The 56,496-nt window shown below is 58.6% G+C and carries 57 protein-coding genes, 2 tRNA genes and 2 pseudogenes (1 of these 61 running past the window's edge); 17 read left to right on the top strand and 44 right to left on the bottom strand.

Going from position 1 to position 56,496, the window contains the following annotated elements:
- Positions 1-387: 387 nt before the first annotated feature.
- Positions 388-1,032: an exopolysaccharide biosynthesis protein gene (locus AGR2A_RS07910; RefSeq protein ID WP_035207821.1), complete on the top strand. Its 645-nt coding sequence runs from the start codon at positions 388-390 to the stop codon at positions 1,030-1,032.
- Positions 1,033-1,037: 5 nt separating this feature from the next.
- Here AGR2A_RS07910 and AGR2A_RS07905 read toward each other — a convergent pair whose 3' ends face one another.
- The gene (locus AGR2A_RS07905; protein WP_072494295.1) at positions 1,038-1,316 is read right to left on the bottom strand and encodes a hypothetical protein; all 279 of its coding nucleotides are present in this window, start codon (positions 1,314-1,316) and stop codon (positions 1,038-1,040) included.
- Between the two features lie 176 nt (positions 1,317-1,492).
- Between AGR2A_RS07905 and AGR2A_RS07900 the strand changes: the two genes are divergently transcribed.
- Positions 1,493-1,567 (top strand) — tRNA-Asn (locus AGR2A_RS07900).
- Positions 1,568-1,666: 99 nt separating this feature from the next.
- Here AGR2A_RS07900 and AGR2A_RS07895 read toward each other — a convergent pair.
- Positions 1,667-2,071, bottom strand: a complete 405-nt coding sequence (locus AGR2A_RS07895) for a DUF2934 domain-containing protein (protein ID WP_072494294.1) — start codon at positions 2,069-2,071, stop codon at positions 1,667-1,669.
- A 168-nt stretch (positions 2,072-2,239) separates the two neighbouring features.
- On the opposite strand from AGR2A_RS07895, the gene AGR2A_RS07890 reads away from it, so the two are divergent.
- Entirely contained in the window at positions 2,240-2,479 is a 240-nt protein-coding gene (locus AGR2A_RS07890; RefSeq protein ID WP_004441242.1) for a hypothetical protein, read from the top strand.
- A gap of 49 nt (positions 2,480-2,528) precedes the next feature.
- Here the strand turns inward: AGR2A_RS07890 and AGR2A_RS07885 are convergent, their stop codons facing one another.
- The 3 genes from AGR2A_RS07885 to AGR2A_RS07875 form a co-directional block, all read right to left on the bottom strand.
- On the bottom strand, positions 2,529-2,972 hold the full coding sequence (locus AGR2A_RS07885; protein ID WP_004441240.1) for a TIGR02594 family protein: 444 nt from the start codon (positions 2,970-2,972) through the stop codon (positions 2,529-2,531).
- A 113-nt stretch (positions 2,973-3,085) separates the two neighbouring features.
- On the bottom strand, positions 3,086-3,643 hold the full coding sequence (locus AGR2A_RS07880) for a methylated-DNA--[protein]-cysteine S-methyltransferase (RefSeq protein ID WP_004441238.1): 558 nt from the start codon (positions 3,641-3,643) through the stop codon (positions 3,086-3,088).
- Between the two features lie 134 nt (positions 3,644-3,777).
- Positions 3,778-4,047 (bottom strand): DUF982 domain-containing protein, encoded by a 270-nt coding sequence (locus tag AGR2A_RS07875; protein ID WP_004441235.1) that lies wholly within the window; start codon positions 4,045-4,047, stop codon positions 3,778-3,780.
- Between the two features lie 188 nt (positions 4,048-4,235).
- On the opposite strand from AGR2A_RS07875, the gene AGR2A_RS07870 reads away from it, so the two are divergent.
- From AGR2A_RS07870 to sseA, 4 genes are all read left to right on the top strand, one after another.
- A complete protein-coding gene (locus AGR2A_RS07870; RefSeq protein WP_072494293.1) occupies positions 4,236-5,675 on the top strand; it encodes a cryptochrome/photolyase family protein in 1,440 nt (479 codons plus the stop codon).
- Positions 5,676-5,797: 122 nt separating this feature from the next.
- Positions 5,798-6,835 carry a cysteine synthase A gene (locus tag AGR2A_RS07865; protein ID WP_006697960.1) on the top strand — a complete coding sequence of 346 codons (1,038 nt, stop codon included), beginning with the start codon at positions 5,798-5,800 and terminating at the stop codon, positions 6,833-6,835.
- 12 nt (positions 6,836-6,847) lie between these two features.
- A complete protein-coding gene (locus tag AGR2A_RS07860; RefSeq protein ID WP_045534258.1) occupies positions 6,848-7,585 on the top strand; it encodes an alanyl-tRNA editing protein in 738 nt (245 codons plus the stop codon).
- Between the two features lie 16 nt (positions 7,586-7,601).
- Positions 7,602-9,023, top strand: coding sequence for a 3-mercaptopyruvate sulfurtransferase (gene sseA, locus AGR2A_RS07855; RefSeq protein ID WP_080822647.1), 1,422 nt, complete (start codon positions 7,602-7,604; stop codon positions 9,021-9,023).
- Between the two features lie 70 nt (positions 9,024-9,093).
- Here the strand turns inward: sseA and AGR2A_RS07850 are convergent, their stop codons facing one another.
- Together AGR2A_RS07850 and AGR2A_RS07845 are read right to left on the bottom strand one after the other, a co-directional pair.
- Positions 9,094-9,738, bottom strand: a complete 645-nt coding sequence (locus tag AGR2A_RS07850; protein ID WP_072494905.1) for a dihydrofolate reductase family protein — start codon at positions 9,736-9,738, stop codon at positions 9,094-9,096.
- Between the two features lie 54 nt (positions 9,739-9,792).
- On the bottom strand, positions 9,793-10,680 hold the full coding sequence (locus AGR2A_RS07845) for a DUF4344 domain-containing metallopeptidase (RefSeq protein ID WP_004441227.1): 888 nt from the start codon (positions 10,678-10,680) through the stop codon (positions 9,793-9,795).
- Between the two features lie 162 nt (positions 10,681-10,842).
- Here AGR2A_RS07845 and AGR2A_RS07840 point away from each other — a divergent pair, with 162 nt between their 5' ends.
- From AGR2A_RS07840 to AGR2A_RS07830, 3 genes are all read left to right on the top strand, one after another.
- The gene (locus AGR2A_RS07840) at positions 10,843-11,310 is read left to right on the top strand and encodes a DUF1203 domain-containing protein (RefSeq protein WP_006697955.1); all 468 of its coding nucleotides are present in this window, start codon (positions 10,843-10,845) and stop codon (positions 11,308-11,310) included.
- A 99-nt stretch (positions 11,311-11,409) separates the two neighbouring features.
- Positions 11,410-11,745 (top strand): PilZ domain-containing protein, encoded by a 336-nt coding sequence (locus tag AGR2A_RS07835; protein ID WP_004441225.1) that lies wholly within the window; start codon positions 11,410-11,412, stop codon positions 11,743-11,745.
- A 207-nt stretch (positions 11,746-11,952) separates the two neighbouring features.
- The gene (locus AGR2A_RS07830) at positions 11,953-13,941 is read left to right on the top strand and encodes a bifunctional 2',3'-cyclic-nucleotide 2'-phosphodiesterase/3'-nucleotidase (protein WP_072494291.1); all 1,989 of its coding nucleotides are present in this window, start codon (positions 11,953-11,955) and stop codon (positions 13,939-13,941) included.
- Positions 13,942-13,983: 42 nt separating this feature from the next.
- On the opposite strand, the gene AGR2A_RS07825 is transcribed toward AGR2A_RS07830, so the two are convergent.
- Entirely contained in the window at positions 13,984-14,526 is a 543-nt protein-coding gene (locus AGR2A_RS07825) for a DUF2087 domain-containing protein (RefSeq protein ID WP_072494290.1), read from the bottom strand.
- Positions 14,527-14,799: 273 nt separating this feature from the next.
- The gene (locus tag AGR2A_RS07820) at positions 14,800-15,768 is read right to left on the bottom strand and encodes a LysR family transcriptional regulator (RefSeq protein WP_072494289.1); all 969 of its coding nucleotides are present in this window, start codon (positions 15,766-15,768) and stop codon (positions 14,800-14,802) included.
- Between the two features lie 150 nt (positions 15,769-15,918).
- Between AGR2A_RS07820 and AGR2A_RS07815 the strand changes: the two genes are divergently transcribed.
- Positions 15,919-16,536: an FMN-dependent NADH-azoreductase gene (locus tag AGR2A_RS07815; RefSeq protein WP_072494288.1), complete on the top strand. Its 618-nt coding sequence runs from the start codon at positions 15,919-15,921 to the stop codon at positions 16,534-16,536.
- 190 nt (positions 16,537-16,726) lie between these two features.
- Here AGR2A_RS07815 and AGR2A_RS07810 read toward each other — a convergent pair whose 3' ends face one another.
- Both AGR2A_RS07810 and ilvA read right to left on the bottom strand, forming a co-directional pair.
- Positions 16,727-17,038, bottom strand: coding sequence for an HlyU family transcriptional regulator (locus AGR2A_RS07810; RefSeq protein WP_004441218.1), 312 nt, complete (start codon positions 17,036-17,038; stop codon positions 16,727-16,729).
- Positions 17,039-17,109: 71 nt separating this feature from the next.
- Complete coding sequence (gene ilvA, locus AGR2A_RS07805) at positions 17,110-18,384, bottom strand: threonine ammonia-lyase (RefSeq protein WP_004441216.1); 1,275 nt, start codon at positions 18,382-18,384, stop codon at positions 17,110-17,112.
- A gap of 80 nt (positions 18,385-18,464) precedes the next feature.
- On the opposite strand from ilvA, the gene AGR2A_RS07800 reads away from it, so the two are divergent.
- On the top strand, positions 18,465-19,922 hold the full coding sequence (locus tag AGR2A_RS07800) for a TrkH family potassium uptake protein (protein ID WP_004441214.1): 1,458 nt from the start codon (positions 18,465-18,467) through the stop codon (positions 19,920-19,922).
- 96 nt (positions 19,923-20,018) lie between these two features.
- Entirely contained in the window at positions 20,019-20,273 is a 255-nt protein-coding gene (locus tag AGR2A_RS07795) for a heavy-metal-associated domain-containing protein (protein WP_004441212.1), read from the top strand.
- A gap of 391 nt (positions 20,274-20,664) precedes the next feature.
- On the opposite strand, the gene AGR2A_RS07790 is transcribed toward AGR2A_RS07795, so the two are convergent.
- The 16 genes and pseudogenes from AGR2A_RS07790 to AGR2A_RS07715 all read right to left on the bottom strand — a co-directional run bounded on the left by AGR2A_RS07790 (position 20,665) and on the right by AGR2A_RS07715 (position 35,785).
- Positions 20,665-22,158 carry an ABC transporter substrate-binding protein gene (locus tag AGR2A_RS07790; protein WP_004441211.1) on the bottom strand — a complete coding sequence of 498 codons (1,494 nt, stop codon included), beginning with the start codon at positions 22,156-22,158 and terminating at the stop codon, positions 20,665-20,667.
- Between the two features lie 230 nt (positions 22,159-22,388).
- The gene (locus tag AGR2A_RS07785) at positions 22,389-23,399 is read right to left on the bottom strand and encodes an ABC transporter ATP-binding protein (RefSeq protein WP_072494287.1); all 1,011 of its coding nucleotides are present in this window, start codon (positions 23,397-23,399) and stop codon (positions 22,389-22,391) included.
- Positions 23,400-23,410: 11 nt separating this feature from the next.
- Positions 23,411-24,478: an ABC transporter ATP-binding protein gene (locus AGR2A_RS07780; RefSeq protein WP_037089019.1), complete on the bottom strand. Its 1,068-nt coding sequence runs from the start codon at positions 24,476-24,478 to the stop codon at positions 23,411-23,413.
- A gap of 139 nt (positions 24,479-24,617) precedes the next feature.
- A complete protein-coding gene (locus AGR2A_RS07775; RefSeq protein WP_072494286.1) occupies positions 24,618-25,517 on the bottom strand; it encodes an ABC transporter permease in 900 nt (299 codons plus the stop codon).
- Complete coding sequence (locus tag AGR2A_RS07770; protein ID WP_004441204.1) at positions 25,507-26,451, bottom strand: ABC transporter permease; 945 nt, start codon at positions 26,449-26,451, stop codon at positions 25,507-25,509. The genes AGR2A_RS07775 and AGR2A_RS07770 overlap by 11 nt, the downstream gene beginning before the upstream one ends.
- 67 nt (positions 26,452-26,518) lie before the next feature.
- A complete protein-coding gene (cueR, locus tag AGR2A_RS07765; RefSeq protein WP_072494285.1) occupies positions 26,519-27,007 on the bottom strand; it encodes a Cu(I)-responsive transcriptional regulator in 489 nt (162 codons plus the stop codon).
- Positions 27,008-27,054: 47 nt separating this feature from the next.
- Positions 27,055-27,354: pseudogene (locus tag AGR2A_RS07760) on the bottom strand (2Fe-2S iron-sulfur cluster-binding protein); the annotation flags it as partial.
- Positions 27,355-27,365: 11 nt separating this feature from the next.
- Positions 27,366-29,870, bottom strand: coding sequence for a heavy metal translocating P-type ATPase (locus AGR2A_RS07755; protein WP_167378206.1), 2,505 nt, complete (start codon positions 29,868-29,870; stop codon positions 27,366-27,368).
- A gap of 238 nt (positions 29,871-30,108) precedes the next feature.
- Positions 30,109-30,194 (bottom strand) — tRNA-Leu (locus AGR2A_RS07750).
- A 136-nt stretch (positions 30,195-30,330) separates the two neighbouring features.
- Complete coding sequence (locus AGR2A_RS07745; protein ID WP_072494284.1) at positions 30,331-31,059, bottom strand: thermonuclease family protein; 729 nt, start codon at positions 31,057-31,059, stop codon at positions 30,331-30,333.
- 84 nt (positions 31,060-31,143) lie between these two features.
- On the bottom strand, positions 31,144-31,677 hold the full coding sequence (locus AGR2A_RS07740) for a MerR family transcriptional regulator (RefSeq protein ID WP_004441196.1): 534 nt from the start codon (positions 31,675-31,677) through the stop codon (positions 31,144-31,146).
- A gap of 276 nt (positions 31,678-31,953) precedes the next feature.
- The gene (locus AGR2A_RS07735) at positions 31,954-32,292 is read right to left on the bottom strand and encodes an integration host factor subunit alpha (RefSeq protein WP_006697942.1); all 339 of its coding nucleotides are present in this window, start codon (positions 32,290-32,292) and stop codon (positions 31,954-31,956) included.
- Between the two features lie 243 nt (positions 32,293-32,535).
- A complete protein-coding gene (locus AGR2A_RS07730; RefSeq protein WP_059752548.1) occupies positions 32,536-33,507 on the bottom strand; it encodes a beta-ketoacyl-ACP synthase III in 972 nt (323 codons plus the stop codon).
- 4 nt (positions 33,508-33,511) lie between these two features.
- Entirely contained in the window at positions 33,512-34,573 is a 1,062-nt protein-coding gene (plsX, locus tag AGR2A_RS07725; protein WP_004441191.1) for a phosphate acyltransferase PlsX, read from the bottom strand.
- 101 nt (positions 34,574-34,674) lie between these two features.
- A complete protein-coding gene (locus AGR2A_RS07720) occupies positions 34,675-35,238 on the bottom strand; it encodes a YceD family protein (RefSeq protein ID WP_006697939.1) in 564 nt (187 codons plus the stop codon).
- Positions 35,239-35,245: 7 nt separating this feature from the next.
- A complete protein-coding gene (locus AGR2A_RS07715; RefSeq protein ID WP_072494283.1) occupies positions 35,246-35,785 on the bottom strand; it encodes a ubiquinol-cytochrome C chaperone family protein in 540 nt (179 codons plus the stop codon).
- A gap of 271 nt (positions 35,786-36,056) precedes the next feature.
- Between AGR2A_RS07715 and AGR2A_RS07710 the strand changes: the two genes are divergently transcribed.
- Positions 36,057-36,587: an outer membrane protein assembly factor BamE gene (locus tag AGR2A_RS07710; protein ID WP_004441184.1), complete on the top strand. Its 531-nt coding sequence runs from the start codon at positions 36,057-36,059 to the stop codon at positions 36,585-36,587.
- A 75-nt stretch (positions 36,588-36,662) separates the two neighbouring features.
- On the opposite strand, the gene AGR2A_RS07705 is transcribed toward AGR2A_RS07710, so the two are convergent.
- The 14 genes and pseudogenes from AGR2A_RS07705 to AGR2A_RS07640 form a co-directional block, all read right to left on the bottom strand.
- Entirely contained in the window at positions 36,663-38,801 is a 2,139-nt protein-coding gene (locus AGR2A_RS07705) for a sodium-translocating pyrophosphatase (RefSeq protein ID WP_037089006.1), read from the bottom strand.
- A gap of 208 nt (positions 38,802-39,009) precedes the next feature.
- Complete coding sequence (locus tag AGR2A_RS07700) at positions 39,010-40,239, bottom strand: MFS transporter (RefSeq protein ID WP_072494282.1); 1,230 nt, start codon at positions 40,237-40,239, stop codon at positions 39,010-39,012.
- A gap of 22 nt (positions 40,240-40,261) precedes the next feature.
- Positions 40,262-40,759: a transcription antitermination factor NusB gene (nusB, locus tag AGR2A_RS07695; protein WP_004441180.1), complete on the bottom strand. Its 498-nt coding sequence runs from the start codon at positions 40,757-40,759 to the stop codon at positions 40,262-40,264.
- 4 nt (positions 40,760-40,763) lie between these two features.
- The gene (ribH, locus tag AGR2A_RS07690; protein ID WP_004441178.1) at positions 40,764-41,210 is read right to left on the bottom strand and encodes a 6,7-dimethyl-8-ribityllumazine synthase; all 447 of its coding nucleotides are present in this window, start codon (positions 41,208-41,210) and stop codon (positions 40,764-40,766) included.
- A gap of 176 nt (positions 41,211-41,386) precedes the next feature.
- Positions 41,387-42,019 (bottom strand): LysE family translocator, encoded by a 633-nt coding sequence (locus tag AGR2A_RS07685; RefSeq protein ID WP_072494281.1) that lies wholly within the window; start codon positions 42,017-42,019, stop codon positions 41,387-41,389.
- 296 nt (positions 42,020-42,315) lie between these two features.
- Complete coding sequence (locus AGR2A_RS07680; RefSeq protein WP_006697934.1) at positions 42,316-42,927, bottom strand: riboflavin synthase; 612 nt, start codon at positions 42,925-42,927, stop codon at positions 42,316-42,318.
- Positions 42,927-44,169, bottom strand: a pseudogene (gene ribD, locus AGR2A_RS07675) (bifunctional diaminohydroxyphosphoribosylaminopyrimidine deaminase/5-amino-6-(5-phosphoribosylamino)uracil reductase RibD). The gene AGR2A_RS07680 and the pseudogene ribD overlap by 1 nt, the downstream one beginning before the upstream one ends.
- A gap of 2 nt (positions 44,170-44,171) precedes the next feature.
- Positions 44,172-44,651, bottom strand: coding sequence for a transcriptional regulator NrdR (nrdR, locus tag AGR2A_RS07670; RefSeq protein WP_003512508.1), 480 nt, complete (start codon positions 44,649-44,651; stop codon positions 44,172-44,174).
- Between the two features lie 12 nt (positions 44,652-44,663).
- Positions 44,664-45,953, bottom strand: coding sequence for a serine hydroxymethyltransferase (gene glyA / locus AGR2A_RS07665; protein ID WP_004441171.1), 1,290 nt, complete (start codon positions 45,951-45,953; stop codon positions 44,664-44,666).
- Positions 45,954-46,305: 352 nt separating this feature from the next.
- Positions 46,306-47,637 (bottom strand): L,D-transpeptidase family protein, encoded by a 1,332-nt coding sequence (locus tag AGR2A_RS07660; protein WP_006700203.1) that lies wholly within the window; start codon positions 47,635-47,637, stop codon positions 46,306-46,308.
- 464 nt (positions 47,638-48,101) lie between these two features.
- Positions 48,102-49,208 (bottom strand): tyrosine-type recombinase/integrase, encoded by a 1,107-nt coding sequence (locus AGR2A_RS07655; protein WP_080822642.1) that lies wholly within the window; start codon positions 49,206-49,208, stop codon positions 48,102-48,104.
- Positions 49,205-49,435: a hypothetical protein gene (locus tag AGR2A_RS07650; RefSeq protein ID WP_234825313.1), complete on the bottom strand. Its 231-nt coding sequence runs from the start codon at positions 49,433-49,435 to the stop codon at positions 49,205-49,207. Before AGR2A_RS07650 ends, AGR2A_RS07655 begins: the two co-directional genes overlap by 4 nt.
- On the bottom strand, positions 49,428-49,955 hold the full coding sequence (locus AGR2A_RS07645; RefSeq protein WP_080822638.1) for a hypothetical protein: 528 nt from the start codon (positions 49,953-49,955) through the stop codon (positions 49,428-49,430). Before AGR2A_RS07645 ends, AGR2A_RS07650 begins: the two co-directional genes overlap by 8 nt.
- Entirely contained in the window at positions 49,930-50,310 is a 381-nt protein-coding gene (locus tag AGR2A_RS07640; RefSeq protein ID WP_080822636.1) for a hypothetical protein, read from the bottom strand. The genes AGR2A_RS07645 and AGR2A_RS07640 overlap by 26 nt, the downstream gene beginning before the upstream one ends.
- 133 nt (positions 50,311-50,443) lie before the next feature.
- Here AGR2A_RS07640 and AGR2A_RS07630 point away from each other — a divergent pair, with 133 nt between their 5' ends.
- Together AGR2A_RS07630 and AGR2A_RS07625 are read left to right on the top strand one after the other, a co-directional pair.
- On the top strand, positions 50,444-51,103 hold the full coding sequence (locus AGR2A_RS07630; RefSeq protein ID WP_139786350.1) for a hypothetical protein: 660 nt from the start codon (positions 50,444-50,446) through the stop codon (positions 51,101-51,103).
- A 184-nt stretch (positions 51,104-51,287) separates the two neighbouring features.
- Positions 51,288-52,634 carry a hypothetical protein gene (locus tag AGR2A_RS07625; protein WP_080822630.1) on the top strand — a complete coding sequence of 449 codons (1,347 nt, stop codon included), beginning with the start codon at positions 51,288-51,290 and terminating at the stop codon, positions 52,632-52,634.
- On the opposite strand, the gene AGR2A_RS07620 is transcribed toward AGR2A_RS07625, so the two are convergent.
- Positions 52,620-54,137: a type IV secretory system conjugative DNA transfer family protein gene (locus tag AGR2A_RS07620; RefSeq protein ID WP_157952766.1), complete on the bottom strand. Its 1,518-nt coding sequence runs from the start codon at positions 54,135-54,137 to the stop codon at positions 52,620-52,622. The genes AGR2A_RS07625 and AGR2A_RS07620 overlap by 15 nt on opposite strands.
- A gap of 500 nt (positions 54,138-54,637) precedes the next feature.
- Between AGR2A_RS07620 and AGR2A_RS07610 the strand changes: the two genes are divergently transcribed.
- Entirely contained in the window at positions 54,638-55,522 is an 885-nt protein-coding gene (locus tag AGR2A_RS07610) for an ArdC family protein (RefSeq protein WP_080822625.1), read from the top strand.
- Positions 55,523-55,548: 26 nt separating this feature from the next.
- On the opposite strand, the gene AGR2A_RS28895 is transcribed toward AGR2A_RS07610, so the two are convergent.
- Entirely contained in the window at positions 55,549-55,851 is a 303-nt protein-coding gene (locus tag AGR2A_RS28895) for a hypothetical protein (RefSeq protein WP_142627663.1), read from the bottom strand.
- Positions 55,852-56,328: 477 nt separating this feature from the next.
- On the bottom strand, positions 56,329-56,496 hold the 3' portion of the coding sequence (locus AGR2A_RS07595) for a hypothetical protein (protein ID WP_139786348.1). It continues 42 nt past the right edge of the window; only the last 168 of its 210 coding nucleotides appear in the window; the start codon falls outside the window, past its right edge; the stop codon is at positions 56,329-56,331.

The raw sequence follows: 56,496 nt of genomic DNA, 5'->3' as shown, positions 1-56,496 counted from the left end.
TCAAGAGAATGGCAAATGTTGGAAGATTTATTTTTGCATCGCGGAAAATGAAAAAGTCCCACGATTCCAATCCATACCTGAGACTAGTTGCTGCGATGCGAAATTTCATCTCTAGGTAGATGAACTCGCCTTTTTGCTGTAGAATAAGAGGTGGCGGGAAGAGGAGGAAGTTATCATGGACTATGTCAACTTCGTTACATCAATCAATCCGGTCATACTTGTCATTCTGCTGGTGGTTCTTCTTGCAGGTGCCTATAGCAACTGGGTTTCGCATTAAATCTTTCGGACGGCATGACCAAATGTGAAGAGGCCCGTTTCCATCTGTGATAGGCATCGGGCCAGAGGAATGGTATCAATCCCGGAGTTGAACAACTACCGGGAAGCGGCATGTCGAACGAATTCGCATTCACTGATACGTCTGAAAAGCTCAGCACCACGCTTGAAAAGCTGATAGGAAAACTGCAGGGCCAGACGATCACATTGCGCGAATTGATGGAAGCGATCGGTGAACAGGGCCTGCTGCTCATCTGTGCCATAGCCTCCCTGCCCTTTCTGATCCCGGTTTCCATTCCCGGAGTCAGCACCGTTTTCGGTGCCGCAATCATTCTCGTCAGTCTCGCGATCACGATGAATCGCCTGCCATGGCTGCCCGCGAAAATTCTCGACCGGCAGATGGAAACGGCAAAGCTGGTCCCGGCGCTGCAAAAGGGTGTGGCGATCGTATCGAGACTGGACCGCTTTATCCGTCCACGCATTCCGGCGCTGACGACGGGCGTCATCGCCAACAGGATAAATGGCCTCGCCCTGATGACGGCGGGCGTGCTTCTGATGATGCCGCTCGGCTTCATTCCCTTTTCCAACACCCTGCCGGGCATTGCGATCCTGCTTTTCTCAGCGGGCATGATCCAGCGGGACGGCGTCACGGTGCTGGGCGGTTACCTCTTTCTGGGGCTGACGACGATTTATTTCGCTGCACTCGCCTATGCCGCCTTCTGGGCAGGCCAGGGCATCAGCAGCTCAATCGGGGCGTAGCAGGACTACTGTCGGCCCCGGTCGCGGGGCTCCCGCCGGTTCCGCCGCGATGCCCACCAGATCACCAGCCTTCGCCGCTGGCGACGAACAGCCGGCAGGTCGTGGGAAAGCACGACAAGGCCGACGGGAACCATCCAGAAACCCAGAATGGGCAAAAAGCCCAGCGTACCGCCCACGACCAGCGCCGAACCCGTTGCGATCCTGCCGACGCGCGAACGCGGCATGGCAAGGCTCCATTTTCCGAGATTGAGACGACCCGTTCTGTGGTCGATTCCGAATTTCATTCCAATCCGCCCTTCAGCATCTCGCCTGTGGATAATTTTTTCAGCGTCGATAAGCCCGGAAAATCGGGACTCCGGAGGGATAAAACAAGAGGAATGCGTTTTTTTTGAAAAAAGCGCTTGGCAAATCGGAAAAGCATTTGTATTACCCCGCTCACACCGCGCCAAGCAGCGCACGTTCCCTGGTAGCTCAGCGGTAGAGCATTCGACTGTTAATCGACAGGTCGCCGGTTCGAATCCGGCCCGGGGAGCCATTTTTCTCAAAAGCGTGTCAGCCGAGCGAAGTGCAGCTGCAATTCGCCCGACGTGACCTGGAAGTTTTCGTGACTTCCTTCTCTGCGGCCGTCAGGCCATCAGCTTTTCTTGACCGCCCGTTTTGTTGCCTTCGTGGCGTTGGTCAATGCCGGTGGATCGCTGGCCGGAAAACTCTCCTCAAGGCTTTCGGTCAAATCGTCTTCCTTGTTCTTGTCCGTGGATTTCTGCTCTTTCTCCAGCGATTTTACCGCAGGAGATTTCACCTTTGTCGAATTGGCTTTTTTCGTGGGCGACTTTTTTGCAGGCCCCTTCTCCCCTGACGCGGCGGCGGAAGCGGACTTCTTCACGCCATTTCCGCTTTTGGGTTTTGCCGGTTCCGCCTCCGCGGAGATTTCCCGTTCCGCCTCGATCCAGTGTCTTTCATGATGCCCGTCGGGTCTTCCTTCCCTCTCCCATATTGCGCGCGCTTTTTCACGGATTGCGGCTTCGCGGTCGTGGCTCATTACGGACCTCCCTCTTTGCGTTGCACCAGCTTCAATTGTGCCATTGAAAAACAAAAAAGCCAGAGTTAGTTCCGCATCGACCTGTGACGATTGAGCATTTTGGCGAGAAAGGGAACCGGCATCGGCTGCCGAGCGTTTGGCCTGCAGAAACCAGCAGGAGATCGCTTCATGAACACCCCGCAGAAGCCGAAAACCGAACCGCTTGATATTGAAGACGACGACGTTGCGCGTTTCGAGACAGACAGCGAGTTGAAAGACAAGGAAGGCGAGATTTATCCGGACGAGAGCATGAACCTACGTGCACGCCGGCAGGCTGCAAGGCAGCACGAGGATGCTTTCATTGTCGCCACCGATCTGGAGGACGACGACCAGCGCGAGGCGGCGCCAGGCACGAGAGAACAGCCTTAAAAGGAAAAGGCGGGTCGAGGCCCGCCTTTATCAAGGAAATGCAGGGAATTTATCGCCGAACCGAAACGATGGCCTTGCGGTTAAAATTCGAGACCTGCACCCTGCCCGATTGGTTGCCGCCCAGAATTTGTGCGGTCTTGCCGCTCATGCTCTTTAGAATACCAGCATGATATCCCCGGCCGTTGCGGATGACGACGACATCACCGGGCTTTGCCTGGCCAACCGGGACGGCATAACCGAAGGAACTCCAGGATTTCGCAAATCCGTAGGATTTGGGTGATTGCCGGCCGGCCTTGCTGGCTACGGCATGCAGGAAAAGGCCGCACCACGGCGTACTTCTCGGATTTGCCCCAAGAATGTTCTTGAGGCTCTTGTTGTTCTTGGACTCATGCAGCCCAGTGTATTTCTCAGCCTGGTTCAGCATGCCAGCCGAGGCCGGTGCCACGACTGTAAAAGACAAGGCAACTGATAGAATTAACGCGGATACTCTCAAACGTCTCGCCCTTATGTTAGCGGGCGTTCGTGTATTGTGACAATTTAGCGACAATTTGACGAGAAATGGGCAGAAATCAGACGCCTATTCATGCGGGCTGATCTGTCATTGCTTCAGAACAGGCTGCCCTGCGCATCATCCGCACGGCTACGGCCGGCATTTTCAAGGTCCAGCATCCGCAATTTGGTAGTGGTCCCGCCCGGTGCAGAAAAGCCGCCAAGCCTGCCACCTGCGGCAAGGACCCGGTGACACGGAATGATCAGCGGCACCGGATTTTTCGCCATTGCCTGGCCGACGTCGCGTGCTCTCTCCATGCCAAGACCGAGTGTCTTCACGATGCCGCCATACGTCGTCGTGTTGCCCCAGCCGACCTGTCGCGCAACGGCATAGACGTCGAGAAAAAATCGTTCCTGCCCGGCGAGATCAAGGTCCACGGCCTTAAAATCGATTGCCTCACCGCCGAAATAACGGGTGATCATCGCAATCACCTCACGTGTCCGCGTCTCGGGAACGGCGATGGAGGCGGACGGCAGGCGCTTCTGAAGGAGCTTTTCCGTTTCGCCGGCGTCCGCTCCCGGCAATTGCAGACGCACGATACCTCGCCCCGCCCATGCGAGGCCGCAATGGCCAAGCGCCGTTGGAAAAACAATATAGCCGTAGTGGCTGCCCATCACCGTCACTCATTCGCCTTTTCGCCTGCACGATGCCATATCCCGCATTCGAAACAACCCGTTTCCTGCCGCACAACAAAAAAGGCCACCCGTTTTAGGCGGGTGGCCTTTCACACATCAGTTCCAAAATCAGCTCAGGATGCGATTTTTTCCGGCTCCTCAACGAGGCAGCGCGCCTGCCGGCTGGCGGCGACGAAGGCCGTGCGGGCTATCTCTCCCCCCACATCGCCCATGAGCGAGGCGCGGCACAGGCGAAGCGCCTGTTCGTGCGCCTTGTCTCCCCGCTCGGGCCACTCATGCTGGAGAAAATCGAAGGCTTCGTAAACGCCTGTGAAAATTCGAGGGGCACCGTTTTCAAGGGAGATGGTAACGGGCTTTTCCCACTTAACGTCATTCAGCAACATTGATTGCACTTCCATGCTCTATTAACCCGCGACAAACGCCGGCTCCTCCAGTTGGTTCCCTTCACCTGTGGTTTCAAGAGCGAAAAAATAACCCTCGAGAAACCATGTGCCCCATCTTTCCATTCTAGCCGATTTGCGGAACAAAGCGTTTCAACACTCGTTCAAACGGAAGTGAACCGGGCCCTCCCATGCAGACAAAAGCCTCTCCCGTCATCGTGTGGTTCCGCAAGGACCTGCGCCTTTCGGACAACCTCGCTTTGCTTGCGGCGGCCGACCATAAAGGTCCCGTCATCCCCGTCTATATCAGGGAAAAATGTTGCGGCGCGCTGGGGCGTGCGCAGGAATGGTGGCTTCACCACTCGCTCACTGCGCTTCATGCCGCGCTCAAGAAAACAGGCAGCCGCCTCGTGCTCGCCAGCGGCGACGCCGAGGAGGTTTTGCGCAGGCTGATCGCGGAAACCGGCGCAGACACCGTATTCTGGAACCGCCGCTATGATCCTGAAGGTATTTCGACCGACAAGGCCTTAAAACGCGCGCTCCGGGATGAAGGCCTGACGGTACGAAGCTTTTCCGGACATCTGCTGCATGAGCCATCGAAGCTGCAGACGAAATCCGGTGGTCCCTACCGGGTCTATACACCGTTCTGGCGCGCACTGGAGGGCGGCGAAGAGCCTCACGCGCCTGCGGATACGCCAGACAGACTCAACGCGCCCAGGAACTGGCCAAGATCGGAAACGCTCGACGAATGGCAGCTGCTGCCCAAAAGGCCTGACTGGGCAAGGGAGTTTAGCGATATCTGGACGCCTGGCGAAGACGGGGCCCGGGAGAAGCTCTCCGATTTCATTGACGGCGCACTTAAAGGTTATGAAGAGGGCCGCGACCTGCCGGCGAAGGACGCGACTTCCCGGCTTTCACCGCACCTCGCATTAGGAGAAATTTCACCCGCCACCGTCTGGCATGCGACGAAGGGACTTTCCCGCCACATCGCCTCAAACGATATCAGCCGTTTTCGCAAGGAAATCGTCTGGCGGGAATTCTGCTATCACCTCCTGTTTCATTTTCCCGAGCTGGACGAAAAGAACTGGAACGACAGTTTCGACGCCTTCAGCTGGCGGGACGATGACAAGTCCTTCACGGCCTGGACGCGCGGCATGACCGGCTATCCGATCGTGGATGCCGGGATGCGGCAACTATGGCGCCACGGCACGATGCATAACCGCGTCCGCATGATCGTGGCGTCCTTCCTCATCAAGCATCTGCTGATCGATTGGCGCAAGGGTGAGAAATGGTTCCGCGATACGCTCGTGGACGCCGATCCGGCCTCCAATGCCGCCAACTGGCAGTGGGTGGCGGGTTCGGGAGCGGATGCCTCGCCATTTTTCCGCATCTTCAACCCTATCCTGCAAGGCGAAAAATTCGATGGGGACGGCGATTATGTCCGCCGTTTCGTACCGGAGCTTGCAAGGCTAGAGCGCAAATATATTCACCAACCATTCGAGGCCCCGAAAGAGGTGCTGACCAAAGCGGGCATCACGCTCGGGGAAACCTACCCGAACCCCATTGTCGACCATGGCAGGGCGCGGGAGAGAGCACTTGCTGCCTATGCCAGAGTGAAGAAGAAGACATAAAACTGGGTATCGGCAAAATTTTGCGTGGCGAAGCCGAAGCCGGGAAGATAATTTCTTGCCTTGAAGCGGTTGTAACGGGACATAACGGCACCTAATTTCCGCTCAGACAAGAAGGCTCAATCATGACCATTCACCCCTCTGCGCTCAGTGCCATCGGCAATACGCCGCTCATCCGTCTGAAAGCTGCTTCTGAAGCGACGGGGTGCGAAATCCTCGGCAAGGCGGAATTCCTCAATCCTGGCCAGTCCGTAAAGGATCGCGCCGCGCTCTACATCATCCGCGACGCCGAAAGGCGCGGACAATTGCGCCGGGGCGGCACCATCGTGGAAGGCACGGCGGGCAATACCGGCATCGGCCTTTCGCTGGTCGCCAATGCGCTCGGTTACAGGACGGTCATCGTCATTCCCGAAACGCAGAGCCAGGAAAAGAAGGACGCGCTGAAGCTTCTCGGCGCAAAGCTGGTCGAAGTCCCGGCAGCTCCCTACTCCAACCCGAACAATTACGTGAAAGTCTCCGGCCGGCTAGCGAGACAGCTTGCGGCGACGGACGAGAACGGCGCGATCTGGGCTAACCAGTTCGACAATATCGCCAACAGACAGGCTCATATCGAGACCACTGCTCCCGAAATATGGGACCAGACGGATGGCAAGGTCGACGGTTTCATCTGCGCGGTCGGCTCCGGCGGAACGCTGGCGGGTGTGGCGGACGGCCTTCGCGATTTCAATCCCGACATCAAGATCGGCCTTGCCGATCCCGAGGGAGCGGCCCTCTACGAATTCTATAAGAATGGCGTCCTGAAATCGGAAGGCACCTCCATCACGGAAGGCATCGGGCAAGGGCGCATCACCGCCAATCTCGAGGGTTTCACACCGGATTTCTCCTATCGCATTCCGGATGCGGAAGCGTTGCCCATCCTTTTCGATCTGGTAACGAAGGAAGGCCTGTGCCTCGGCGGCTCCACCGGCATAAATATCGCCGGCGCAATCCGGCTTGCCCGTGAGCTTGGTCCGGGGCATACAATCGTGACGATACTTTGCGACTACGGCAATCGTTATCAGTCGAAGCTCTTCAATCCAGAGTTCCTGCGGTCCAAGGGCCTTCCCGTTCCGCAGTGGCTGGCAACGAAAACCGATATTTCGGTTCCGTACGAAACCGTTTGAGGACATGCCGAAATGCCTGTGAATGCCCTGTTCCGTGACGATTTTTATCTTTCCACCGCAGAAGCGATCGTCACGGCGGTGCATGAGGACGGCGGCATCGAGTTCGACCAGACCTGTTTTTACGCCACCTCGGGCGGCCAGCCTGGCGATACCGGCTTTCTCGAGCGCGCTGATGGTTCGCGCATCGCGCTCGGCATTACAAAGCATGGCACCGACAAGAGCGTCATCATCCATGTCCCGCTTGAGGATCAGCCGTCTCCTGAAGTCGGGGAAAAGCTGACGCTGCATGTGGACTGGCCGCGTCGTTACAAGTTGATGCGCATGCACACGGCCTGCCATCTGCTCTCCGTCGTCTGCCAATGGCCGATCACGGGAGCAGCCGTTGGTGAGGACGAGTCGCGTGTCGATTTCGACATGTCGGAGACTATTGACAAAGACGACGTAACCGCCAGGCTGATGGAACTGGTGAGAGCCAATCATCCCGTTTTCCTGCAATGGATCACGGACGAGGAGCTTCAGGCCAATCCCGGCATTGTCAAATCCAAGAATGTGCGTCCGCCAATGGGCCTCGGTCGGGTCAGCCTCGTCTGCATCGGCGCAAATTCCAGCATAGACAGCCAGCCCTGCGGCGGCACCCATGTATCCGAAACGCAGGAAGTGGGCGATATTCACATTGCCAAGATAGAAAAGAAGGGCAAGGAGAACAGGCGGTTCCGCATTCGTTTCGGCGCGCCTGAAGCTGTTGCCTGAGATCGGGAGAGACATCGTGAGCACGGATAAGAGCCGTTTCGTCGTTTCGGCGGACTGGGTTGAGAAACAGCTCGGCACGCCCGGGTTTCGCATCGTCGATGCCTCCTGGTATCTGCCGGCGCATAAGCGCAACGGCGCAGAAGAATATGCGGCAGGTCACCTTCCTGGCGCCGTGTTCTTCGACCAGGATAAAATCGCCGATCACACAACCGGCCTGCCGCACTCCCTGCCCTCGCCTGAATTTTTCGCGGAACAGGCCGGCGCGCTCGGCCTCAGCGAGACCGATACGATCGTGGTCTATGATGGTCCGGGCTTCTTTTCCGCACCCCGCGTCTGGTGGATGCTGCGGGTAATGGGCGTGCGCAAGGCCTATGTGCTGGATGGCGGACTGGACGGCTGGAAGCGCGAAGGCCGGCCGCTGGAAACCGGCGCGCCGGAAATTGAGCCCACAACCTTCACACCCGATTTCAACGAAAAACGTGTGACCTCGCTTGGCACCATGCGCGGTATTGTCGACAGCGGCGAAAAGCAGATTGCAGATGCCCGCGGTGCCGGCCGCTTTACCGGCGAGGAGGCCGAGCCGCGTGCGGGCATGCGTTCGGGCCATATGCCCGGTGCACGCAGCCTGCCGGCGACAGCCTTTTCCGAAAACGGCCACTTCAAGGTCCTTACTGCAATCCGCAAAATGGTGACCGATGCTGGCATCGATCTTACGAAGCCCGTCGTGACGAGCTGCGGTTCGGGTGTGACGGCAGCCGTCATTACCCTGGCGCTGGAATCGCTCGGTCATCAGGACAATTCTCTCTATGACGGCTCATGGTCGGAATGGGGCGGATTACAGGACACGCCGGTGGTTACCGGTCCGGTGGATGCGATCCCCACGCTGTCGCACGGCCCATTGAAGGCGCACGTGACGCAGCTCGAAATGACGGCACCGCCGAAGGTCAGCCTGCCGATCCCCGTCAACATCCAGACGGCGCTGATGCGGGTCAACAATATTCCCCTGCATTTTTACCGCTATCTGTACTGGCGGGTTGGAAAGCGATGGCATTGGCAAAAGCGCATGCGCATGAGCGATACTGAACTTTCCGCCATCCTGCGCGATCCGAAAAACAGCGTTACGGTTCTTTATATGAACGGTGCGCCCGCCGGTTTCTTCGAGCTGAACAAGACAAGCGACGAGGTGACAGAGCTTTCTTATTTCGGGCTGCTCGAAGAAGCGATCGGCGCTGGTGTCGGCAAGTGGTTCCTGTTGCAGGCGCTTTACGCCGCCTGGCAGGACAATCCGCAGCGGGTGACGGTGACGACCAACACGCTCGACCATCCGCGCGCCTTGCAGCTCTACCAGATGATGGGCTTTTCGCCCGTGGGCACCTATGAGGCCTGGGTGGAGCCGTTGGCCGACACGGAGCTCCTGGAGATATCGCTACGCAATTGAGGGGTAGCGGTTTACGCGCCTTATCATCCCGTGTCGTTCACGGGAGGGATGGTAAAAAGGGACGCGGCCCTCACGCTTTGTCGATAATGAGATGTGTCGCGCCCTCGCCCGCCACCGCTCCCGTGCAGCGGTAACCGAGGGCGGGCAAATCCATGCCTTCGAATAGTTGTTCGCCGCGCCCGAGAAAAACCGGCGCCAGCGCCAGATGCAGCTCATCTATCAGGCGCGCCGTCACATATTGCCGGATAGTGGAAACCCCGCCGCCGATGCGGACATCCCTGCCATTTGCCGCCGCCAGCGCCATGTCGAGCGCCGCCTCGATGCCGTCGGTCACGAAATGGAAGACAGTACCGCCCTGCATCGTGAAGGACGGTCGCGCGTGATGCGTCAGGACGAAGACTGGAACATGATAAGGCGGCTCGTCGCCCCACCAACCTTTCCAGTTTTCATCCGGCCACGCGCCGCGCACCGGCCCGAACATGTTGCGGCCTAAAATCCATGCTCCGATATTTTCAAAGCTCTTTTCGGAAAAATCCTCGTCGGTGCCGGTCGAGCCGCCGTCTTTACCGAACATGCGGTGAAAGGTGCGGGTCTTGAAGGCCCATTGGTGCAACTCTTCACCCTTCACACCCAGCGGGTTCTGCAGACTTTGATCTGGTCCTGCCCCATATCCGTCAAGCGAGATGGCGAAATTGCGAACGACAACCTTCGGCACGGCACTCTCCTCCATCATGAGGAGGCCAGGCTATCCGCGACTGCAACCCTGGCCTCAGATTTCCCGTTCCAGATTAACCGCGGCAGTCGGGATCTGCCCGCCGGCTGCGCCCTTGTCTTCGGTGACCGTGTTCAATAGATGATCGGCAATGAGTTCCGCCTGGAACTTGCCGAGTTCATAACAATAGGTGATCTCGCGCTTTTCCGCCGACCAGTAGACATCCGGGCGACCGCAGGACTTGGCCGTCAGCTTCACGTCCCCTTTCAGGCCATAACCACCAAAGCTGCGGCTGATGAGATCGAGGACCTTCGATTCCTTGATCATGATGGCATAGGGTTCAAGTTCCGGATCGCGCGGCGGCACGTAGCTGACGGAGAACCTGGAAGGCGTCTGACTGCGGTGGGGCGCGAGAAAATTCTCCCAGGCCGAAGCGACCGCCGGATAGGCCGCGGCGCATTTGTCAAATTCGGCATTGGGAAGCCCCATCATGGCGGCGAGGTCGCCATAACCGTCCTTGTCGCGGCCCACCATCAGGCAGGCCATGTTGCGGTCGCGGCTCCTGTCGGGCACCAGCGCGGAGAAGACAGGGGCTTCGTGCTCAGGAAGCGTCTCCGCCTCACGTGCGAGATACCAGCTGTCGGTGGCGTTCACGAGCGCGGTGTCAAGCCATTCTTCATTGGCCTGCAGGATCAGCGTTCCTGCCAGTTGGTCGGCCGGGGCCTGTACACTTGCCGTGTCCGCCGTGCCGAAATCCGAGATCAGCATGCGCGCGCCCTCGTGATAGAGCGAAAAAATCGCGTTGCCGATGACGAAATTGACCGCCTGCTGGAGCTGATCGTCGGACAGGCCGTCGAGACCGGAGGCGACCTGCGCCTCGGCATCAATCGGAGCCGTCAACGATACGAAAGCCAGCGGAACGGCGGCCAGAAAACGACGGAACATAAAATCAGACCTTCCGGGAACGAGGAGCGTCACTGATTCCCGAACCTAACGAGTCACGCAATGGGCTGGTTGCATCAGCTGTCAAGAATCGGGTGGATAGCAGCGCGTTTCGGGACCATAGCTGCAAAGAAGCAACGCCGATCCCAGCCAGAAGAGGCCGCCATGACCAATATCGTTTTCACCGCAATGCCGGCTAAGGACGCCGAGGATTTCCGCGCGGGCGCCGCCGATGCCTATGGCAATCGACCGGAAACAGCCGTGTCTCCCGGCGGCATGCCGTGTCGCCACTGCCTCGACCAGATCGGCGCGGGTGAAGCCATGCTCGTACTCGCCTACCGGCCGTTTCCCTCGCTGCAGCCCTACGCCGAGACGGGGCCGGTCTTCCTGCATGCCGAAGCCTGCGATCGTTATCCACTGACAGATATCCTTCCGCCGATGCTGGACAGCCCCGACTATATCGTGCGCGGATATGGCGACGATGACCGTATTGTCTACGGCACGGGTGCGGTAACGGCCACCGGCGAGATCGTCTCGCGGGCGCGGGCACTTCTGGGGCGCGAAGACGTCGCCTATGTCCACGTCCGTTCCGCACGAAACAATTGTTACCAATGCCGTATCGCCAAAGCATAATCACAGCATTGTCTAGAATTTTAACCGAACGGCTAAACGGGTTTCAAACTTTTACAGGTTAATCTGCACCCATCGGAAACAATTGATTTGAGTAGCAAAATGACAAACAACCTCAATATGGCGACCCGGACCGCGCCTCGCAGCAAGACAAGGATCTTTGCGACTGTGCATTATTTCAGCCAGTCGACCAGAGGACGTGTCGTCGATCTGTCGGCAACCGGAATGGCGCTCGAGCTGGACGGGCCTTTCGCTGCCGCCAAGGGTAGCCGGGTCAAGGTGCAGAGTGAGGATCTGGGCTTCATCGAGGGCGTCGTGCAGTGGCAGCACATGAACCGTCTTGGCCTGCAGCTCAAGCTTTCCACCAACACGCTGGCGCAGCTCTCTTCCTATTTCCGTTTCTTCCACGAAGACGTGAAACCGACACTGGCCCGCTGATCCGGAGCATTACAATGCGCGGAACAAATGACGCGCATTTTCCAGTGCGGCGGGACCTGCGCCGCACGTCACTGACAAAAAATTTATCAAACGGTTGAAAACCGGCCCATCTGTCATGGGCCTGTCATTTTGGTGATGGACTCCTCTGCGATTGCTTCTACCCTGTCGTCTTTAAAGACAGAGCAAGCTTCATCCGAAGGAGTTCCCATGTCGTCGCTTCTCGCCCTACACCCCATTACCCGGCGCTCACTTCTGGGTGGCATTGCAGCCACTTCGGCGCTCGTGATGTTGCACCCTTTTGCTGCGCGTGCGGCGGCCAACCAGGCGCATCTGCGCATCATGGAAACGACCGACATCCATGTTCACGTCTTTCCCTATGATTATTACGCCGACAAACCGAACGACACGATGGGTCTGGCGCGCACCGCCTCGATCATAGACACCATCCGCGCCGAAGCCGGGAACTCGATGCTGGTGGATAACGGCGACTTCCTGCAGGGCAACCCGCTCGGCGACTATATCGCCTATGAGCGCGGCATGAAGGCCGGCGACAAGCACCCTGTCATCAATGCCATGAACGTGTTGGGTTACGATTGCGGCACGCTCGGCAACCATGAATTCAACTATGGCCTCGACTATATGTCGAACACGCTTGCGGGCGCCGGTTTCCCCTATGTGTGCGCCAACCTCACCAAGGGGCAGCTGGCTTCCGATCCGAAGAACGACGAGCTGTTCTTCAAGCCCTATGTCATTCTGGAAAAACAGATCCGCGATGGCGGCGGCGTCACCAGCCCGGTCAAGGTCGGCATCATCGGTTTCGTGCCGCCTCAGATCATGATGTGGGATTCCAAGAATCTCGAGGGCAAGGCGCAGACGCGTGACATCGTCGAGGCGGCGAAAGCCTGGGTGCCTGTCATGAAGGAGGAAGGCGCGGATATCATCATCGCCCTTTCCCATTCCGGCATCGACGGCAAGGGCCAGACCGAGCGCATGGAAAACGCATCGCTATATCTCGCAGCTGTTGAAGGCATTGATGCGATCTTCACCGGCCACCAGCACCTTGTTTTCCCCGGTCCGAAGACCTGGGACGGCATCGAGGGTGCTGATGCGGTCAAGGGTACGCTGATGGGCAAGCCGGCGGTCATGGCCGGCTTCTGGGGCTCCCATATGGGCCTTATCGACCTGCTGCTTGAAAAGGATGGCAAGAGCTGGAAGATCGTCGACTTCACCTCAGAAGCCCGCCCGATCTACCATCGCGATGAAAATCGCAAGGTCGTTGCTGACTATACTGACAAGCCGGAGGTTCTCGCCGCAGCCAAGGTGGATCACGAAGCGGCCCTTGCCTATGTGCGCCGCCCGGTCGGCAAGACATCCGCGCCGCTCTATTCCTATTTCGCGCTGGTGGCAGACGATCCGTCCGTGCAGATCGTCTCCAACGCCCAGACCTGGTACATCAAGGACATGCTGAAGGAAGGGCAGTATAAGGATCTGCCCGTGCTTTCGGCAGCGGCCCCCTTCAAATCGGGCGGTCGTGGCGGCGCGGATTATTACACCGATGTCCCCGCCGGTGACATCGCCATCAAGAACGTCGCCGATCTCTATCTTTATCCCAACACGGTGCAGGCAGTGCTGATCAACGGGGCGCAGGTGAAGAACTGGCTGGAAATGTCCGCCGGCATGTTCAATACGGTTGAGGCCGGTGCCAAGGATGCGCCACTGCTCAACCCAGACTTCCCGTCCTATAATTTCGACGTGATCGATGGCGTGACTTATCAGATCGACATTTCCAAACCGGCGAAATTTGACAAGGACGGCAAGGCGGTCAACCCGGACAGCAACCGCATCGTCAATCTGCAGTTCAATGGCAAGCCGATCGATCCCGAACAGAAATTCGTGGTTGCCACCAATAATTACCGTGCAAGCGGCGGCGGCAAATTCCCCGATATCGCCGGCGACAAGGTGATCTTCGTCGCGCCCGATACAAACCGCGACGTGATCGTGCGCTATATCATCGATCAGGGCACCATCAACCCGTCCGCGGATGCCAACTGGTCCTTTGCACCGGTGGAAAACACCACCGCCGTCTTCGAGACCGGGCCCAAGGGACGCCATTACGCAGCCGACATCAAGGGCGCCAGGATCGAGGATGCCGGCGACGGCTCGGAAGGTTTCGCGAAGTTCCGCCTGATTCTTTAACGACCGTGCCCTCCCGGCGACCTGTCGCCGGGAGGTATTTTCCTAGTCGCGCCCAGCCAACGTGCGTAACAGCATCGGCAGTTCCTGCGGCGGCTTCTGTTCGACACGCCGATAGTCGCTGCCGTCACGGTTACGGCGGATGAGTCTCAGGCCAACCATGTCGCGCCTCAGCATGGCCGCATCCCCGAACAGGTGCAGGCTATCCAGAAAGCTGCTGAATTCTCGCTCGGAAAAACTCTGCCCGGCGGGAATTTTTGCCCAGAGATACCAGAGGCACAGTTCCTGATGCGACCGACGGGCCGGCCATTGCATCAGCCGGCCGGCGGCATCAAAGACACGAACGGTCTTCAGCACCCTGCCCTCATTGACGGCTGGCAGCAGCTCAGGCTGAGCGGTTGTACTTTCGGCGGAAGAGATGCGGTCAGCGCGCAGATGCTGGAAATTTCGAAAACCGGCGGCCCGGCTCAGAAGATTGAGCATCTCCACATGGCTCGGCTGGCGGTCCAGCCTGCCGATCTGCTCGCGCACGGATTTGGCAAAGGTCGAGAGATCGGCGATATCAATGGAAAGGATCGAACGTGGCATGACTTACCCTCAAGTGCCATTCCGAAAAGGTGTCGCTGATCGCCGGCTTCCGACAAGGCACGGGATAAGTGCTGTCAAACCATAAATATGCAGGTTTAGCTTCCCATGCGGGACGGCGATGCCTCGGTGAACTGCAGACCGTGATTAGGTATAGGCAGGCGATCCGCCCACGTCAATTGGCCTCTGCGGCATAGCGCCCAGGTTGCCGCGCGTTTCCTCTCCCAGCCGGGGCGAAGAAGCAGGCCCGGCCGGTCCACATATAATTAGCCAGTATCACTCAGCGGCGACAGCAATGGTCCTCTGTTTGCTGGCAGCAAGCATACCGTTGAAATCCTTATGGTTCGGGCAGGCGGACAGGCGCTGCTGAAAAGCCTCGGCGAGCCATTGCCCCGCCGGACCCGCAGGCGAATCCACCCGTCGCAGTGCAAACAGCGGATATTCCCCCTGCTCATAGGCCTCGAGTTCGAGCACCTTGAGGCTGCCATTGGTAAGATCGTTGCGGACGATCGATGCGGGCAGACCGCCCCAGCCGAGACCGCCCTTGATGAGCTGGTATTTGGTAGCGATGTCGCTGACCCGCCATGTCTTGTAGGAGAGAACATTGAAATCGCGGCCCTTGGTCAGGCCGGAGGCATCGGTGACGACAAGCTGAACCTCCTCGCGCACGTCGGCGAGAACCAGCGGGCGTTCGATCTGCGCCAGCGGGTGATCCGACGCGACGACCGGCAGCATGAAGGAATGGCCCACCTTTTCGACGACGAGCTCATCATCCTGGCGCAGCATCGCCCCACCAATGCCGATGCCTGCCTTGCGGGAGAGCACCATGTCCATGACCATGCCCAGCTCGCCAACATTGAGGCTGAGGGCTACGGTTGGGAATTGCGTGCGAAAATCCCGCAGCACAGCCACCACGGCCTCCGCCGGCACCATGGTGCTGATAGCTACGGAAAGTTCCGCTTCCAGCCCCTGTTTCAGCCCCTTGGCGCGGGCACGCATTTCCTGCAGACCAGCGACGATGCGCCTTGCATCCTCCAGCATGGCGCGCCCTTCGTCCGTCAGCTTCGGCTGGCGCACCCCGTTGCGCTCAAAAAGCGTAACCTCAAGCTGCGCTTCGAGATTGGCGATGGTGTAACTGACCACCGACTGCGCACGATTGAGCGCCCGCGATGCGGCGGAGAAACTGCCGGTCTCGGCAACCGTCAAGAATACCTGCAATTGATCGAGCGTTGGGTTCGCGTCCATGTCCCATCCATTTCATCGATAGATTGCTTCCACATTATCACAGTTTTCTTGATGGCAGTAATTTTTCATATAGAGCGCAAAGGCAGGGCATCGTGCTCTCCCGCCCTCCCAAGGCGCCCGTCAATTCATCGCATATGCAAGGAAAAGACCATGTCCAACATTCTTCTCATCACCTCCAGCCCGCGCGGCGACGAATCGGTTTCGAACAAGTTCGCCGGTGAGCTCGCCAGCAAGCTGAAGGCCAAGTCGGCTTCCAACACCCTTGTCCACCGCGATCTCGCAGCTGACCCGATCCCGCATCTCGACACCGTCAAGACAGCCGCAATCCGCAAGGCACCCGATCAGCGCACGGCTGAAGAAGCGGTTGCAGCCGATTATTCCGACAAGCTCGTTACAGAGCTTCTGGCCGCCGACACCGTCGTCATCGGCACCGGCCTCATCAACTTCAACATCTATTCCGGCCTGAAGTCGTGGATCGACAACGTCGCCCGCGCTGGCCAGACCTTCAAATACACCGAAACCGGCCCGGTCGGTCTCGCCACTGGCAAGAAGGTGTACATCGTCCTGGCGGCTGCCGGCGTTTACTCCGAAGGCCCGGCCGTTTCGATGAACCATGCCGTTCCCTATCTGAAGACCGTTCTCGGCTTCATGGGCATGACCGATGTGGAAGTGATCTACGTCGAGGGTCTGGCTTTCGGCCCCGAAGCCGTCGAAAAGGCTGTAGCCGCTGCCGAAGCCAAGGTGGAAGAACTGGCACAGGCCGCCTGAGGCATTCATTCAAAGGCAATCCCGGCATGACCGCCGGGTATTGACCGAGCTCCGTTCCGTAACGGCCGTGGACCCTGTCCCGGCCGTTATTCTTTGCCACGTAGGCCACGCAACAGATTCAGATAACAAAGCACAGAAATGCTGCCCGTCCCTGAAGGCCGTAGCGTTCAGGCACTCAATGCAGCCGTCATCATTTTCCCGGGAAGAGAGATGAGCCGTTCTGATCGATAATCAGCTTCGCCTTGCGGATGGTGAACTCCACCGCATCATCGAGGCTGGTGAAGACGTCGGCCCGCACGAATTCATGCACCAGCACCTCGTCACCGGCCTTTTTTTCAATACGGCCAGCCAGGCGGAACTGGCCACCTTCCTTGATCGGGGTCGCATAGATCAGATAGTCGCCATGCGCATGCGGTTCTGCCTGCGCCGTCTTCTGCGGGGCGTCGGAAGACGGCTGGCCGGAGCCGAAGGCCGAGAGGATTTTGGAAAAAAACGATGCCATGGCTTGCACTCCCTCAATTCGTGTCACGTTTGAAGGGCGGATGACACCCCGCCCTTCCCTGCCTCTTCCGATCAGATGATCAGGTTTGACAGGATGTCATTTTCGGTGATGTCCTCATAACCGAGACCGGCCGCTTCGAAGCGCTCCAGCAGGCCGGCGAAGTTCTCCTTCGCGCTGGTTTCGATGCCGATAAGGATCGAGCCGAAGTTGCGGGCCGATTTTTTCAGATATTCGAAACGGGCGATATCATCATCCGGCCCAAGCAGGTTGAGGAAATCGCGAAGCGCACCCGGACGCTGCGGCAGGCGCAGGATGAAGTATTTCTTCACGCCCGTGTAACGCATGGCGCGCTCCTTCACATCCGGCAGGCGCTCGAAATCGAAATTGCCGCCGGAAACCACGGCGACGACCGTTTTGCCTTCCAGCTTTTCGCGGCCGAGCTTTTCCAGCGCGGCGATCGAGAGCGCGCCTGCGGGCTCCAGCACCACGCCTTCAAGATTCAGCATCTCGATGATCGTCACGCAGATGGCATTTTCCGGGATGAGCTGGACCTGATCGGCCGGGAAATCCTTCAGCGCCTTGAAGTTGAGGTCGCCGATGCGGGCGACGGCGGCGCCATCGACAAAATTATCGATCTTGTTCAGCGTCACCGGTTCGCCACGTTCGAGGCTTTTCTTCAGGCTCGGTGCGCCTTCCGGCTCGCAGAACACGAAGTTTTCCTTGCGGACCGTCCCGGCCAAAAATCCGGACAGGCCTGCCGAAAGACCGCCACCGCCGACAGGCATCACGACGATGTCAGGCTTAGTGCCATCCGGGAGCTGGTCCATGATCTCGGCGGCAACCGTCGCCTGGCCCTCGATGATATCCTCATGGTCGAACGGCGGCACCATGTAGCCGTCATTGTCCTGCACGTGCTGGCGGGCAGCAGCGTAACACTGGTCGAATATATCGCCCACCAGACGGATGGAGATGAACTCGCCGCCGAAGATGCGGGTCTTTTCGATCTTCTGCTGCGGTGTGGTCACCGGCATGAAAACAACGCCATGAACGCCGAAATGGCGGCAGGCGAAAGCAAAACCCTGGGCGTGGTTTCCAGCCGAAGCACAGACGAAAATCTTGCCCTTGCCGGCCTTGGCCACCGCCTTGCGAAGAAAATTGAATGCGCCTCTAATCTTGTAGGAACGAACCGGGGACAGATCCTCACGCTTCAGCCAAATCGACGCGCCATACCGACGGCTGAGATGTTCATTCAACTGCAGCGGCGTTTCCGGGAATATTTCCCGCACTTCCCGCCGCGCTGCTTCCACAAGCTGCTTGTCCACGATAGTCAATCCATTGAAATTCATAATGGCACCCGCTATGCCATAGGAAGGCGTCCGAGACAAAGACTCATTTCAGCGCGGCCACGAACTCCGGGTTTCATTTCTTGAACAGTAACCTTCTGCGCTCGGTCATATATGTAGCGTCCATCTTCGGGCTCTATCTCGCCACGGCCATGTTCCTGCCCGCACTGACGGATCTTTATTACGGCAATGACGACTGGATGGTGTTCGCGCTTTCCGGCTTCATGTGTGGTGGGTTCGCGCTTGCCTGCGCGCTCGCCACGCGCGGGCCGATCGCTTCGTTCAACAAACGTTTCGGCTTTTTGCTCGTCAACCTGCTCTGGCTGGTGTTTTCCATCGTCGGTGCAGTGCCGCTTTATCTGTCCGAACTCGGCCTGACGCCCGGCCAGGCGCTTTTCGAGTCCGTCTCCGCCATCACGACGACCGGATCCACAGCCATTTCGGGTCTCGACAATGCGCCGCAGGGTATTCTCCTGTGGCGGTCGCTGCTGTGCTGGCTCGGCGGCATCGGTATTGTCGCACTCGGCCTCTTCATCCTGCCGCTGCTGCGCGTCGGCGGCATGACCTTCTTCCGCATGGAATCCTCCGACACCGGCAACGACCGCCCCTTCGCCCGGCTGGCAAGCTTCACCCGGGCTTTCGTGGCGATCTACATCGTCATGACGCTCGCCTGTACCATCGCTTATGATTTTGCCGGCATGTCGCATTTCGATGCGCTGAACCATGCCATGTCCACGGTTGCGACGGGCGGCTTCTCCACCCATGACGCGTCCTTCGCCTATTTCAACAATACGGCCCTGCTGTGGATCGCCACCATCTTCCTCATCTTCGGCAGCCTGCCATTCTCGGTCATGATCCTGCTCGCCGTGCGGCGCCGGCTGGAGACGCTGCGCGACCCGCAGATCGCCGTCTTCCTCGGCTACCTCTGTGCGATCTCGGTTGCCGTTGGTGTCTACCACCATTTCAGGAACGGCGTGCCGCTGGATGATGCGCTCAGCCATTCCTTCTTCAACATGACTTCCATCCTGTCGACCGGCGGCTTTGCCAGCGATGACTACACGCTGTGGGGGCCCTTCGTCGTCGTCGTCGCCTTTTTCGCCACTTTCATGGGCGGCTGCTCGGGCTCGACGGCCGGCGGCATCAAGGCCTATCGTTTTCTCATCATCTTCAACGTGGCGCGGGCCGGACTCAAGAAGCTGATCTATCCGAACGCCGTCTATTCCGTGCGCTACGGCCAGCAGGTGGTCGATCCGGAAACCATCCGCACCATCTTTCTCTTCATCAGCTGTTTCATCGCACTTTGGATTGCCGGCAGTCTGGCCATGAGCCTGATGGGCTATGATTTCCTCACCGCCACCTCGGCTGTGGCGACCTCGCTTGCCAATGTCGGCCCCGGCATCGGCCCGATCATCGGCCCGGCAGGCAATTTCTCCACGATCAGCGAACCGGCGCTCTATCTCCTGTCGATCCTGATGCTGCTGGGGCGTCTGGAAATCCTGACGGTTCTGGTGCTGCTGATGCCGATTTTCTGGAAGAGCTGAAATCACGGGCTTCGGGCGAATAAAGCGCTTGACCTTCCCACGTTGGAATAGTCCAGGCTCTCCCTGTTACGAATTCCCAATCACGGAGAACCGCCTATGTGCACCGCTCACCAGCATCACCCGGAAACCACTGCCGCACCCGTCAATGCCGACCTTTCTTTCCACGTTGAAGACATGACCTGCGGGCACTGCGCCGGTGTGATCAAGGGTGCGATCGAGAAGACCGTTCCCGGCGCTGCCGTACATGCCGATCCGGCAAGCCGCACAGTCGTGGTTGGCGGCATCTCCGATGCGGCACGTATCGCAGAAATCATCACCGCGGCTGGATACACGCCGGAAGCACGCGCCTGATCAGACGAGATACCGGCGGCGCTTTCATACAGCCGCCGCCGGATCGAACTGCCTGCCCCGCTTCGCGCTGAACTGCGTGACGGGTTTGGACGGCATCCGTCCCTCTCTCCTCCCGGACGGCAAACGCCCTCTCCCTTTCAATCAAGGGTGACGGAGGAGGTTTTCCAAGTTTAATGAAACGAATCTGCCCTCCTCCGTCATTCCGGCTCTGAGTCGGAATCCAGCTGACGTGCGTCTGTACGGCGGGAAGACTCCTTTAAGTCCAAGGACCTGGGCTGGCTGGATTCCGGCACAGGGCCGGAATGACGGCGGAGAGGTTCAGGGGCCTTCTCATAAAAGAGACCCGGCTCTTGCGAACCGGGCCACACCCCGTCAGCAACGTGACATTGGCTTATTTCACCGCCAGATCCTTGGTCATGATGAAGTAGTTGATCGGATGCGGCTTGAAGTTCTCGACCTTGTCCGAATAGGCATCGAAAGCCGTCTCGTGGATGAGGTAGACGGTGACCGCTTCATCGTAAACCCTCTTCGCCGCCTCGGCATAGATGGCGTAACGCTTGGCCGGCTCGGCCACCGCATAGGCCGATTTGATCAGCTTGTCCGTCTCTTCGCTGCAATAATGCGAGATGTTGTAACCGCCTGTGCAGGTGTAGTCGGCGTTCAGGAAACCGATCGGCTCTGCAACGTCAGTGGCGTAACCGCGCGACAGAAGAACCATGTCGAAGTTGCCGGACAGGAGATCGGGCTCGATCGCTGTGTAATCGGCAACGCGAACATCGACCTTGATGCCGATTTCCTGCAATTGGGCCTGGATAACGGCGGCAACATCCTTGAGTTCGGTTCTTTCCGTGTAGGCGAGAAGCGTCAACTTCAGGCTGCCGGGAGCAACTCCGGCCTCTTTCAGCAGAGCCTTTGCCTTCTCCAGGTCATAAGCGGGTGTGACGTCTTGCGGCGCCCACGGCTCACCCGGTGCGAAGGGCATCGTTGCGGGCTTTACCACGCCTTCATAGATGCTGTCCGCAATACCGGCGGTATCGATGGCAGCCCGGATCGCCTGCCGAACCTTGATATCCTTGAAAGGCGCCTTTGAATTATTGAGCAGCATTTCGGTGATCCGCGGCACGGTGATCGGCGCAACCTTGACGCCCTTGGCCGCTTCAACGGTCTTCACTGTCCAAGGCGGGATCATGCGCGAAATCTGCACTTCACCGCTTCTTATCTGGGTGGCGCGCGTATCGGCGTCCGGAATAAAGTTCACGCGGCCGCCCGAAAGCTTCGGCATACCGGCCCAATAGTCATGGTTTGCGGTCAGCTCCATATATTGGTTGGCATCGACCTTGGTAATCTTGAAGGGTCCGGTGCAGGTTCCGATCGGATCGACCTTGCCATCCTTATAGGCTGAAGGCGCGAGGATCGACGTTGCCGGACTTCCCATTTGCGCCGGCAGCAGCACCGATGGCTCGATGGTCGTGATCTTCACGATATCGTCACCATCGGCATCAACAGCGGCGATCAGCTTGGGCGAGAAGGCGCGCGCCGGAACAGGCGCTTTCAGAAGATTGGTGAGTGCATTGACCGCGGCTGCGGCATTGAGCGGCTCACCATTCTGGAATTTCACACCCTTGCGCAGCTTGAATTCCCAGACCTTCGGCGCGGTCTGTGTCCAGGATTCGGCAAGGCCAGGCTCCAGTGTCGCGTCATAACCGACACGAACCAGACTTTCGAAACATCCCGCCCGCGAGCCGAGATAGGCATCGTCGGAAGCCATCTGCCAGCCGGTCTTGACGCCGGTATAATCGTCATAGGTGATCGTTCCGGCTGTCGCCGCATGTGCCCCGAATGAGACAACAACGGCGCACGTCGCCAAAAGTGCGTGCTTCATCATAGAAGATTCCCCTTTTATTTTTGATGACAACGCTCACATCTCTTACATATTCTCGAAAATTCGCTTATTCCATAAAATTACAACAATAATACCCTATGGATATCTTTCGATTATCCATTCGAATATCATCTATTTTACGTTTTATACTCGGAATTTTATTCCGATATTAAGCTTCAAACACACAATTCATCTGTTTTTACAGCACCAGAGAACTGTAGCTGCGTCGTCCTTCAACCCAGTTCCTGCCAGCGGTGGCAACGCGCGAAATGCTCGCCGGAAACGCCTTCCAGAACGGGTTCTACCTCTCCGCATATTGCGGTCGCGTATTTGCAGCGCGTGTGGAATTTGCATCCGTCGGGAGGATTGAGAGGGCTCGGCAGATCACCGTCCAGGAGCATTTCAGGTGCATATAACCCCGTCTCGTCCAGCATCGACGATGCAATGAGAGCCTTGGTGTAGGGATGCTTCGGCGCCCGGAAAAGCTCTTCACGGTCGGCGATTTCAACGACGCGCCCGAGATACATTACCGCGATGCGATCGCACAGATAACGCACCACACGCAAGTCATGGGAAATCATCAGAACCGTCAAACCGTGGCGACGCTTCATGTCCATCAGGAGGTTCAGTATCTGCGTGCGCATGGAGGCGTCGAGCGCCGATGTCGGCTCATCGCAAACGAGGAAACTCGGATTGAGAAGAAGTGCGCGCCCTATGACGACGCGCTGCAATTGCCCGCCGGAACACTGGCTGGGATAACGATCGTAAAATGAGGCATCAAGGCCGACCTCCTCCAGCATCCGGAAAACCCGCGTCGCGCGTTCCTCGCGAGAGCCGATGCCGTGCTGGGCAAGCGGTGCTTCCATGCTTTGCCCGATGCGCATACGGGGATCGAGTGCCGAATAGGGATCCTGGAACACCAGTTGCACGACCCGACGCATCCGCCGAAGCTCTTCGCCCTGGATTTGCAGTATATTATGATTACCGATGCTGACCTCGCCTTTCGTCGCGTTCGTCAGCCGCGTTATCAATCCGGCGACGGTGCTTTTGCCGCAGCCGGATTCGCCGACGAGGCCCAGAACCTCACCTTCGCCGATCGTCAGCGACACGTCGTCAACGGATTTCACCACCCGGTGACCAAAGCCTGATATGGGGTAATATTTGCAAAGATTTTTGGCAATCACATAGGGTCGGCTGTCGCTGCCGGCCGATAGCGTGGCCTGTTTCATCGTTGGCGATAACATCGTCACCTCCTTCAGCACATTGCGTGGCCAGCATGATCATGGTTGACCTGCTCGTCACCGACTGCCCAGCACCGGGCCTTGCGTCCTTCCGGCAGGGCATTCAGATTCGGTTCGGCTGCCATGCAGCGGCTGCCCATGCCGGCGGATTTGGCGAGCGAGCAGCGCGGGTGAAACCGGCAGCCGCAGGACATGTCGTGGGCCTGCGAACTGGAGCCGGGGATTGTCAGCAACTGCCCCTCGCCGTCAGTGGTCAGAAGCGAGCAGCTGATGAGCGCCTTGGTATAGGGATGCTGCGGCGCCTTGAGGATCGCCTGGGTGGGCCCTTCCTCCACGATGCGGCCGGCATACATGACCGCGATCCGGTCCGCGAATGCGGCGACAACCGAAAGATCATGGGTGATGAGCAGCGTGGCCAGCCGGCGCTTGCGGCGCTCGTCATCAAGCAGGCGCAATATCTGTGCCTGAACAGTGACATCAAGCGCTGTCGTCGGCTCGTCGGCGATCAGCAGTTGCGGATTGCCCGAGAGTGCCGCGGCGATCATGACACGTTGCGCCATGCCGCCGGAAAGTTCGTGCGCGAAGCATTGCGCCCGTGCAGACGGATCGGGAATACCGACATCGGACAGAAGGCCGACGACCCGATTGAGAGCGGCGTGCCGGCTCATCTTGCGATGGACCCATAGCGGTTCGGCAACCTGCGTCCTCACCCGGCTGGTGGGATCCAGCATGGCCTGTGGCTGCTGAAACAGCATACCGATATCTGCGCCGCGCAACGCGTCGAGTTCGGCGGATGACAGGGCGAGAATATCACGCCCGGCAAAGGAAATTCGGCCGGAATTGATTTCCGCACCCTGTGGCAGGAGCCGCATCAGCGATAGCGCCGTCATGCTCTTGCCGGATCCGGACTCGCCGACGAGAGCGACAACTTCCCCGGCATTGACGGAAAGCGTCAGCCCGGAGATGACGAATTTCCGGCCATGTTGCGCCGGCACCGAAACGTGCAGGTCCTCAATTTCCAGAAGCGGTGCGCATTCGGAAGACATGGCCGTGCTGGCATGCGTGTGTCCTTCGATATTCATAAGAGTTCCCCTTATTTTTATTGAATCGGAGGCATTTACGGATTTTCATGCGGCTTCAGACGATATTACTCTCCTTCATTGTCCGTGGCGTCATCTATGTTTGACGGCAGTCAAATCGACCATTGCCCCTTCGCGGGCGTCAATGACCGCTCGTTTTCTTGGTTTCAAGGTTGAGGCCATGGCCGATCCAGGTCACGCTGAGCGCCGCTAGGAAAATCGCCAGACCCGGTGCGATAACCAGAACGGGCATGCGTTCGGCGTAGGCCTGCGCATCGGACAACATCAGCGCCCAGTCGGCGGCCGGCGGTTGTACGCCGAGCCCCAGAAATGACAGTCCGCCCACCGTGATCAGCTTGTGGCCGAACCGCAGGAACGCGACAGCGGCAATGGGCCAGATCGTGTTGGGAATAATATGCCGGAAGATGATGAAGCTCCGCGTACATCCAAGCACCTCTGCCGCGCGGATATATTCACGGGAATTGATCGAAAGCGTCAGTCCCCGTGCCAGCCGTGCGAAAGGCGTCCAGCCAACGATGGTCAGCGAGGCGATCAGCGTGCCGTATCCGGGCCCGAAGATGGCGACGAGGAAAATCGCGATCACGACATCTGGTATGGCTATGAGCAGGTCCACGATGCGCATCAAAATCTGATCGACTATGCCGCGGCTGCGGCCGCTGACGATGCCGATCAAGGCTCCTATCACGACCGAGAGAATGACGGTGATCGCGGAGATGGTGACAGTGAAACGGCCGCCTATGAGCAGACGGCTGAGCACATCACGCCCCAGATGGTCCGTTCCGAGCCAATGGGCGGCGCTCGGCGCGTTCAGCCGCAGGCGAAGGTTCTGCTGCGCCGGATTATAAGGCGAAATCCACGGCGCAATGATGAGCAGCAGGATGATGGCGAGAAAGATCGCCGATCCCGCATAGAAGGTCCAGTGCCGCCGGCGAATGAAATCCGTGAACCGGTTGAGGGTCGAGGGACGTCTGGGCGCGGTCATCGTCATGGCGGCAGCCTGTGTAAAGTGACTAATGGTCATGGCGACCTCGCATTGCCGGATTGATCAGGACATAGAAGCTGTCGGCCAGGGTATTGATCAGGATGGAAAGCGCGACGATGCAGATGAAGCCGCCCTGCAGCATCGGGATGTCGCGGTTGACCACCGCATCGTAGAGAAGCCGACCCATTCCGGGGATGGCGAAGATCACCTCCACCACCACCGATCCGCCCAGCAGGCCCGCAAGCCACAGGGCAAAAAACGTGACTACCGGAAGCGAGCCGTTGCGGATGCCGTGCCGCATGACCGTGCCATGCATGCCCAGCCCGCGGCTGCGCGCCGCTGTGATATAAGGGGCGCGTAAAACTTCGGCCATCGCCGCGCGCGTCACCTGCGTGAAATAGGCGAGCGGTCGCAGGGTCAGCGTCAGCGCAGGAAGGACCAGCGAACGCCAGCTGTCCCATCCCGCGGAGGGCAGCCAGCCAAGATAGAGGGCAAAGACGAGCGCAGACATGGGCGCGAACCAGTATTCGGGCGTGGCGACGAAGGTCTGGATCATCAACGTCGCGAAATTGTCCAGCCTTCCGCCGGGACGCATTGCGGCAAGCGTGCCGAGCGGCAGGGCAACGGCCACCGCTATTGCCAGCGCCGTCAGCGCCAGTGTCACCGACACGCCGAGGGAACGCAAAAGCTCACCGGCGACGGGTTGGCTGCTGGTGAAGGAGAAGCCAAGGTCACCGCGTAACGCGTTCGACAGCCAGGCGAAATATTGCACATAGAGCGGACGGTCGAGCCCGAGGCTGGTTCTCAGCGCTTCAACGGCGTGTGGATCAAGCGCCGTATCACGCATGCGCGAAAACAGGATGGTACGGGCCGGATCGCCACCGGCCATATAGGGCAAAAGAAACGCGATGACGGAAACGATCGCCAACATCAGGCACAGGATAAGGAAGCGCTGTAATATCTGTATCCACATGGCTGGTCTCCTTCACCGCATTAGCATTTTTACCGCAATCGACGACGTCCACGATTGGAACGGCCGCTCATTTCGCAAGGCGCTGTAGTTCCGCTACCGGGCCAGACGTGCCCTTCAACATGCCCGACCGTTTCGGCACCACCGCCGCCGGGATGAAATCGGGATCTTCCGATTGCGCCAGATCCTGAATGATCGGACACTCCGGCTCGCCATTATCCGGGCAATAGGTCGCCAGATGGCGGAGCGTATCGGCCATGTCGCGAAGCGTTTGCATCTTGGCTTCGAGATCGACGACGTGTTCCATGACGATGCGTTTGACGTCGCAGGAGGCGCCGCCGGGATCACGCCACAAGGTCATGAGCTGCCTTATCTTTTCGATTGAAAAACCGAGGTCGCGGCCGCGCCTTATAAAGCGCAGTGTTTCCAGATCATTGGCCGTATAGACCCGGTAGCCGGAATCGGTGCGGCTCGCCGATTTGATCAGGCCGATCGTCTCGTAATGTCTGATCATCTTTGCAGAAACGCCGGATGCGGTGGCGGCTGTGCCGATGTTCATGGATCCTGCTCCTATCTTTCCGGGGTGGACAACAGATCTGCATTACTGTCGGAGAGCGCGTCAGCGCCATTCAGCCAGCCGATCACCACGTCGCTTAATGGTATGGCTCGGCATGCAAGCGTCAGGCCATCTGCTTTCTCTTCCTCAGTCAGCGAAAAAGGCGTGTGCTTGAGAAGGTCGACCTCACCGGAGACCAGCCTCGACTTGCAGGCCCCACAGCGGCCCATGCGACAGCCGTTCGGGTAAGCGATGCCCGCTGCCAGGGCGGCCTGAAGGACAGTCTCGCCCTCCGCCACCGCGATGCTGCGATCAATCTGCGGCAAGTGGATGGACCGGGGGAGCGCCATTGTGTCCCCTCCTATTCCGCTGCTGCGAGCTGCAAGCCCGCGGGTCTGTCCGTGAGCGGCGCACGGAAACTTTTCAGGCGCAGCGCGTTCGTCAGGACAAAGACGCTGGAAAGTGCCATTGCGCCGGCAGCAAGGACGGGTGACAGCAACACGCCGTTGACAGGATACAATATTCCGGCCGCCACGGGAACGAGCGCGGCGTTGTAAGCGAAGGCCCAGAACAGGTTCTGGCCGATATTGCGGATCGTGGCCTTGGACAGGGCGATGGCATTGGCCACACCCCGCAGATCGCCCGACATCAGCACCACATCGGCGCTCTCAATCGCGACATCCGTGCCCGTTCCGATGGCGAGGCCGACATCGGCTGCCGCAAGCGCCGGTGCATCGTTGATGCCATCGCCTACGAAGGCGACCCGGCGCCCACCGGCGGCAAGCCTTTTGACGGCTTCCACCTTGCCGTCCGGCAGCACTTCCGCCACCACCTCGTCAATGCCGAGGCGACGGGCGATGGCCTCTGCGGTGCGGCGATTGTCACCCGTGATCATCGTGACCTTGAGGCCGAGCGCATGCAGCGCCGCGATCGCCTCCGGGGTCGTCTGCTTCACCGGATCGGCCACTGCGATAATCGCGGCCAGCCTGCCGTCGACTGCAGCATAAAGCGGCGACTGCCCTTCCCTGCCCAGCCGGTCTGCTTCATGCGCAAACATCGCGGTATCGTAACCGAGCTTCGCCATGAACCGGTCCGCGCCCGCTTCAACCCTGCGCCCTTCAACCACCGCCGCCACGCCAAAACCCGGCGTTACCTCGAAACCTTCCGCATCGGCAAGCGCCAGGCCGCCATGTTTCGCGGCTTCGACGATCGCCTCCGCAATCGGGTGTTCGGATCGGGTTTCGAGGGATGCCACAAGGCGCAGCACCTCATCGGCACCGAAGCCCTCGGTCGTTGTAAAATGCACCAGTTTCGGCCTGCCGAGCGTCAACGTGCCGGTCTTGTCGACGGCGATCACCTCGGCATCGCGGAGCGTCTGCAACGCATCGCCGCGCCGGAACAGCACGCCCATCTCGGCGGCGCGGCCAGTGCCGACCATGATCGAGGTAGGCGTGGCAAGGCCCATGGCACAGGGACAGGCGATGATGAGAACCGCAACCGCATTGACGAGCGCGAAGGTCAGAGCCGGATCCGGCCCGAAGACGAACCACACGAGGAAGGTGGCGGCTGCGGCCAGCATCACCGCCGGCACGAACCAGTTGGTGACCTTGTCGACCAGCGCCTGAATGGGCAGCTTGTCGGCCTGTGCTTCCTCGACCATGCGGATGATCTGGGCGATCAGCGTATCGGCGCCCACCTTGGTGGCGCGGAAGGTGAAAGAGCCGTTGCGGTTCACCGTACCGCCCACGACCTCGGAACCCGCCGTTTTCGTAACCGGCACGGGTTCGCCGGTTATCATCGATTCATCGACATAGGACGAGCCACTGAGGATCACGCCATCGACCGGCACTTTCTCGCCAGGACGGACAATGATCACATCACCGGCGCGCACATCCTGCAACGGCACATCCACGGTTTCACCGTCGCGCAACACCCGCGCCGACTTGGCCTGCAACCCGAGCAATCGCTTTATCGCCTCGCTGGTGCGGCCTTTGGCGCGCGCTTCAAGGAACCGGCCAAGGAGGATGAGCGTGACGATGACAGCAGCGGCCTCGTAATAGACATTCGCCGTGCCGCGCGGCAATATTTCGGGCAGGAAGGTTGCGACAACCGAAAATCCCCAGGCGGCGGCGGTGCCCAACACGACAAGCGAATTCATATCCGGCGCGAGCCGCAGAAGTGCGGGTATGCCCTTTTTGAAGAAACGCAGACCCGGTCCAAAGAGTACCAGCGTCGTCAGAACGAATTGCAGATACCAGCTTTCCCGCATGCCGACCGTTTCCATCACGATGTCGTGGATCGCGGGGACAAGATGCGAGCCCATTTCCAGAACGAAGACTGGCAGGGTCAAAGCAGCGGCCACGGCCAGGTTGATTTTCAGGCTGCGCAACTCCACGGCGCGTCGGTCCTGTTCCACTTCGCCGGCCCTGTCGGCGACGATTTCCTTCGCCGTGTAACCCGCCCGTCTGATCGCCTCCCCCAAGGTGGCGGTAGAAGCGGCATTGCCGGCGACGCGGATGGTGGCGCGCTCGGTCGCCAGGTTGACGCTCGCTTCCGAAACACCGGAAACAGCCTTCAGGGCCTTTTCAACACGCCCCACACAGGAGGCGCATGTCATGCCCTCAATATCAAGCTCTATCGTTCTTTCTTCGACGCCATAGCCGGCATTCCGCACCGCCGCGATCACGGCCGGCACGTCAGGTGATCCGGAAAAAGAGATGTCAGCGCGTTCCGTCGCAAGATTGACCGAAGCCTTGAGAACCCCGGGCACCCTGGCGATCGCCTTTTCAACGCGGCCGACGCAGGAGGCGCATGTCATGCCATCGATCGCAATCTGATGGCTCGCCCGGATCTCCATTTGTGACATGCGCATGACCCCTCTTTTCTCATTTAAAAAAAGATAGGGCTTCCCATCGTGGCAAGGTCAATAGGTTCTTTCGGGTGATTTCAACGGAAAAATGCCGCCTGCGTGATCAAGCACACTTTTAAGGCAATCCTGCGGATCTCAGCGCCAACCATGCCGAAAACCTGGAAAATTCGGCATAAAATCCTCCCAGACGCCGGGAAACCGCAGGGAAGCAAAAAAGAAAATTTAATCGGGGTTATGGTGCGGACGGCGGGACTTGAACCCGCAAGACCAATGGTCGGCAGATTTTAAGTCTGCTGCGTCTACCGATTTCGCCACGTCCGCATTGCGGCGCCATGAACCGTTTGGGGTCAAGTCGCTGCAAAGATGCTGTCATCGTTCAGGTGGTCGGCGCAAAGGCCGACCTTAAACACGACCGCGCCCCATCTACACAGTCCGGGCCGTTTCGGTCAACGGGGCCTCAGCCACACCAGGACTGATTTTTTCCCGAGAGCGGATGGGCCAGACCTTCGCGCACGAGCTGATCGGCGAAGGAGATGCCTGAACGCGAAAGGCGTGTCCGTTCCGTAGCTTGCCCGCCCGCAGCACCGGTAGATGCGACATCGAAGGCGCCGGCGTTCAGCATTTCGCGAAGCCTGACTTTCGCAATGAAACCGCGCTGGCGTTCTTCCATGCAGCGCGCCCGGTCGATCTGCGGAACCTCGATGCCGGCGAGCTGCATTTTGACGCCCTTCATCCAGAAGGTGTTGCCATCGGCCACACAATTGTTGAGGCCGGAGCGGCCGCAAAAGGCAAAAGTGCCGCTTTTTTCGCCGAGCGAGACCTTTTCGACTGAAGGGCGGGTTTCCGGCAGGATAGCTGCGACCTTGTTCTGAGAGGCCGTAGGCGGCATGGCGATGGGGCGTGGCGGAACCGGTGCGTTGCCGGGCAGGACGGGGGCAGCAGGGCGCATGGCCGCGACTTTCTCGGAGGTAACCGCCTCGCGCTTGGCCGCCGTCGTGACTTTAGGAGCGTTGGCTGCCGAAGACGTCGCCTTAGCAACAGCCCGCTGCGGCAAAAGACTATCGCGATGTTCGTAGGCCTGAATGCCGCCGGCAACCACACCCAGCATCAGCACCCAGGGCCAAACGCTACCGCCACTCGATTTCTTCGCCGTGCGGCGTCGCGCTGTCGATTTTCGGTTGCTCACGGTCGGACTCCTTTTTACGGAGCCGCATTATCGGCCAAAGGGGTTTCTGAAAGGTTGGCGTCCCGAAACAGCTGTGGAAAAGGTTTAGCGAACCTGATCCAGCAGGCGCTTGCATTCGAGCAGATCAAACAGGGCCTCCTGCAAAAGCGCCTGGTCATCCTTGCCAATGCCGGACTTGCCCACCGATATTTCAGCGTCGCTGCCGCCACCGCCAAAACCGAAAAACCGGCCGCTTGGCTTCGCCTTCGGACGGCCGACGACCTCATCGCCATCGGTATCGATAACCCGCGGCTCGTTGACTTCCTTTTCGCCGCTCGCCGCCATGATGGCTTCCATGGTCGCGAGATCACCGGAGGCAATGGCAGCCACGAAGCGGTTGCCATTGGCTTTCAGCAGCTTCTGCACGCCCTTGATAGTGTAGCCATGGTCATAAAGAAGATGACGTATGCCTTTCAGCAGGTCGATGTCATCAGGGCGGTAATAACGGCGGCCCCCGCCCCGTTTCATCGGCTTGATCTGCGGAAAGCGCGTTTCCCAGAAACGCAGCACATGCTGCGGCAGGTTCAGCTCATCCGCCACTTCACTGATCGTCCGAAACGCGTCGGGGCTTTTATCCAAATTTCCACTCCCATCCGAACCGGAGCGCCATGCATCCGGCCGGACACTGAACGAGAACGCTTTTCACCCGCCGGCCCGCATATCACGCAAGGTCAGGTCCGACCTTCGCGCCGACACCGGTTGCGGCAGGATACAAATCACTAAAATTGATTATGATGTGAGTCGACCGGATTTCAACGGCTTGCGCGTTGAAATTCAAGCATGTTCACAGGAAGAATGGGAAAAAGGGCTTACGGAGGCGCAAAACCGCGCCATGGCGCCGCTTCGCGCGCAGGCTTAGGTACCGGACTTCTGGCCCTTCTGCTTGGCTTTACGAGCGGTATGCGCTTTCAGAATGCGCTGCTTCAACACATTCGAAGCCTTGAAGGTCATGACGCGACGTGGGGAAATCGGAACTTCCTCCCCCGTCTTCGGGTTGCGGCCAATGCGCTCGTTCTTTTCCCTGATCTGAAACGTCGCGAAAGAGGAGAGCTTGACGACTTCACCGCGCGTGATCGCGTTGCATATTTCGTCGATAATCGTTTCGACCAGCTCAGCGGATTCGGTGCGGGACAGCCCGACTTTACGAAACACAGATTCTGCAAGATCTGCGCGTGTCACTGTCTTCCCGGCCATTTTTCCCCACAAACCGTGTCTGAATTCTTCTCTAGGAGACGCCGAGATTATTTCCCTTGTGGCGGCCGGTCAAGGGACTGTTCCAGATTCATTTGCGGCTTTCGGCAATCGCTGCAAGGGCTTAGAGCAACTGATACGGTTTTGACACAGGCCGAGCCGTCAAGACGCGCCTTATCGGGGCGTGAGCGCGAAAATCACAGCGGATTTCGCTTCACCGCCCCGGCAAACGCTGAAATCGCACCTTTACCAGCGCAGCAACACCGCACCCCAGGTGAAACCGCCGCCCATGGCCTCCAGCATGACAAGATCGCCCTTCTTGATGCGGCCATCACCTGCGGCAACGGCAAGCGCCAGCGGAATGGAGGCCGCGGAGGTATTGCCATGCTGATCGACGGTAATGACGACCTTTTCCGGGTCGATGTTGAGCTTTTTCGCCGATCCGTCGATGATACGCTTGTTGGCCTGATGCGGAACGAGCCAGTCGAGATCGTCAGACGTTGTGCCCGTGGCTTCGAATGCCTGCTCGATCACGTCGGTGATCATGCCGACGGCGTGTTTGAACACTTCGCGGCCTTCCATGCGCAGATGACCGACCGTGCCCGTTGTTGAGGGCCCGCCATCGACATAGAGCTTTTCCTTGTGCGAACCGTCGGAACGCAGCTGCGCCGTCAGGATACCGCGATCGGCAGAGGTACCCTCGCCTTCCCCAGCTTCCAGAACAAGCGCGCCGGCGCCATCGCCGAAGAGAACGCAGGTGGTGCGGTCCTTCCAGTCAAGAATGCGCGAAAAGGTCTCGGAGCCGATTACGAGAACGCGCTTGGCCATGCCGCCGCGAATATAGAGGTCGGCGGTAGAGACGGCATAGACAAAGCCGGAGCAGACAGCCTGCATGTCGAAGGCGAAGCCGTGGGTCATGCCGAGGCGGTTCTGGATGTTCACTGCCGTCGCGGGGAAGGTGTTATCCGGCGTCGAGGTGGCGAGGATGATGAGATCGATATCGTCGGGCGTGAGACCGGCATTGTCGAGAGCCGCACGCGCCGCCGCTTCGCCGAGAGACGCGGTGGTTTCACCTTCGCCGGCGATATAGCGCTGCTTGATGCCGGTTCGCTGCACGATCCATTCGTCTGACGTCTCCACGACGCCTTCGATTTCACTGTTGGTCATCACACGCTTCGGCAGCGCTGCCCCGAAACCACGAACTATAGAGCGGATCATTCCGTTATTCCTCGTCAGCCACGAGTGCTTCGGGCGCCGGGGGCGGAAGCCGTCTTGCGTGGTAAATCTTGAGATCGTTTTCTATCTTGGCCGTCAGGCCGTTATGAACCATGTCGTAGCCGACATCGACGGCGGAAGCAAAACCGATGGCATCCGTACCGCCATGGCTCTTGATGACAATGCCGTTCAGGCCGAGAAACACGCCGCCATTGACCTTGCGCGGATCCATCTTTTCACGCAGCACGTCGAAGGCGCTCTTTGCGAGAACATAACCGATCTTGGCGAAGAAGCTGCGGGAGATCGCCTCACGCAGCAACGTGCTGATCTGGCGGGCGGTGCCTTCGGCCGCCTTCAGCGCGATATTGCCCGTGAAACCTTCGGTCACCACGACATCAACCGTGCCCTTGCCGATATCGTCACCTTCGACGAAACCGCGATAATCGATGGTGCCGAGATCTGCCTCGCGGATCAGCCGTCCGGCCTCGCGAACCTCTTCCTGACCCTTCACCTCCTCGACGCCGACATTGAGCAGGCCGACCGTCGGACGGTCGATATCGAAGAGCGCGCGCGCCATGGCGCCGCCCATCAGGGCGAAATCCAGAAGCTGCTGGGAGTCGGCGCCGATCGTCGCGCCTATGTCGAGCACGATGCTTTCGCCCTTCAGTGTCGGCCAGATACCGGCGATTGCCGGGCGCTCCACCCGCGCCATGGTGCGCAGACAGAATTTCGCCATGGCCATCAGCGCACCGGTATTGCCGGCGGAAACGGCGACGTCAGCCTCGCCGAGTTTCACGGCCTCGATGGCGCGCCACATGCTGGAGACGTAGCGGCCGCGGCGCAGCGCCTGGCTGGGCTTCTCGTCCATGCTGACAGAGACTTCACAATCGTGAAAGACCGACTTTTCCCGAAGTGCGGGATATTGTGCCAGAATGGGGTCGCATTTGCTCTTCTGCCCGTAGAGCAGAAAAGTTACATCGTTGTGCCGTTCGAGCGCCTTGGCGGCACCCGGGATGGCAACATCTGGGCCGAAATCGCCGCCCATGACGTCAATTGCAATTCTGATCACTCGTCCCTTATCCTTACTTGCCGCCAATCAAGCGGATTTTGCGCGAAAATACCTTTTCCGGCCTTCGTTACAATAAAATTATTTCAGCCCGGCTGGGCCATTCAGTCTTTTTTCCAATCTTTCAGCACGGCAAAGGGCGATGGCCGCTTCTCTTCTTCAGGTTCTTTTTCGGCCGTTTCGGGGAACGCCGCATCCGGTTTGCGCGGATAGGGATCGATGGCAAGGGCGGCAAATTCGGCAACGACAGCGCCGACATCGATGCTGTCGCCGGTGAACTGATCGGGAATGTCGGGACCATCGGGATCGAGCACGATTTCGCCTTCTTCGTTCGTGACCATCCGCGCCAGTTTCGAACCTTCCGGCACGAAAATCTGCTCGACAGTCTCATCGATCTTGCTCGACACCGGCTCCAGCGTCACGACGCAGGACTGGGTCACGGCCGCATGCACCTCGCCTTTTACCTTCACGCCATCCTTCTTCCAGCGGGATACCTGCAGCTCTGCCTTCAGATATTCGACGGAAACCACGTCCCAGAATTTCGCCAGCGCCTTGAGTTCCTCGGCATCGGCTTCGAGACCAATCCTGACGGGATTGGCGGAAATATGGCCTACCTTCACGGGATAGGAGAAAGGCAGGTCGTCATTTGCGGCGTGTCGCGCGTTCATGTGAACCTCATCGTCCAGGCAAGGGCAGCGTCAGGCTTCCGGTTGCGATTGTTTCTTCGGAACAGGCGGCAAGGACGGAAGAAGCCTCCATCATCCAGCCCGCCAGCCCATCCAGCGCCGGCGCGTTCTCGTCTGCCTGCGGATATATATTGCGCCGGAGTGCCGCGACAAGGGCCGCAAGGTCGGACGTATCCAGCGCCGCCGCGTAGGATTCGAGACGGCCATAAAACATGCCGGCGAATTTCTTCATGCGTTTTGGCACGCCCTGATCGCCAATGCCAAGCTCACGGATGGAGTGATCAAGGTCCTGAAAGAAGGCGTCGACAATCTCCTGGGCAATCTCCTGCCCGCTGACACCGGAGGATTTGGTGCGGCGGAAATAGAGAATCATCATGACCGACAGCATCTCGAAACGGCCCATTACAGTGTCGGGGACCCCGAGATCGAGATAAAATTCGGGTGTGCGGGCTGCTGCCGTCAAGGTCGCATATTGCCTGTCAACTATGGCGCGATTGTTGTTTTTCTTCTTGAACAGCCCGAATATCATCGTTTTTTTTCCGAACGGGACGGGTGAATGCGCTTACCGCCCATCGCACTTGTTGCATGATCGTCAAAGCTGGTTTACCGAAGCATCCACGAATTGCAATGCTGTCGCGGTCACGTTCGTCTTTGCGCTGAAACAGTCGAAGAGAACCGGAGGAGTTCCAAAAGGCCGGGAAAGCATTGAATTTGGGGGGTGATCGGGATTTTCCGTCCCCGGATTGACACAATCATGTGCACAGACACTGTGCACCACGCAATGCCGGAAGGTGCCATTCATGATCGCAGTCGGGGAAAAGCAGTTGAGCAAGCAGAAATCCGCAAGTCACGGCAAAATTCTGAGCAAGACCGCCATCGCAATCGTGCTCGCATCCAGCCTGCTTTCCGCCTGCACCAGCACGACAGATGTATTCCATAACGGCTATGTCATGGACGAGCAGTCGCTCCAGCTGATCCCGGAAGGCTCGAGCCGTGAGCAGGTTCTCCTGACCATGGGCACGCCCTCCACGACCGCGACCTTCGGCAATGAAGTGTTCTATTACATCTCGCAGAAGCGTGTGCGCCGTGCGGCCTTCATGAAGCCGTCGCTGGTCGAACAGAACATTCTCGCCATTTATTTCAACAAGGACGGCGTCATCGAGCGCAAGGCCAACTACACGCTGCAGGACGGCAAGGTCTTCGACACGATTTCGCGCACCACGCCGACAGGCGGCAAGGACCTCACCTTCCTGCAGCAGCTGCTTTCCGGCGGCACCTCGGGCGCCAATATCGCCAAGAGCATTCTCGGCCAGGGCGGCAATACGCCCTGACCTCAGCAGGAACGGAAAATTCAAAGGCCCGGGGATCGCTCCCCGGGCCTTTTCAATTTGTCGAAACGGTAGCCTTCAGTGGGCGAGAACCGCCAGCAGCAGCAGCGCCACGATATTGGTAATCTTGATGGCCGGGTTGACCGCCGGACCCGCGGTATCCTTATAGGGATCGCCAACGGTATCACCCGTCACCGATGCCTTGTGCGCCTCCGAACCCTTGACGTGGCGCACGCCATCCTTGTCGACGAAACCGTCTTCGAAGCTCTTCTTGGCGTTATCCCACGCACCACCACCAGACGTCATGGAAATCGCCACGAAGAGGCCGTTGATGATGACACCGAGCAGTGATGCGCCGAGTGCGGCAAAGGCCGAGGCCTTGGAACCGGAGATCAGCAGCACACCGAAATAGACCAAGAGTGGCGCCAGAACCGGCAGAAGCGACGGGATGACCATTTCCCTGATCGCCGCCCTGGTGAGCAGGTCCACGGCCTTGCCGTAGTCAGGCTTTTCCGTGCCGGCCATGATGCCGGGTTTTTCGCGGAACTGGCGACGGACTTCCTCAACGATGGCGCCTGCCGCCTTGCCCACCGCCGTCATGGCAATGCCGCCGAAGAGATAAGGAATGAGGCCGCCGAACAGCAGGCCGGCAACCACGTAAGGGTTGGCGAGGCTGAAGGAAATCTCGCCTATATCCTTGAAGTAGGGATAGGTGTCGCCGTTGGCTGCGAAATAGGAAAGGTCGTTGGCATAGGCGGCAAACAGAACCAGCGCGCCGAGACCGGCTGAGCCGATGGCATAACCCTTGGTCACGGCTTTCGTGGTATTACCGACGGCATCCAGCGCGTCTGTCGCCTTGCGAACGTCTGGATCAAGACCAGCCATTTCAGCAATGCCGCCGGCATTGTCCGTGACCGGCCCGAAGGCATCGAGCGCGACGATCATACCGGCGAGACCAAGCATGGCGGTAACGGCAATACCGGTGCCGAACAGGCCACCGAGCTGGTAGGTGCCGATGATGCCGCCGACGATGACGATGGCCGGCAATGCGGTCGATTCGAGCGAAACGGCAAGCCCCTGGATGACGTTGGTGCCGTGGCCCGTCACCGAGGCCTGGGCGATGGAATTGACCGGGCGCTTGTTGGTGCCGGTATAATATTCGGTAATGACGACGATCAGCGCCGTCACGACGAGACCGACAAGGCCGCACAGGAAGAGATTGGTGCCGGTGATTTCCGTGCCGGCCACCGTGCCCACCGTCCCCCAGCCGATCGTCGCATAAGTGGCGACGGCAAGACCCGCGACGGAAAAGATACCGGTGGCGATCAGGCCCTTGTAGAGCGCGCCCATGATGGAATTGTTGGTGCCGAGCTTCACGAAGAAGGTGCCGGCAATCGAGGTCAGGATGCAGGCGCCGCAGATCGCCAGCGGATAGACCATTGCGCTTTCGAGTATCGGCGTTCCCGCAAAGAAGATCGCGGCGAGAACCATGGTGGCCACCACCGAAACGGCATAGGTCTCGAAAAGATCGGCCGCCATGCCAGCGCAGTCACCAACGTTGTCGCCGACATTGTCGGCGATGGTTGCGGGGTTGCGCGGGTCATCCTCAGGAATGCCCGCCTCGACCTTGCCGACGAGATCGCCGCCGACATCGGCGCCCTTTGTGAAGATGCCGCCGCCGAGACGCGCGAAGATGGAGATCAGCGACGCGCCGAATCCGAGCGACACCAGCGCATCGATCACTTCCCGCGAGCCGGGCGCATGGCCCATCACCGAGGTGAGGATGAAATAATAGATGGATACGCCGAGCAGCGCGAGGCCCGCCACCAGCATGCCGGTAATGGCGCCTGATTTGAACGCGATGTCGAGTCCGGCGGACAGGCTGTGTGACGCGGCCTGCGCCGTACGCAGATTGGCCCTGACGGACACATGCATGCCGACGAAACCGGCAACACCTGAAAGGACGGCACCGATGATGAAACCGATCGCGGCCATGGATGACAGGAGATACCAGGCCAGAACGGCGACGATCAGGCCGACGATGGCGATGGTGAGATATTGGCGGGTGAGATAAGCTTGCGCACCTTCACGGATATAACCTGCTATTTCACGCATGCGCTCGTTGCCCTGATCGGCATCGAGGACGCTCTTCGTTGCCCATACCGCGTAAACCACGGACAGGACACCGCATAAAATGACTATGGGTATTACGGTCATGCGCACTTACCTCCCAAAAGGCCGGGCCTCACTCCCACCCCGGCGTGGCGAAACCATGTGCAGCGGGACGCGGACGGCCTGTCCGAAGTCCCCTATTGGGCATTTGTTCCCCTCCCAAGGAAAAATGTCCTCGACGGGAGATTGCGTTGGCGCGACGTCTCGCGTCAAGCCCACAAATTTGCCTGAAACTTGAAAGGCGTAGCGCCGGCTATGCGACTGAGGCCGCTTTTCTGCGTGCCGTGTAGATGAGCGACAGCACCAGCAGGAGGCAAAGCCCTGAAACGGGCCAGATGACGAGGTTCATGACCGACCAGCCCCATGCCGTAAAGACCTTGCCGGAGGAGAAGGATGACAGGGCAACCGTGCCGAACAGCATGATATCGTGAAATCCCTGCACCTTGTCCGCTTCATGCGGGCGGTAACTTGACGTGATGATGGCGGTCGCACCGATGAAACCGAAATTCCAGCCAAGCCCGAGCAGAATCAGCGCCGTCCAGAAATTCCACAATTCGATGCCCATGTGGGCGACGATGGCACAGGCCATCAGCACGATGAGGCCGGAAGCGACAATCTTTTCCGCGCCGAACCGGGAAATCAGCATCCCGGTGAAGAAACTCGGGCCGAACATGGCAACGACGTGCCACTGGATGCCGAGCGTGGCGAGTTCGGTCGGGAAACCGCAGCCGACCACCATGGCAAGCGGTGCGCCGGTCATCATGAAGGTCATCAGCGCATAAGAGCCGATGCCGCAGATCATGCCGGTGACGAAACGCTGCGTGCGGACGATTTCAGAAAGCGGCCTTGCCGATTCAACATGGGTGGCGGCCTTGGGATCGGGCAACTTCAAAAACGCCAGAATGGCGATCGAAACGAGCCCCAATGGCACGAGCGCCATGAAAGCGCCGGCAAAGGTGACCGGCGCCAGCAGGTCCTTGCCGAAGATGGCGAGCTGCGGTCCGACAATGGCGGAGATGATACCGCCCGCAAGTATCCAGGAGATAGCCTTGGGTTTGTAGAAGGACGGCGATGCGTCGGCTGCGGCAAATCGGATCTTCTGCGTAAAGCCGCCGGAAATGCCGATCAGCAGCAGGCCGACGGCAAAAAGCCAGAAATCCGACCGGAAGAGCGCGACCGCAGCAACTCCGCCGCCGATCGAGCACATCAGTGCGCCGACCATGAAGCCAGCCTTGCGGCCGAGGAAACGGGATGCGGCCGCCACGCAGATCGCGCCAAGCGCCACACCGATATTAAACCCGGTAAGCGGTGCGGTCGCCAGCGACTTGTCGGCGCCAAGCAGTTGGTACCCTGCGAGCGCGCCGACGGAAAAGCTCATGGGCGCGGCCGATCCCATGATCGCCTGCGCCATGGTGAGGAGGAAGACGTTGCGCTTCGCCTCGTCCAGTTGACCTTCAAGTCCGGGGACGGAAACGGCGCTCATCTCTTCCTCATCTGCTTTTAGTTCAGCGTTTTGCCTCGCCGCGCACCTGCTTGGCAATGCGGTCAAGAACCGCATTCACTAGCTTCGGCTCGTCATGCTCGAAGAAAGCACGGGCGATTTCAACATATTCCGTGACAATGACGGCGACCGGCACGTCCTTGCGCTCGAGAATCTCGAAAGTTCCTGCACGCAGGATAGCGCGGACGGTGGCGTCGAGTCGCGACAGCGGCCAGTCTTCGAGAAGGGCGGAGCGCACCAGCGGGTCGATCTTCGTCTGGTCACGCACGACGCCCGAGACGATTGAACGGAACCACGACGGGTCGGCCTTGAGATAGGTATCGCCATCGACTTCCTGGCCGAGACGATGCGCTTCATATTCAGCGACGACTTCCATAACGCCGGTTCCGCCGACATCCATCTGATAAAGCGCCTGCACGGCCGCAAGGCGGGCTGCGCCGCGCTGATTGGCGGGCTTTACCGAAGGCTGGCGCGGTTCACCGCCATTTTCCACATTAGACATGCGTTCAGCCACCCAGTTTTTTCTTCAACTCGATCATCGTGAGCGCCGCACGGGCAGCGAAACCACCCTTATCCTTGTCGGAGCGGCGCACGCGCGCCCAGGCCTGCTCGTCGTTCTCGACGGTGAGGATGCCGTTGCCGATCGGCAGCGATTCGCTGACGGCCAGATCCATCAGGGCGCGGGAAGATTCGTTGGCGACGATATCGAAGTGATAGGTCTCGCCACGAATGACCATGCCGAGCGCGACAAAACCGTCATATTCGGTGCCGTCATTGTCGGCGCCATCAAGCGCCATGGCGATGGCGGCCGGGATTTCGAGCGCGCCGGGAACGGTGATGACGTCATAGGTGGCGCCGGCTTCATCAAGCGCGAACTTCGCGCCTTCGAGAAGAGCGTCGGCCATATCATCGTAAAAACGTGCTTCCACGATAAGAAGATGGGGTTTGGACATGTGAGGGTTCCTGGGGATTTTCCCGAAAAGCTTGACGCCGGATCACACCGGCATTTGCGGCGGTCAAACCACGGCTGGCCGTTTTTGGCAAGTAATTTCATGTGTCGGCGGCGCAAGCGGCCGCGTTTGCAGGGCATTTGGCCGGGTTTTGCGCTCCCGGCGCGGCTCCCCGTGAATCAGGTTTTCTGGAAAGCGAGATGGACGCCGAGCCCCATCAGCACCGTTCCGGCAGCGCGGCGGGCAAACACCTGCACCGCGCTGGAACGCTTCAAGCGCCCGATCATCGCGCCCGCAAGAAGCACGCCGACGAGATCGGCGGAGGAGAAAATGAAATTGACGGCGATGCCAAGGATCAGGAACTGCAGCCAGACGGGAAAGGCGGCGGCCGGATCGACGAATTGCGGCAGGAAAGCCAGAAAGAACAGCGCTGTCTTCGGGTTGAGTACATCAACGATGATGCTGTCGATGAAGGCGCGGCGTGCCGATTTCGGCTCGATGGTCAGATTGACCGCCTCGCCTTCCATCTTGCTGCGCAACATCGAGAAGCCGAGCCAGACGAGATAAAGCGCGCCACAGAGCTTCACGGCGAGATAGAGCCACGGAACCGCCTGAAACAGCACCGAGAGACCGGCCGCAGAGGCGAAGATGTGGACATAGCAGCCGACATGGATGCCGAGCACTGCCATCAATCCGGCAAACCGGCCGCGCGCCATGGTCTGCGCCGCCGCGTAAAGCATGGCCGGACCGGGGATATAGGCGAACAGTGCGGTGGTTATGAAAGAGGCGGTCAGCAGTTCGAAGGAAGGCATGATGTATTTCCCCTACCCCGTTTGGCTCGCGGTCGATTTCAAACGGCCAAAAAGTCCTATAGCGTTTCCAGCTTCATCGGAAGCGGGTGCTTGAGAACAACTGCTATAGGCCGCGATTTCAGGTGTTGGCCACTCCCCTTTCCGTCATTCCGGCCTTGAGCCGGAATCAGTCGACGCGCGTCTGCGCGGCGGGAAAAGTTCTTTCAACCCAAAGACTTGGGCTGACTGGATTCCGGCTCGAGGCCGGAATGACGGAGGAGGCGTCGGTGCGTCCTCCTCTCCAAAGCATCGTCACATTACGCAGAGGGGAATTCCGCAAGCCGCGCGGCGTAACGCGCCATGGTGTCGACCTCGAAATTGACGAAATCGCCCGGCTGGCGCTCACCCCAGGTGGTGACGGAAAGCGTGTGGCGGATCAGGAGAACGTCGAAATCCGTGCCTTCGACGGCGTTGACGGTGAGCGACGTGCCGTCGAGCGCCACGGAACCCTTGGGCGCCACGAATTTCGCCAGATGTTCCGGCGCGCGCAGGCGGATACGCACCGCCTCGCCTTCCGGCTCGACCGACAGGATTTCCGCCTTGCCGTCCACATGGCCGGAGACGATATGACCGCCAAGCTCATCGCCGATCTTGAGCGCCCGCTCCAGGTTGACGTGCGTGCCCTTCTGCCAGCTGGCGATCGTCGTCAGGCGCAAGGCCTCTTCCCATGCTTCGACCTCGTACCAGCGCTCATTGCTGCCATCATCAGGCAGTCTCGTCACCGTCAGGCAGACGCCGCCATGGGAGATGGACGCGCCCATATCGATGGTCTTGGGATCGTAATTGGTCGCCACGCGCAGGCGGACACCCTCGGCCAAGGCCTCCAGTTCGGAAACGGTTCCGACATCGGTGACAATTCCGGTAAACATCAAATCGGCCTTTCATAATTGAAGCAGCGATCCGGCCCGTAGGCGGTTTCACTGATCAGAGCATAGTCGCCCTTGATGTCGGCACGGCTGAGCGGCGTTTCAATGCCGCCCTTGCCGATCACGACGGGGCTTTCAAACAGCATGATACGATCCACCAATCCAGCTTCAAGGAATGATTTTGCGGCAAAAGCGCCGCCTTCAACTAGAAGTTCCGACATGCCGCTTTCGGCAAGGATGTGGAGGAGGTTTTCGAGCGTGGGGGCTTCGAGGACCTGGACGCCGGCGTTGGTCAGGAGTTGGCGGCGGAGGTCGAGGTTACCCCCCTCTGCCCTGCCGGGCATCTCCCCCTCAAGGGGGGAGATCGGCAAGGGGCTGTCCGCTCGTTCAAATTGCGCCCTAGACGCACCCCTCCAGCCGTCGATGCAGGGCGGAGCAGCGCTCCATCGATCTCCCCCTTGAGGGGGAGATGCCCGGCAGGGCAGAGGGGGGTAAGGCGGCAACCACCACCGGAACTTCCCGCGCACTCCGCACCAGTTTCGACGTCAATGGCAATTCAAATTGCCGATCCAGCACGATCCGCACAGGCGAGCGGTTTTCCAGACCGGCAATGCGCACGGTCAGCTCAGGATCATCCGCGATAGCGGTCCTGATACCAACGAGAATGCAGTCGCAGCGCGCCCGAAGTTGGTGCACTGCATGGCGTGACTCAGGGCCGGTAATGGCAATCTGCCCCTCACCTTGCCTGCCGATCATTCCGTCAGCAGAAACCGCAAGCTTCAGAATCACATGCGGGCGTTTTTTCACCTGTCTTGTGAGGTAACCGGCGAGCGCCCGTTGGGCTTCGGCACGCAGCAGACCGGTTTCCACCACGATACCAGCATCGCGCAATATCTGATAACCACGGCCGGAGACGCGCTCGTCCGGATCGTCCACCGCGACCACGACACGGGCAACGCCATATTCCACCAGCGCGTTGGCGCAGGGCGGGGTTTTACCCCAGTGTGAACAGGGTTCGAGCGTCACGTAGGCGGTCGCGCCACGTGCCGCCTCGCCGGCCAGTTCCAGCGCCTGCCGTTCGGCATGGGGGCGTCCGCCGATGGCGGTCACGGCCTCGGCGATGATTTGTCCGTCCTTGACGAGAACACAGCCGACCGAGGGGTTGGTCAGCGTCTGGCCCTGGTGGCGAAGCGAAACCTCGATGGCCCGCGCCATGAACCTTTCGTCATCGGCACGGCTCATCACGTCTATGCTCCAGCGTCGGTATCGCGCGCGATCTTGGCGTTGATTTCGGCAATCACGTTCTCGAAATCCTCGGCATGGCTGAAATCCCGATAGACCGAAGCATAACGAACGAAGGCGACGTCATCGAGGCTTTTCAGCGCTTCCAAAACCTGAAGACCGATTTCTTCCGAGGGAATTTCCGTCTCGCCGGAGCTTTCCAGACGACGGGCAATACCTGATACGGCCCGTTCGATCCGGTCTCGATCGACCGGCCGCTTGCGCAGCGCGATCTCGAAGGAACGCACCAGCTTTTCGCGGTCGAAAGGAAGCTTGCGGCCGCTTTTCTTGATGACCATCAGTTCGCGCAGTTGCACGCGCTCATAGGTCGTAAAGCGGCCGCCGCAATCCGGGCAGATGCGCCGCCGGCGGATGGAGGTGTTGTCCTCCGCCGGACGCGAGTCCTTGACCTGTGTGTCTTCGGAACCGCAGAATGGGCAGCGCATCGTCTTCTTTCCTTACATGTACGGATACATTGGGAAACGGTCCGTCAGGCCGACGACCTTTTCACGCACCGCAGCCTCGACGGAGGCATTGCCTTCATCCGAATTGGCGACCTTAAGACCATCGAGAACCTCAACGATCAGCTTGCCGATTTCGCGGAATTCCGCTTCCTTGAAACCGCGCGTCGTGCCGGCCGGCGTGCCGAGACGGACACCAGAGGTAACGAAGGGCTTTTCCGGGTCGAAGGGAATGCCGTTCTTGTTGCAGGTGATGTAGGCGCGACCAAGGGCTGCCTCCGCACGCTTGCCGGTGGCGTTCTTCTTGCGAAGGTCGACCAGCATCAGGTGGTTGTCGGTACCGCCGGAAACGACATCAAGACCGCCTTCAACCAGGGTTTCGGCCAGCGCCTTGGCGTTCTTCACGACCTGTGCGGCATAATCCTTGAACTCGGGCTTCAGCGCTTCACCGAAGGCAACAGCCTTGGCGGCGATGACGTGCATCAGCGGGCCGCCCTGCAGGCCGGGGAAGACGGCGGAGTTGAACTTCTTCGCCAGATCCTCGTCGTTGGTGAGGATCATGCCGCCACGCGGGCCGCGCAGGGACTTGTGCGTCGTCGTGGTTGCGACGTGGCAGTGCGGGAACGGCGACGGGTGCTGGTCACCAGCCACGAGACCGGCGATGTGGGCCATGTCGACCATGAGGTAAGCGCCGACTTCGTCAGCGATTTCGCGGAAGCGCTTCCAGTCCCACACGCGCGAATAGGCGGTGCCGCCGGCGAGAATGAGCTTCGGCTTATGTTCCTTGGCCTTGCGCTCCACTTCGTCCATGTCCAGCAGGTTATCGCCTTCGCGCACGCCGTAGGACACGACGTTGAACCACTTGCCGGACATGTTGACCGGGGAACCATGCGTCAGGTGACCTCCCGAATTCAGATCGAGACCCATGAAGGTGTCGCCCGGCTGCAGCAGCGCGAGGAACACGGCCTGGTTCATCTGCGAGCCGGAATTCGGCTGAACGTTGGCGAAGTTGACGCCGAACAGCTTCTTGGCGCGTTCGATGGCGAGTTCTTCAGCAATGTCGACGAACTGGCAGCCGCCGTAATAACGCTTGCCCGGATAACCTTCCGCATATTTGTTCGTCATGATCGAACCCTGTGCTTCGAGCACGGCACGGGAAACGATGTTTTCCGAGGCAATCAGTTCGATCTCGTGGCGCTGGCGGCCCAGTTCCTTCTCGATCGCGCCGAAAATTTCCGGATCGACATCGGCAAGCGGACTGGAGAAGAAAGCATCTGTGTTCGACATGGTGAAGGCTCCTGAAACAGTAATGCGATGGCGTCTTAGCGCCCTGCCCGAACAAGAGCAATACGGAGAGCGAGATTTGCCCGTCAAACTGCGACGTCGCGACGAAAAGTGGCAGTTGTTTTCAGGAAAAGCAGAGCGCGACGGAAACTTAAAGGCGGCGCTGCGATGATGCGCGGCCAAGCCGCGCACCTGCGTCATCCTCGGGATGGCCCCGAGGATCTGCAATGCTCTATTTTACGATAGGTGATTAGGTCCTCGGGACAAGCCCGAGGATGACGGCGGAGGGACTGGCCGGTTTCCGGCGATCACCTCTCCCCTCGCTCACAATTCAAAGCTTATGGCAAAAGCCCGATCAGTTGCGCGGCAGCAGATCGTCGTCCACGGCACCGGCCGGCTGTTCCATGCCCGCCGTCGTGTTCAGCGCCAGTTCGGCATTGCCGTCCTTGCCGTAGATATCGTCGCGGAACTGAACCACGCCGTCCTTCGCCGACCATGCGGTGATGTAGACGAAGTAGACGGGCACTTCCTGTGCGAGCTTGATCGGCGTGTTGACGCGCGAGGCAATGACACGTTCCATTTCCTGGCGCGACCAGCCGGGCGTATCGCGCAGCAGCCACGACGTCAGGTCGCGCACGTTCTGCACGCGGACGCAACCGGAGGACTCAAAGCGCATCAGCTTGTTGAACAGGCCCTGCTGCGGCGTGTCGTGCATGTATTCGTTGTTCGGATTGTGGAAGTTGATCTTCGTCGAGGACATGGCGTTGATCTTGCCGGGGTCCTGACGGAACATCAGGTTCGGCGCTTTCGGCGCGAACCAGTCGACCGTGGTCGGCGAGACTTCCTGTCCCTTGCCGTCGATAAGGCGGATGTTGTTCCGCTCCAGATAGGTCGGGTCCTTCTGCATCAGCGGCACGATGTCCTTTTCGACGATCGAGCGCGGAGCAGTCCAGTAAGGGTTGAGGATGACCTCGTAAATCTTGGAATTGATAACGTGCGTCGGACGGCTGGCGCGGCCGACAACGGCAGTGTTGCGCAGCACGACGCGTTCGTTTTCAACGGCTTCAATGGCGGCGGCCGGAATATTCACCATCAGGTGACGCTGACCGAGATCGCCGGACATGGACTGGATGCGCACGAGGTTGGTCTGCAGCTGCGCGAGACGGATCTGCGCGGACACATTGAGAGCCTTGGTGGTATATTCGCCGCTGACGCCGTCAGCCGGAAGGCCATGACGGGCCTGGAAACGCTTCAGCGCGCCATCGACATAGGAGTCGAAGGCGCTGGAAATGCCGGCTTCACGCGGCAGGTCGCCCGATACCATCAGTCGCTGGCGCAGTGCCTGAACGGAGGGATCGGAGACGCCGATCTGCAGACGCTGCTGCGACGCCGGAACTTCCGGCCAGCCGCCATTCTGCACGATCTGCTGATATTGCATGATCGCCTGCTGCATATAGACGGGGGCTTCGCGGCCGAGGACCGGATTGTTGGAAACGACGCCCACAGCCGAACGCGACGTATTGGCGTCGAACTGGTCATCCCAGTTGCCGCGGCGCGAGGAACCCATGAGATCGTTAAACGCGTCCTGCGCCAAGGCCGGCGCAGCGAGCGCGGCGACACCAGCGGAAACGGCCGAGCGCAGAAGCGTGCGGCGCGATACGGAATTGGAAACGGATGTCTTTGTCATTCTACCTACCAGCCACTCTATTCGGCATTCTCTATAATGCCTAAATCAATATGATTAACAAACACGTACAACGTGCCTGCCGGCCTGGAATACTCGACACCCATCGCCTGGGCGCTATTGTCTGGCAGAACGGTCGGGACTTGCCGCGACAGCAGGAGAAACAGCCGGCTCCTCAAGCTTTGCGGGTCTCATATCAATATGGCCAATTCGTGTCACGGGCCATTTCTCACGAAGCTGTGTATGCCCCACAAAACAGGGTTCCTACGAGCTTTGCAGGTTGGGCTTGACATGAAGAAACGGCAGAGATGTAGCCGCCGAATCCGCAGGCCGGGAGCAAGAATGCCCCCGGCCTAAACAGTGAAACCGTCGCGGTATTACAGGCGGTAAGCGATCGAGTCGTTCCACGGATGTTCCACACTTGATAAAATTGTGTGATTTCCAATGACTGGCGCGCAGGTGGCGCGTTATCGCGCGCTTGGGATTGGTGGCGCGTCAAGAGGTATAGCAGCGCGTAGCAGCTTTTCAATCGCAGCGGCGCTCTTCTCCAGATAGTCGGGTGAGGCCGAAGCGTATATTTCAGTGATGTTAAAAGAAGGCATCCTATGTCCGAGCTGTGCGCCAACCTCCCACGGAGAAACACCTTCCCGGCGAAGCCAGCGGGCCACGGTGTGCCTACATGAGTAGGCAGTGACCTTCCTATCCATCTTTGCCCGACCCACCGCCTTTCGGATGCCATTAATAGCTTTGTCGATGCCCTGGCCTCTCCACATGATGACATAGGGCGTGGTCTTATCCATTCCGTCGAGCACTTCCCGAACAAAGGGAACGAGCTTCACCGTTGCGCGACGCTTTGAGGTTTGCTTGCGCCCTTGTGGGTTGAGGTAGATCAGCCCCTCCTCAAAGTCGATCTGCTCCCAAGTGAGGTGGCAAATGGCTTCGTTACGGGCACCCGTGCCGAGCATGAGAATGAGGAACAGGCGGATGTGGTCGGCGGCGTGCGTGTAGAGCAGCCGGATTTCTGCGACCGATAGCGGCCTACCCTTCGGAGGCGTTTCTTCGCGGGGAAGCGACTGGATGAACGGCACGGATGAAATCACGTTGCGCTTATAAGCCCGGTTGATAGCCGTGCGGCCAGCCTCAAGAACCCGGTTCACGCTGCTGACCTTTAGATTTTTCTGCAACAAGTGTTCGCGGAATTCCTCTTGCTTACGCACATTCCGAACATGTTCAACGGTGGCTTTTTCGCCATAGAACTCCCGCCAGTAGCGAAGTACGATCTTCGTGGACTCGTAAGACCTCAGCTTGATGGCGTGATGGTCGAGGTAATCTTGAAACACCTCTTTCAGCGTGACCTCAGACGGCGGCAGATCCTGCGCCGTCCGCATCCTCTGTTCCATATACCACGCATCGAGGCGGCGCTTGGCTTCCTCGAAATCGTCGGTGCCAAGGCTTGCCCGCTTAGTGCGGCGGCTAGCTTCTTCGTAAAAGCAGCGATACCACGCAGGACTTCCGGCCCGTTGACCAAGCCAGAAGTCCCCCACGCGATATTCCTTCTTCGCGTAACGGCTCAATCCTTCACACCCCGCAGAAGCATGTCGGCGATATGGATGCCGAGGTAGCGGATCTTTCGGGGCCCTAGCGCGACGAACTGTGTCAGCCCATCCCGCCGCCAGCGCTTGAGGGTGCTTGGATCTATGTTGATGATGTGGGCCGCTTGCTCCTCCCCATATTGCCGGAAGAGGGCAAACCCGTACTCTTTGGCGATAGCTTCTCGCATACCTTTAACCTCTTCAGCCACAGGACGCTCCTAACTTAAATAGGTACACACAAAACATGGGAACTTCAATTACCGCTATACCTATAATGCACCACTTTAATAAACCCCATTTCGACTTTGCGAAAAGGCTAATGGCGATCATCAGGGCAACGAAGTAAAGAGCTGCCGTTCCGAATGCGATGTAGAATGCAGTCGCAACGGGCGAGGCCAGGCAGTAGACAAAGGGATATGACCACATCCAGACCGAAAGGTAGTTTGCGGTATAGAGAACGCCGAACGCGAAGGCCACGTGCTCCAGACCTATGTGCGGTACTTTTGCCATCTCCGCCCCCTCCTCTGTCGGAATGGTTTGCGGATAACGGCTGACCTCTTCCGAGATTTTGGCCTGCGCCGGGAGGCCAACGAAGCCGCCTTGCGTAGAACCTTGTTGAACAACCAGAGCAAGAGCTGGAAGCTGAAGACGGCGAGCTTTGAAGCCACCTTCGCCAGCAGTGTGATGAAGCGCCGGGCGAAGCTCATGCGAACCTCTTAACCAGAACACGGCGCTTTCCGGTGCTCCTCCGCAATCCTCTCTGCGACAACTCAACCATTTTGCCGGCGCGCCAGACCCATGTAAACTTTTCGCTCCACTGAACAGAACGATTCTCAACAAGGTGAATGTGGTTGATGTAAACCCCCGCCCACTCTCCAGTGGATAGACGTTTTACACCCTCCAATGATGAGGGCGTTTCGTCTCCGGTGTTCCCTGCATATTCGTACCAGACCTTGAATGCCTTATACTTCTTCAAAAGCCATGGGGGGCATTCTTGACGGTTGCCTCGTGGCTTCTCCCCCGCTGGCTTCTCGATGCCGAAGCTCTTGTTCGGCTGGCGGTTGAACGTCAATTCCTTACTCATATGAGCCTCCATCACCCCCGCTGGCGACGACTTGACGCCTCTAGGCCAGGGGTATGGGAGCGATCCTGCCATCAAGGATTTTTTAGTCTAATCATAGTAATCTAGAAGCGAATCTATATTTCTAGGACTGAAGATGCCTAATGAAGAGACTGGTCAATTTAACTACCCAATCCCGAAACGTCTTAAAACGAAATTCAATGAAATAACTGTCGGGAAAAAGCAGCAAGACGTCGTAGTAAAACTGGTGGAAGCCTTTGTTCGAGATCCCTCCATAGCCGGCGTATATGACCGAAAAGGATCTCATAACCTATCTCCTGCCGACAGTATTGGCTTGGTCGACGTGATCGAAGATTTTCGGGATTTTGATTTCACCGACTATTTCGAAGATGCATATCCGACCTACATCTTCATCCGCGACTATGCAGCGTTTCGCTACAAGGGCTTTCACTGGAATCTTATTACAAGCCTATCGCATGTAGGGCCCCGCTTTCACATTTCCTTTCCTGAACCTACAGACGACATTGGCCGCGCCCTTGTGCAAGAGCTAGTTAAAGGAGCCACCAAACACGGAGGGAGCTTCACCACGGTCTCTACCCGTTCAGATGCAGACCTTTTGCCGCACCTTGTCATTGTGACACCCAAATTAGTGATTTATTCCCTTGATACCCCTTACCATGTGTCCAACGTGGCCTATGTTCATGATCGCAGTATTAATGAAGTCCAACATATCATAAGAACGGTATTAACCCCTCCTCATGGCGTCGAGACGTTTGTGATGGATAATCGAGATTAGTGACGCACCAGCCACTTGTTGCCGATTTCCCCTAGTTGCAATTCCATCTCACCCACCCACGCCCCGGTAAACGCTGATAAGCCGGAGGCGCATGGTACGGGTTAGCTGTAGCTTGATCGTAGTAGTGCAAGATATGGGTTTGTGACCAAACCCGTTTAGCTTCGCTCATGCTATGGTGGGTTAAATGGCTGCAACTTATCCGGTATTCCTCAAACATACCTTCGTGAGCAAGGCCAAACAGGCGCAGCCATACACTGCCCGTGCGCATAGCCGTTACATCCAGCGCGCATCCGCCACGCACGCCGTCCGCACCCACCTTATGCCGGAGAACTACAACGAGCGGCAGCGGTGGTTTTATGACCACGAAAACGGTCTGCGGAAGAATGGCCGGGTTATCGACAAGTTCACGCTTTCTATCCCACATGAGATATCCAAGGAACACGCCGAAGAAGTTTTACACGCCTTTGGCCTTTGGTTGGGTCAAGGACGCGCGCCCTTCATGTTCACCCTTCAGGGGTTTGATTCGACCAACCACCACGCCCATTTCGTCTTCGTTGACCGTGATGAAGACGGTAAGCGGGTCTATGGCACGACCGAGCGAAACAGTACCCGTGGCATTAAGCTGGAATGGGAGCGGATCGCCAACGAACGCTTCGCCGACCTTGGTTACGATGTGCAAATAAAGGTCCATGACGGCGCCGAGATGGTGGCCGCTAACGACAACCCCGTCGAAGACATTTCCGCAGCCGGAATTCCGGTTGACGGACCCGAAGCAATCCCCACCCTCGTAGAAGAAGGCGTCCAAGAGGACGACTATGATATGCCTCACCTCGAGCAGGAAGACCGCGCGCAATACCAAGGCTCAGATATTGGGTATCACATCAAGAAGCTCTATGAAGCGACGGCAGACCTAGCCGCATTGAGCGATGCAAAGCATAAGCTTGCTCAGGCGGAAAAGGCTTTAGAAGTCGCTTCAAAAGTCAGAGAAGCCGCCGAACTAAAGGCAAGCGAACATCTTTCAACTACCTTGCAGCCAGCAGAGCAAAACGCCTACCAGGCGCACGAAGCTCTTTCTCAATACCAAAAGGACAACGGGAAACTGCGTGGCTTTGAACTCTTTGGTTGGAAGACATCAACCCGCAAGCAGGCGGAGCAGGCGCAGGCCCGCGCGCAATCCGCAGACTTCCGCCTCCACTATTTCCAGCAGGATCAGAAGGATTATGATCGTCAGGCCAATGTTGCCGTCGCACAAGAACGCGCCGCCGAGCATGATGCCCTCATGCAGCGGAATGCGTTGCGCGACCTGTATGGAGATAGTCAGGACGTTACCCAAGCGGAAAGTGTTTTCAACAACACCATCACTCATAATCTGAGAGAAATCGAGAAAAGGGATATTACCGTCAACGATGCGGTCGAGGCCATGTATAACGAAGAGATCACGCTAGAGGAGTTCCGGGCCTACCTTGTTGCTTCCGGGCAAAAAGAACTCCTTGCCGCCTATGATGAAGGCATGGAGCTATCGGAAGACTAGCCGCTTCTTAGATCCGCTACCGACGATCTTTACCGGGTGTTCGGCCTTAATGGACGTAGTGCCCATAATCGCTACCAGTTTTCCGACCGGCATGTTGCGCAGCTCGTCACTTTTTGCCACGCGCCGGGCCTGTTCGTTACGGCTTTCGCTTGTGCCTCGCTCGCCTTGCGAATAGCCCCGGTTCTCAATCGTATACTCACCGATCATGCGGCTGATGTCTTCGTAGGTACTCATTTCCGTCCCCCCCCCGAAGATGACGAGGTTGCTGCTGTTCACGATGACCGAGGCTTCCGGGTAGACCTCAAACACGTCCCGCAGGCCCAGCGTCCAGAGCATCATAGCCGTGCCCATCTTGCCGGTTTCCGTGATGGCCGTAACCACCGCCTCGCAGTTCCCGAGCAGGCGGGTTTCATCAATCAGGATGCGCAGATCCTTTGGGAAACGTGGCTGACCTTCACCGTTATGCATCTGCACGATGCGTGGCCACATCTGCACGCGTGTATTGATGGCGTTCCCGATAAGCAGCCGGGCGGCAGCGGATTCGATTGCCGTACCTCCTGTCGTTACGAACGTCACAACTGGCTTTGTATCGAGGTAATTCCGTTCCCACGTAAACCCATTGGTGCCGGTGATGTGGGCGAAGTTCGGCCGCAGCCATACGCCCATCTTCCGAGTCATGGTGGTGCTGAAGCTTCCCCGCTCCTTCTCGCTCGCGTTACGGAATGCTGTGACGGCCGCGATTTCCAGAGGCCCACCAGCCGCCATCATATCCTTAAATGTCTTATCCCGACTGGCTTCGTCGGCGATCATCATCCTGACGATCTCGCTCATCGTGGCATTCAGCGGATCGGTGCGGAGTTTGAAGGCGATAATCCCCGCCACGACAATACGGGGGAAGTCCGAGAAGTGGGCGTTGACGCCTTTCTCATCCGGCATAACTAGCCGCATGAACTGGTCACAGTCCTGCGCCTGGTGGAAAGGGTCGCTGCGAATAAACGATAGCGGGTTCATGTGATCACTATTCGGCGCATCGGTGAAGTTGATGAACTGCGCCTCATAGCCTTCGTCGAGGTACTTTTGCAGAACAGCCGGCCTCAAGTCCCCATGCGGGTCGAACACGATCACATCGGGCTTATCTTCAAGCTGCGCCAGCGAGAGGAGCTGTGCCTTCGCCATGTTGGACTTCCCGGTGCGCCGAGGCGCCACACCGATGACGCAGGCTTCGGGGTCGGTATAGACCCTCTTTCCATCCACCAGCCCCATATACCAACCGCCAGCGACCGCATGAACAGTCTTCTTCAATGCTTTCCAGTTTGCAAAGCTCGCATCGCCATGAACCGGCTTGCGCTTACGAAACCACGACTGTAGCCGTCCGACAGCGTCACGAGCATCTTTGATCGTGCTCCAAAGCATCGATGGAGTAATAAATATCAGTTTTAGCGCCCAGATAAGCAACGCTAAAGCCCAACCTACCACTGTGATGGGCCATGAAATAATAGCCATATGCTCCCCCATGGGTTACTTTTAACTCGTTCAGCCAACAATCTTCAACCTTTTCGCAGGCCCACGGGATAACCTTGGGCTGGACAATCCTGTGCGCCTTCAGCGAGGACACAATGAGTGAGAAACCTACACACGATGTACTGACCGCCTCCAACCTGAATAAGCGCAGGCGTGAGGAGAATGACCATCTTCGGAAAATCGGGGCAGCTTGGGCACATAGCGACGGGAAGGGTTTTACCCTCCAGCTTTTCGCGCTCCCAATGACGGGCCGCCTGGTTCTTCGCGAACCTCTCCCAGACGATGAAAGAGAACGCGAAGACGAGCGCCGGATGAACTCCGGGAATTACGGGCACGACAGCAGAGGCCGATAACCGACCCACCGTGTCCGTCAAGCCCTGCCCTTCGGCTTCGGGGCGTTGACTGACCCTCCATGGGCCGTTTCCTGAAACAACGTGGCCAATCCTCCAAAGGGATTGGCCCTTCTTTTTCGGAGTCCTTAGATGGATATTAATAAGCTCTACAAAGAAGTCACGGCGACCGTCATCAAGCAGCTTGAGAATGGAGTACCACCATGGGTGCGCCCGTGGAGGGACAGCCGCATACACGGCGTCGGCATGATACCGTCGAACCTCGTGACAGGTCGGCTCTACAGCGGAGGCAATGTCCTCTTGCTGTGGATGGCGGCTCATCAGCGGGGATACGACAATCTCCAATTCTGCACCTTCAAGCAAATCCAGGAAATGGGTGGCTCGGTGCGGAAGGGAGAGCGGGCGACGCACATCATCTTCACCAAGCACATTGCGAGGAAGGATGATGAAGACAAGCCAAGTACCTTCGTGAAGTCTCATGCCGTTTTCCACACATCCCAGATTGAGAATCTGGATACGAAGTACCTCCACCCGCAACAGGCGGATGAGGGCGTATCGGTGCCTAAGAATGAGGTAGCGGTGCAGTTCGAACGACGGACGGGGATTCCCATTCGTCACGAGGGCAACAAGGCGTTCTATAGCCCTGCGCAGGACGTTGTGGTGGTTCCGGCTTTCTCAGCCTTCAAGGACGAGGAAGGCTATCACGGAACGCTCTGCCATGAGCTTGTGCACGGCTCCGGCCACGCCAGCCGCCTTAATCGGCAGTACGGCAAGCGGTTCGGTGATGAAAAGTATGCGGTGGAGGAGCTTATAGCTGAACTCGGTTCGGCTTACCTCTGCGCCCGTCTGGGCTACGCGCCGTCTTTCCGCAGTTCATCCTACCTGGCAAGTTGGCTCAAAGTGCTGAAGGCGGATAACCGCGTGATCTTCAGCGCCGCCAGTCATGCTGGACAAGCTGCCGAATGGCTTTGGAACCAAGCGCACACCGATCAGCCGTCATTAGAAGCGGCAGAGTAACGAGATAAACCCCGCTCATGCGGGGTTTATTGCTGGTAGCTGATGTGTTTCGGCAAGACGCTTTCGATTTGCTTTGGCCAGATCATCAATGTTGATACCGCCAGGACCAGAAGAAAGGTCAATACGGCAACAATCGTAAAGCGACCGCTTGCAGTCGCCTTGAACCAGCCAATTTGAAAGTTTAGGGAGTCTCTTGGGTCTTCCATGGGCGCACCTCTGCTTAAAAAAACAAGAAGTGCTGCTGCCTGCTGCGCATACTGACCAAACAACCGATTCGGTGCAATAGCGTTATAAAACAAGTCGAGAACATAACAGGGGGAAACTGGCACCGAAAAAGGGCCTATACGCATGATTTTAAACGATAAAAGAATTATTGAGTTTTGGGGATAACTGTCGCCCCTTTTTGTGCGAAAACTGCACTTTAAGCGCTAATCCACAGCGATCCACTACCACCTCCAGCATCTTATTGTATCTGTTCATTTATTTTTGCACTCCCGCTGAAGTGCAACATCGAGATTTTGAACGGATAGCTGCGTTTCCACCGTATCATCTTCGCTAATCGTGGGGCGATTTTGCGCGTACACGATACAGGCGCCGCTTGCGTGCGTCGCGCAGCCGCTCATCAATAGGCCGAGAGAGGTTGTCGCTAACAGCCCGCGCCACATCGTCCAGCTTGGAAAGATCGTCACGCGCCTGCCGCCCCTTCTGGAGATCCTGGGCGACTTTCCCGGCTATGAGGATCTTGAACGCGCCGACGAGCGACGGCCAGATAACGCGGAGAGAGTCGAGGACGGATTGCCACGGCATTATTCAGCGGTGGTCGGGGAGATTTGTTCGACGACCTCAGCGGCCTCCTCTGCTGCGATTTCAGCCTTTGCAGCGTGATACTCCGCCGTGAACGCCGCAGCCTTTGCATCAAGGAACTTGGCGGCGTCTGGCTGGCCAACAGCCTTGAGGATGTACACGCCTGCACC

Origin of the sequence: Agrobacterium genomosp. 2 str. CFBP 5494, assembly GCF_900013495.1 — a bacterium.
Lineage (GTDB): Bacteria > Pseudomonadota > Alphaproteobacteria > Rhizobiales > Rhizobiaceae > Agrobacterium > Agrobacterium pusense.
Note: the sequence above shows the minus strand (reverse complement) of the source record. Positions and strands in the feature narration are given on the sequence as shown.

Coding starts and splice junctions, on each gene's coding strand:
- AGR2A_RS07830 (WP_072494291.1), top strand. CDS start 11,953: ATGTCGTCGCTTCTCGCCCTACACCCCATTACCCGGCGCTCACTTCTG.
- AGR2A_RS07835 (WP_004441225.1), top strand. CDS start 11,410: ATGACAAACAACCTCAATATGGCGACCCGGACCGCGCCTCGCAGCAAG.
- AGR2A_RS07820 (WP_072494289.1), bottom strand. CDS start 15,768: ATGGACGCGAACCCAACGCTCGATCAATTGCAGGTATTCTTGACGGTT.
- AGR2A_RS07770 (WP_004441204.1), bottom strand. CDS start 26,451: ATGTGGATACAGATATTACAGCGCTTCCTTATCCTGTGCCTGATGTTG.
- AGR2A_RS07610 (WP_080822625.1), top strand. CDS start 54,638: ATGGATATTAATAAGCTCTACAAAGAAGTCACGGCGACCGTCATCAAG.
- AGR2A_RS07735 (WP_006697942.1), bottom strand. CDS start 32,292: ATGGCCGGGAAGACAGTGACACGCGCAGATCTTGCAGAATCTGTGTTT.
- AGR2A_RS07685 (WP_072494281.1), bottom strand. CDS start 42,019: ATGCCTTCCTTCGAACTGCTGACCGCCTCTTTCATAACCACCGCACTG.
- AGR2A_RS07780 (WP_037089019.1), bottom strand. CDS start 24,478: ATGAATATCGAAGGACACACGCATGCCAGCACGGCCATGTCTTCCGAA.
- AGR2A_RS07640 (WP_080822636.1), bottom strand. CDS start 50,310: ATGAGTAAGGAATTGACGTTCAACCGCCAGCCGAACAAGAGCTTCGGC.
- AGR2A_RS07875 (WP_004441235.1), bottom strand. CDS start 4,047: ATGTTGCTGAATGACGTTAAGTGGGAAAAGCCCGTTACCATCTCCCTT.
- AGR2A_RS07710 (WP_004441184.1), top strand. CDS start 36,057: ATGATCGCAGTCGGGGAAAAGCAGTTGAGCAAGCAGAAATCCGCAAGT.
- AGR2A_RS07905 (WP_072494295.1), bottom strand. CDS start 1,316: ATGAAATTCGGAATCGACCACAGAACGGGTCGTCTCAATCTCGGAAAA.
- AGR2A_RS07790 (WP_004441211.1), bottom strand. CDS start 22,158: ATGATGAAGCACGCACTTTTGGCGACGTGCGCCGTTGTTGTCTCATTC.
- AGR2A_RS07715 (WP_072494283.1), bottom strand. CDS start 35,785: ATGATATTCGGGCTGTTCAAGAAGAAAAACAACAATCGCGCCATAGTT.
- AGR2A_RS07660 (WP_006700203.1), bottom strand. CDS start 47,637: ATGACAAAGACATCCGTTTCCAATTCCGTATCGCGCCGCACGCTTCTG.
- AGR2A_RS07775 (WP_072494286.1), bottom strand. CDS start 25,517: ATGACCATTAGTCACTTTACACAGGCTGCCGCCATGACGATGACCGCG.
- AGR2A_RS07795 (WP_004441212.1), top strand. CDS start 20,019: ATGTGCACCGCTCACCAGCATCACCCGGAAACCACTGCCGCACCCGTC.
- AGR2A_RS07840 (WP_006697955.1), top strand. CDS start 10,843: ATGACCAATATCGTTTTCACCGCAATGCCGGCTAAGGACGCCGAGGAT.
- nusB (WP_004441180.1), bottom strand. CDS start 40,759: ATGTCTAATGTGGAAAATGGCGGTGAACCGCGCCAGCCTTCGGTAAAG.
- AGR2A_RS07870 (WP_072494293.1), top strand. CDS start 4,236: ATGCAGACAAAAGCCTCTCCCGTCATCGTGTGGTTCCGCAAGGACCTG.
- AGR2A_RS07680 (WP_006697934.1), bottom strand. CDS start 42,927: ATGTTTACCGGAATTGTCACCGATGTCGGAACCGTTTCCGAACTGGAG.
- AGR2A_RS07720 (WP_006697939.1), bottom strand. CDS start 35,238: ATGAACGCGCGACACGCCGCAAATGACGACCTGCCTTTCTCCTATCCC.
- AGR2A_RS07860 (WP_045534258.1), top strand. CDS start 6,848: ATGCCTGTGAATGCCCTGTTCCGTGACGATTTTTATCTTTCCACCGCA.
- AGR2A_RS07625 (WP_080822630.1), top strand. CDS start 51,288: ATGGCTGCAACTTATCCGGTATTCCTCAAACATACCTTCGTGAGCAAG.
- ilvA (WP_004441216.1), bottom strand. CDS start 18,384: ATGAATTTCAATGGATTGACTATCGTGGACAAGCAGCTTGTGGAAGCA.
- ribH (WP_004441178.1), bottom strand. CDS start 41,210: ATGTCCAAACCCCATCTTCTTATCGTGGAAGCACGTTTTTACGATGAT.
- AGR2A_RS07810 (WP_004441218.1), bottom strand. CDS start 17,038: ATGGCATCGTTTTTTTCCAAAATCCTCTCGGCCTTCGGCTCCGGCCAG.
- AGR2A_RS07630 (WP_139786350.1), top strand. CDS start 50,444: ATGCCTAATGAAGAGACTGGTCAATTTAACTACCCAATCCCGAAACGT.
- nrdR (WP_003512508.1), bottom strand. CDS start 44,651: ATGCGCTGCCCATTCTGCGGTTCCGAAGACACACAGGTCAAGGACTCG.
- AGR2A_RS07845 (WP_004441227.1), bottom strand. CDS start 10,680: ATGTTCCGTCGTTTTCTGGCCGCCGTTCCGCTGGCTTTCGTATCGTTG.
- AGR2A_RS07825 (WP_072494290.1), bottom strand. CDS start 14,526: ATGCCACGTTCGATCCTTTCCATTGATATCGCCGATCTCTCGACCTTT.
- AGR2A_RS07620 (WP_157952766.1), bottom strand. CDS start 54,137: ATGGCTATTATTTCATGGCCCATCACAGTGGTAGGTTGGGCTTTAGCG.
- AGR2A_RS07755 (WP_167378206.1), bottom strand. CDS start 29,870: ATGTCACAAATGGAGATCCGGGCGAGCCATCAGATTGCGATCGATGGC.
- AGR2A_RS07700 (WP_072494282.1), bottom strand. CDS start 40,239: ATGAGCGCCGTTTCCGTCCCCGGACTTGAAGGTCAACTGGACGAGGCG.
- AGR2A_RS07865 (WP_006697960.1), top strand. CDS start 5,798: ATGACCATTCACCCCTCTGCGCTCAGTGCCATCGGCAATACGCCGCTC.
- AGR2A_RS07910 (WP_035207821.1), top strand. CDS start 388: ATGTCGAACGAATTCGCATTCACTGATACGTCTGAAAAGCTCAGCACC.
- glyA (WP_004441171.1), bottom strand. CDS start 45,953: ATGTCGAACACAGATGCTTTCTTCTCCAGTCCGCTTGCCGATGTCGAT.
- AGR2A_RS07890 (WP_004441242.1), top strand. CDS start 2,240: ATGAACACCCCGCAGAAGCCGAAAACCGAACCGCTTGATATTGAAGAC.
- AGR2A_RS07880 (WP_004441238.1), bottom strand. CDS start 3,643: ATGGGCAGCCACTACGGCTATATTGTTTTTCCAACGGCGCTTGGCCAT.
- AGR2A_RS07895 (WP_072494294.1), bottom strand. CDS start 2,071: ATGAGCCACGACCGCGAAGCCGCAATCCGTGAAAAAGCGCGCGCAATA.
- AGR2A_RS07815 (WP_072494288.1), top strand. CDS start 15,919: ATGTCCAACATTCTTCTCATCACCTCCAGCCCGCGCGGCGACGAATCG.
- cueR (WP_072494285.1), bottom strand. CDS start 27,007: ATGAACATCGGCACAGCCGCCACCGCATCCGGCGTTTCTGCAAAGATG.
- AGR2A_RS07785 (WP_072494287.1), bottom strand. CDS start 23,399: ATGTTATCGCCAACGATGAAACAGGCCACGCTATCGGCCGGCAGCGAC.
- AGR2A_RS07730 (WP_059752548.1), bottom strand. CDS start 33,507: ATGATCCGCTCTATAGTTCGTGGTTTCGGGGCAGCGCTGCCGAAGCGT.
- AGR2A_RS07705 (WP_037089006.1), bottom strand. CDS start 38,801: ATGACCGTAATACCCATAGTCATTTTATGCGGTGTCCTGTCCGTGGTT.